The organism is Nonomuraea sp. NPDC050783, from assembly GCF_040802095.1.
Classification (GTDB): Bacteria; Actinomycetota; Actinomycetes; order Streptosporangiales; family Streptosporangiaceae; genus Nonomuraea.
Window position 1 is genome coordinate 1 of record NZ_JBFAHK010000022.1, and the last position, 54,393, is coordinate 54,393.

The 54,393-nt window shown below is 70.2% G+C and carries 57 protein-coding genes, 2 tRNA genes and 1 pseudogene (1 of these 60 only partly in view); 38 read left to right on the forward strand and 22 right to left on the reverse strand.

Features of this window, described 5'->3' with window-relative positions; translation table 11 throughout:
• Positions 1-486 precede the first annotated feature (486 nt).
• Positions 487-915, reverse strand: coding sequence for an ATP-binding protein (locus tag AB0H75_RS39740; RefSeq protein WP_367805154.1), 429 nt, complete (start codon positions 913-915; stop codon positions 487-489).
• A gap of 186 nt (positions 916-1,101) precedes the next feature.
• Here AB0H75_RS39740 and AB0H75_RS39745 point away from each other — a divergent pair, with 186 nt between their 5' ends.
• From AB0H75_RS39745 to xerC, 9 genes are all read left to right on the forward strand, one after another.
• Positions 1,102-1,398: a putative quinol monooxygenase gene (locus AB0H75_RS39745; protein ID WP_367805156.1), complete on the forward strand. Its 297-nt coding sequence runs from the start codon at positions 1,102-1,104 to the stop codon at positions 1,396-1,398.
• A gap of 2 nt (positions 1,399-1,400) precedes the next feature.
• Entirely contained in the window at positions 1,401-2,597 is a 1,197-nt protein-coding gene (locus tag AB0H75_RS39750; protein WP_367805430.1) for a helix-turn-helix domain-containing protein, read from the forward strand.
• 324 nt (positions 2,598-2,921) lie between these two features.
• On the forward strand, positions 2,922-3,251 hold the full coding sequence (locus AB0H75_RS39755) for a hypothetical protein (RefSeq protein WP_367805158.1): 330 nt from the start codon (positions 2,922-2,924) through the stop codon (positions 3,249-3,251).
• On the forward strand, positions 3,244-4,578 hold the full coding sequence (locus AB0H75_RS39760) for an FtsK/SpoIIIE domain-containing protein (RefSeq protein WP_367805160.1): 1,335 nt from the start codon (positions 3,244-3,246) through the stop codon (positions 4,576-4,578). The genes AB0H75_RS39755 and AB0H75_RS39760 overlap by 8 nt, the downstream gene beginning before the upstream one ends.
• Before the next feature lie 23 nt (positions 4,579-4,601).
• A complete protein-coding gene (locus AB0H75_RS39765; RefSeq protein WP_367805162.1) occupies positions 4,602-5,267 on the forward strand; it encodes a DUF2637 domain-containing protein in 666 nt (221 codons plus the stop codon).
• A 10-nt stretch (positions 5,268-5,277) separates the two neighbouring features.
• Positions 5,278-5,607, forward strand: coding sequence for a hypothetical protein (locus AB0H75_RS39770; RefSeq protein ID WP_367805164.1), 330 nt, complete (start codon positions 5,278-5,280; stop codon positions 5,605-5,607).
• Between the two features lie 281 nt (positions 5,608-5,888).
• The gene (locus AB0H75_RS39775; RefSeq protein WP_367805166.1) at positions 5,889-7,223 is read left to right on the forward strand and encodes a replication initiator; all 1,335 of its coding nucleotides are present in this window, start codon (positions 5,889-5,891) and stop codon (positions 7,221-7,223) included.
• Positions 7,213-7,395 (forward strand): helix-turn-helix transcriptional regulator, encoded by a 183-nt coding sequence (locus AB0H75_RS39780; protein ID WP_367805168.1) that lies wholly within the window; start codon positions 7,213-7,215, stop codon positions 7,393-7,395. The genes AB0H75_RS39775 and AB0H75_RS39780 overlap by 11 nt, the downstream gene beginning before the upstream one ends.
• A complete protein-coding gene (gene xerC / locus AB0H75_RS39785; RefSeq protein ID WP_367805170.1) occupies positions 7,395-8,636 on the forward strand; it encodes a tyrosine recombinase XerC in 1,242 nt (413 codons plus the stop codon). The genes AB0H75_RS39780 and xerC overlap by 1 nt, the downstream gene beginning before the upstream one ends.
• An 85-nt stretch (positions 8,637-8,721) precedes the next feature.
• On the opposite strand, the gene AB0H75_RS39790 is transcribed toward xerC, so the two are convergent.
• Positions 8,722-8,794 (reverse strand) — tRNA-Arg (locus AB0H75_RS39790).
• A 218-nt stretch (positions 8,795-9,012) separates the two neighbouring features.
• Between AB0H75_RS39790 and AB0H75_RS39795 the strand changes: the two genes are divergently transcribed.
• From AB0H75_RS39795 to AB0H75_RS39820, 6 genes are all read left to right on the forward strand, one after another.
• The gene (locus AB0H75_RS39795) at positions 9,013-10,461 is read left to right on the forward strand and encodes a sensor histidine kinase (protein WP_367805172.1); all 1,449 of its coding nucleotides are present in this window, start codon (positions 9,013-9,015) and stop codon (positions 10,459-10,461) included.
• Complete coding sequence (locus tag AB0H75_RS39800; RefSeq protein WP_367805174.1) at positions 10,458-11,090, forward strand: response regulator; 633 nt, start codon at positions 10,458-10,460, stop codon at positions 11,088-11,090. The genes AB0H75_RS39795 and AB0H75_RS39800 overlap by 4 nt, the downstream gene beginning before the upstream one ends.
• A 111-nt stretch (positions 11,091-11,201) precedes the next feature.
• Positions 11,202-11,474 carry a hypothetical protein gene (locus AB0H75_RS39805; RefSeq protein ID WP_367805176.1) on the forward strand — a complete coding sequence of 91 codons (273 nt, stop codon included), beginning with the start codon at positions 11,202-11,204 and terminating at the stop codon, positions 11,472-11,474.
• Between the two features lie 19 nt (positions 11,475-11,493).
• Positions 11,494-12,228 (forward strand): prolipoprotein diacylglyceryl transferase, encoded by a 735-nt coding sequence (locus AB0H75_RS39810; protein WP_367805178.1) that lies wholly within the window; start codon positions 11,494-11,496, stop codon positions 12,226-12,228.
• On the forward strand, positions 12,225-13,745 hold the full coding sequence (locus AB0H75_RS39815; RefSeq protein ID WP_367805180.1) for a radical SAM protein: 1,521 nt from the start codon (positions 12,225-12,227) through the stop codon (positions 13,743-13,745). Before AB0H75_RS39810 ends, AB0H75_RS39815 begins: the two co-directional genes overlap by 4 nt.
• Complete coding sequence (locus tag AB0H75_RS39820; protein ID WP_367805182.1) at positions 13,742-14,032, forward strand: hypothetical protein; 291 nt, start codon at positions 13,742-13,744, stop codon at positions 14,030-14,032. The genes AB0H75_RS39815 and AB0H75_RS39820 overlap by 4 nt, the downstream gene beginning before the upstream one ends.
• On the opposite strand, the gene AB0H75_RS39825 is transcribed toward AB0H75_RS39820, so the two are convergent.
• Genes AB0H75_RS39825 through AB0H75_RS39835 form a run of 3 tightly spaced genes read right to left on the reverse strand, consistent with a single transcriptional unit; the run spans position 14,025 to position 16,282 of the window.
• Positions 14,025-15,305, reverse strand: coding sequence for a hypothetical protein (locus AB0H75_RS39825; RefSeq protein ID WP_367805184.1), 1,281 nt, complete (start codon positions 15,303-15,305; stop codon positions 14,025-14,027). The two genes, AB0H75_RS39820 and AB0H75_RS39825, sit on opposite strands and share 8 nt — an antisense overlap.
• A complete protein-coding gene (locus tag AB0H75_RS39830) occupies positions 15,302-15,769 on the reverse strand; it encodes a SigE family RNA polymerase sigma factor (protein ID WP_367805186.1) in 468 nt (155 codons plus the stop codon). Before AB0H75_RS39830 ends, AB0H75_RS39825 begins: the two co-directional genes overlap by 4 nt.
• A 54-nt stretch (positions 15,770-15,823) precedes the next feature.
• Positions 15,824-16,282 (reverse strand): MaoC family dehydratase, encoded by a 459-nt coding sequence (locus AB0H75_RS39835; protein ID WP_367805188.1) that lies wholly within the window; start codon positions 16,280-16,282, stop codon positions 15,824-15,826.
• 332 nt (positions 16,283-16,614) lie between these two features.
• On the opposite strand from AB0H75_RS39835, the gene AB0H75_RS39840 reads away from it, so the two are divergent.
• Positions 16,615-17,796, forward strand: a complete 1,182-nt coding sequence (locus AB0H75_RS39840) for an AAA family ATPase (protein ID WP_367805190.1) — start codon at positions 16,615-16,617, stop codon at positions 17,794-17,796.
• A 142-nt stretch (positions 17,797-17,938) separates the two neighbouring features.
• Here AB0H75_RS39840 and AB0H75_RS39845 read toward each other — a convergent pair whose 3' ends face one another.
• Entirely contained in the window at positions 17,939-18,730 is a 792-nt protein-coding gene (locus AB0H75_RS39845; protein ID WP_367805192.1) for a MauE/DoxX family redox-associated membrane protein, read from the reverse strand.
• Between the two features lie 5 nt (positions 18,731-18,735).
• Complete coding sequence (locus AB0H75_RS39850; protein ID WP_367805194.1) at positions 18,736-19,683, reverse strand: hypothetical protein; 948 nt, start codon at positions 19,681-19,683, stop codon at positions 18,736-18,738.
• Positions 19,684-19,900: 217 nt separating this feature from the next.
• Between AB0H75_RS39850 and AB0H75_RS39855 the strand changes: the two genes are divergently transcribed.
• The gene (locus AB0H75_RS39855; RefSeq protein ID WP_367805196.1) at positions 19,901-20,413 is read left to right on the forward strand and encodes a SigE family RNA polymerase sigma factor; all 513 of its coding nucleotides are present in this window, start codon (positions 19,901-19,903) and stop codon (positions 20,411-20,413) included.
• Between the two features lie 44 nt (positions 20,414-20,457).
• Here AB0H75_RS39855 and AB0H75_RS39860 read toward each other — a convergent pair whose 3' ends face one another.
• A complete protein-coding gene (locus AB0H75_RS39860) occupies positions 20,458-21,066 on the reverse strand; it encodes a MarR family winged helix-turn-helix transcriptional regulator (protein WP_367805432.1) in 609 nt (202 codons plus the stop codon).
• Positions 21,067-21,181: 115 nt separating this feature from the next.
• On the opposite strand from AB0H75_RS39860, the gene AB0H75_RS39865 reads away from it, so the two are divergent.
• Together AB0H75_RS39865 and AB0H75_RS39870 are read left to right on the forward strand one after the other, a co-directional pair.
• Positions 21,182-21,745 (forward strand): YceI family protein, encoded by a 564-nt coding sequence (locus AB0H75_RS39865; RefSeq protein WP_367805198.1) that lies wholly within the window; start codon positions 21,182-21,184, stop codon positions 21,743-21,745.
• Positions 21,746-21,923: 178 nt separating this feature from the next.
• Positions 21,924-22,013, forward strand: a tRNA-Ser gene (locus AB0H75_RS39870).
• Positions 22,014-22,101: 88 nt separating this feature from the next.
• Here AB0H75_RS39870 and AB0H75_RS39875 read toward each other — a convergent pair.
• The 4 genes from AB0H75_RS39875 to AB0H75_RS39890 form a co-directional block, all read right to left on the reverse strand.
• Positions 22,102-23,124, reverse strand: coding sequence for a tyrosine-type recombinase/integrase (locus AB0H75_RS39875; RefSeq protein ID WP_367805200.1), 1,023 nt, complete (start codon positions 23,122-23,124; stop codon positions 22,102-22,104).
• Between the two features lie 326 nt (positions 23,125-23,450).
• Positions 23,451-23,642 (reverse strand): helix-turn-helix domain-containing protein, encoded by a 192-nt coding sequence (locus tag AB0H75_RS39880; protein ID WP_367805202.1) that lies wholly within the window; start codon positions 23,640-23,642, stop codon positions 23,451-23,453.
• Positions 23,642-23,854, reverse strand: coding sequence for a hypothetical protein (locus AB0H75_RS39885; RefSeq protein WP_367805204.1), 213 nt, complete (start codon positions 23,852-23,854; stop codon positions 23,642-23,644). Before AB0H75_RS39885 ends, AB0H75_RS39880 begins: the two co-directional genes overlap by 1 nt.
• A 36-nt stretch (positions 23,855-23,890) precedes the next feature.
• Entirely contained in the window at positions 23,891-25,213 is a 1,323-nt protein-coding gene (locus AB0H75_RS39890) for a replication initiator (RefSeq protein ID WP_367805206.1), read from the reverse strand.
• 192 nt (positions 25,214-25,405) lie between these two features.
• Between AB0H75_RS39890 and AB0H75_RS39895 the strand changes: the two genes are divergently transcribed.
• Entirely contained in the window at positions 25,406-30,286 is a 4,881-nt protein-coding gene (locus AB0H75_RS39895) for a hypothetical protein (protein ID WP_367805208.1), read from the forward strand.
• A gap of 897 nt (positions 30,287-31,183) precedes the next feature.
• On the opposite strand, the gene AB0H75_RS39900 is transcribed toward AB0H75_RS39895, so the two are convergent.
• On the reverse strand, positions 31,184-32,194 hold the full coding sequence (locus AB0H75_RS39900; protein WP_367805210.1) for a helix-turn-helix transcriptional regulator: 1,011 nt from the start codon (positions 32,192-32,194) through the stop codon (positions 31,184-31,186).
• Positions 32,195-32,287: 93 nt separating this feature from the next.
• Between AB0H75_RS39900 and AB0H75_RS39905 the strand changes: the two genes are divergently transcribed.
• A complete protein-coding gene (locus tag AB0H75_RS39905; RefSeq protein WP_367805212.1) occupies positions 32,288-32,689 on the forward strand; it encodes a VOC family protein in 402 nt (133 codons plus the stop codon).
• A 193-nt stretch (positions 32,690-32,882) separates the two neighbouring features.
• Here AB0H75_RS39905 and AB0H75_RS39910 read toward each other — a convergent pair.
• A pseudogene (locus AB0H75_RS39910) lies at positions 32,883-33,188 on the reverse strand (DUF4279 domain-containing protein); the annotation flags it as partial.
• 39 nt (positions 33,189-33,227) lie between these two features.
• Between AB0H75_RS39910 and AB0H75_RS39915 the strand changes: the two are divergent.
• Positions 33,228-33,416: a hypothetical protein gene (locus tag AB0H75_RS39915; protein ID WP_367805214.1), complete on the forward strand. Its 189-nt coding sequence runs from the start codon at positions 33,228-33,230 to the stop codon at positions 33,414-33,416.
• Here the strand turns inward: AB0H75_RS39915 and AB0H75_RS39920 are convergent.
• The 3 genes from AB0H75_RS39920 to AB0H75_RS39930 form a co-directional block, all read right to left on the reverse strand.
• On the reverse strand, positions 33,403-33,669 hold the full coding sequence (locus AB0H75_RS39920) for a hypothetical protein (protein WP_367805216.1): 267 nt from the start codon (positions 33,667-33,669) through the stop codon (positions 33,403-33,405). The genes AB0H75_RS39915 and AB0H75_RS39920 overlap by 14 nt on opposite strands.
• A 161-nt stretch (positions 33,670-33,830) precedes the next feature.
• A complete protein-coding gene (locus AB0H75_RS39925; protein ID WP_367805218.1) occupies positions 33,831-35,012 on the reverse strand; it encodes a sensor histidine kinase in 1,182 nt (393 codons plus the stop codon).
• Positions 35,009-35,665 (reverse strand): response regulator transcription factor, encoded by a 657-nt coding sequence (locus AB0H75_RS39930; protein WP_367805220.1) that lies wholly within the window; start codon positions 35,663-35,665, stop codon positions 35,009-35,011. Before AB0H75_RS39930 ends, AB0H75_RS39925 begins: the two co-directional genes overlap by 4 nt.
• Before the next feature lie 137 nt (positions 35,666-35,802).
• On the opposite strand from AB0H75_RS39930, the gene AB0H75_RS39935 reads away from it, so the two are divergent.
• The 12 genes from AB0H75_RS39935 to AB0H75_RS39990 all read left to right on the forward strand — a co-directional run bounded on the left by AB0H75_RS39935 (position 35,803) and on the right by AB0H75_RS39990 (position 47,431).
• Positions 35,803-36,234, forward strand: coding sequence for a hypothetical protein (locus AB0H75_RS39935; protein WP_367805222.1), 432 nt, complete (start codon positions 35,803-35,805; stop codon positions 36,232-36,234).
• 34 nt (positions 36,235-36,268) lie between these two features.
• Positions 36,269-37,309 carry a peptidoglycan-binding protein gene (locus AB0H75_RS39940; RefSeq protein ID WP_367805224.1) on the forward strand — a complete coding sequence of 347 codons (1,041 nt, stop codon included), beginning with the start codon at positions 36,269-36,271 and terminating at the stop codon, positions 37,307-37,309.
• Entirely contained in the window at positions 37,306-37,968 is a 663-nt protein-coding gene (locus AB0H75_RS39945) for an ABC transporter ATP-binding protein (protein WP_367805226.1), read from the forward strand. The genes AB0H75_RS39940 and AB0H75_RS39945 overlap by 4 nt, the downstream gene beginning before the upstream one ends.
• A complete protein-coding gene (locus AB0H75_RS39950) occupies positions 37,965-39,155 on the forward strand; it encodes an ABC transporter permease (protein WP_367805228.1) in 1,191 nt (396 codons plus the stop codon). Before AB0H75_RS39945 ends, AB0H75_RS39950 begins: the two co-directional genes overlap by 4 nt.
• A 97-nt stretch (positions 39,156-39,252) precedes the next feature.
• Entirely contained in the window at positions 39,253-40,857 is a 1,605-nt protein-coding gene (locus tag AB0H75_RS39955) for a hypothetical protein (protein ID WP_367805230.1), read from the forward strand.
• Complete coding sequence (locus AB0H75_RS39960) at positions 40,854-41,240, forward strand: hypothetical protein (protein WP_367805232.1); 387 nt, start codon at positions 40,854-40,856, stop codon at positions 41,238-41,240. The genes AB0H75_RS39955 and AB0H75_RS39960 overlap by 4 nt, the downstream gene beginning before the upstream one ends.
• A gap of 286 nt (positions 41,241-41,526) precedes the next feature.
• The gene (locus tag AB0H75_RS39965; RefSeq protein WP_367805234.1) at positions 41,527-42,855 is read left to right on the forward strand and encodes a sensor histidine kinase; all 1,329 of its coding nucleotides are present in this window, start codon (positions 41,527-41,529) and stop codon (positions 42,853-42,855) included.
• Positions 42,856-42,880: 25 nt separating this feature from the next.
• Entirely contained in the window at positions 42,881-43,591 is a 711-nt protein-coding gene (locus tag AB0H75_RS39970; protein WP_367805236.1) for a response regulator, read from the forward strand.
• 157 nt (positions 43,592-43,748) lie between these two features.
• Entirely contained in the window at positions 43,749-44,489 is a 741-nt protein-coding gene (locus AB0H75_RS39975; protein ID WP_367805238.1) for an alpha/beta hydrolase, read from the forward strand.
• Positions 44,482-45,726 carry an acyltransferase gene (locus AB0H75_RS39980; protein WP_367805240.1) on the forward strand — a complete coding sequence of 415 codons (1,245 nt, stop codon included), beginning with the start codon at positions 44,482-44,484 and terminating at the stop codon, positions 45,724-45,726. Before AB0H75_RS39975 ends, AB0H75_RS39980 begins: the two co-directional genes overlap by 8 nt.
• Positions 45,727-45,752: 26 nt before the next feature.
• Positions 45,753-46,256, forward strand: a complete 504-nt coding sequence (locus tag AB0H75_RS39985; protein WP_367805242.1) for a SigE family RNA polymerase sigma factor — start codon at positions 45,753-45,755, stop codon at positions 46,254-46,256.
• Complete coding sequence (locus AB0H75_RS39990) at positions 46,253-47,431, forward strand: hypothetical protein (protein ID WP_367805244.1); 1,179 nt, start codon at positions 46,253-46,255, stop codon at positions 47,429-47,431. Before AB0H75_RS39985 ends, AB0H75_RS39990 begins: the two co-directional genes overlap by 4 nt.
• A gap of 185 nt (positions 47,432-47,616) precedes the next feature.
• On the opposite strand, the gene AB0H75_RS39995 is transcribed toward AB0H75_RS39990, so the two are convergent.
• From AB0H75_RS39995 to AB0H75_RS40005, 3 genes are all read right to left on the reverse strand, one after another.
• Positions 47,617-49,032, reverse strand: coding sequence for a xylulokinase (locus tag AB0H75_RS39995; protein WP_367805246.1), 1,416 nt, complete (start codon positions 49,030-49,032; stop codon positions 47,617-47,619).
• Between the two features lie 101 nt (positions 49,033-49,133).
• Entirely contained in the window at positions 49,134-49,322 is a 189-nt protein-coding gene (locus tag AB0H75_RS40000) for a hypothetical protein (protein ID WP_367805248.1), read from the reverse strand.
• Between the two features lie 60 nt (positions 49,323-49,382).
• On the reverse strand, positions 49,383-49,847 hold the full coding sequence (locus AB0H75_RS40005) for a MarR family winged helix-turn-helix transcriptional regulator (protein WP_367805250.1): 465 nt from the start codon (positions 49,845-49,847) through the stop codon (positions 49,383-49,385).
• A gap of 61 nt (positions 49,848-49,908) precedes the next feature.
• Here AB0H75_RS40005 and AB0H75_RS40010 point away from each other — a divergent pair, with 61 nt between their 5' ends.
• Together AB0H75_RS40010 and AB0H75_RS40015 are read left to right on the forward strand one after the other, a co-directional pair.
• Positions 49,909-50,418 (forward strand): VOC family protein, encoded by a 510-nt coding sequence (locus AB0H75_RS40010; protein ID WP_367805252.1) that lies wholly within the window; start codon positions 49,909-49,911, stop codon positions 50,416-50,418.
• A 64-nt stretch (positions 50,419-50,482) separates the two neighbouring features.
• Entirely contained in the window at positions 50,483-50,734 is a 252-nt protein-coding gene (locus AB0H75_RS40015; RefSeq protein WP_367805254.1) for a hypothetical protein, read from the forward strand.
• A 65-nt stretch (positions 50,735-50,799) separates the two neighbouring features.
• Here the strand turns inward: AB0H75_RS40015 and AB0H75_RS40020 are convergent, their stop codons facing one another.
• Positions 50,800-52,077 carry a TIGR04013 family B12-binding domain/radical SAM domain-containing protein gene (locus AB0H75_RS40020; RefSeq protein WP_367805256.1) on the reverse strand — a complete coding sequence of 426 codons (1,278 nt, stop codon included), beginning with the start codon at positions 52,075-52,077 and terminating at the stop codon, positions 50,800-50,802.
• A 150-nt stretch (positions 52,078-52,227) separates the two neighbouring features.
• Between AB0H75_RS40020 and AB0H75_RS40025 the strand changes: the two genes are divergently transcribed.
• Entirely contained in the window at positions 52,228-53,367 is a 1,140-nt protein-coding gene (locus AB0H75_RS40025; RefSeq protein WP_367805258.1) for an MFS transporter, read from the forward strand.
• A gap of 19 nt (positions 53,368-53,386) precedes the next feature.
• Here AB0H75_RS40025 and AB0H75_RS40030 read toward each other — a convergent pair whose 3' ends face one another.
• Positions 53,387-53,854: a hypothetical protein gene (locus tag AB0H75_RS40030; protein ID WP_367805260.1), complete on the reverse strand. Its 468-nt coding sequence runs from the start codon at positions 53,852-53,854 to the stop codon at positions 53,387-53,389.
• 205 nt (positions 53,855-54,059) lie between these two features.
• Between AB0H75_RS40030 and AB0H75_RS40035 the strand changes: the two genes are divergently transcribed.
• Positions 54,060-54,393: the beginning of a S1 family peptidase gene (locus AB0H75_RS40035; protein WP_367805262.1), read on the forward strand. The gene runs 800 nt beyond the window's last position; only the first 334 of its 1,134 coding nucleotides appear in the window; the start codon lies at positions 54,060-54,062; its stop codon lies off the right edge, out of view.

A 54,393-nucleotide genomic window follows, 5' to 3' on the forward strand; every position in this document is an offset into this window, starting at 1 on the left:
CGCCCTTGTAGGTGATGCGGTCGTTCACCGTTGCTGCCCTCTGCCTGTTTGCGGCGGGGTGGCCGGGCGGGACCGGCCCGGAGAGGCCGCACGCCCGCCCGGACCGCCCAGCCGCCCGCCGCCCAACGGGCGGCGGCTTGAAGACGTAGAGAAAGTTCTCATCCACAACAAGCGTCAGCTGAATGATCTTGAGCGGATGCCGGGTACCGAAGTTGCTTCGCCTCTACCGGGCGTGACCTTTGAGCAGCGCCTGCCAGGTGGCATGTCCCTCTCGGGTGTTCATGCGGCGGGTCTCGGACGTCGTCCCGGTGGTTTGATGAGTGCGGCGGAGGAAGGTTTGGCCGCCTGCGGCGCAGAGCTCATAGACGACGTCGGCGCAGTCGCAGGTCCAGGCGAGGGTCCTGTGTCGATCGTCGCGGGCTGGCAGCCAGTCCAGGCGGGTGCAGTTCGGCCTGGGCTTGGGGACGTGGGGCGATAGGCAGTTCTTCATGTGCCTGGTCCGGTGGGAGTCAGGGGGATGAGTGCCCAGACGGTGCGGCCGGCTTGGTCGCCGTGAATGCCCCAGCGTGTGGTCAGCGTGTCGATGAGGTGGAGGCCGCGGCCGTTCTGGTCCTCGTCTTGGGCCTGACGTAGGTGTGGGGCGGTGGGGCCGCCTTCGTCGAGGACGGCGAGGATCAGCAGGCTGCTGCCGGCGAGGGCGGTGACGCCGAATCGGCCGCCTGGCAGGCCGCTTCGGGTGTGGCGGATGGCGTTGGTGGCGAGTTCGGAGATCACCAGGCGGGCGGTGTCGGTTTCGGGGCGCTCTCCGAGGTAGTCGGCGACGAAGTGGCGGGCGGCCCGGATCTGGTCAAGGGTGCCGGGGAAGTTGCGACACCACTGGTGGATCTCGGCGGGGCTGTTCAGCGCTGAAGACATCGCCGTTTCCTTGCGTTCGTGCAGGTCGAAGCACTGGCAATCGCTATCAATACTTAAAGTACTAGTGCTATACTTCAAGTACAAGCGACTTGATGTACTTGCGCCGCACAATAAGTACTGGTCGAGTAGAGAAACCGAGATCCCAGTCCGTGACGGCGAGCCAGGAGGGCGTACATGTTCGGACTTATGGTGCGATTCACCTGCAAGGACGAGGAGAGCGCAGCGGCGTTCGACACCCTCGTCGGTGAGACAATCGAGGCGATCCGCAAGCACGAGCCCGGCACGATCGTGTACGCCTCGCACCGGGTGGACGGCCAGCCGCTGCAGCGGATCTTCTACGAGCTGTACCGGGACCGCGACGCCTTCGACGCACACGAGCAGACCGAGCACACCAGGCGCTTCCTGGCGGCTCGGGAGGAGTTGCTGGCCTCGATCGAGGTCGACTGGCTGGATCTGCTGAGCGGGAAGGGCACGACGTCGTGAGCATGGAGTACCAGCGGGCGCTCGGACGGCGCATCGCCCAGGAGCGCAAGCGGCGTGGCCTGTCGCAGGCCGAGCTGGCCCGGCTGGTGGATCGCTCGGTGGCGTGGATCTCGCAGGTGGAGCGGGGCGTGCGCAAGGTCGATCGCATGTCCGTGCTGGAGAAGGTCGCCGAGACGCTGGACGTGCCCCTCTCCGAGCTGGCCGCAGAGGCGCCCGTGGTCGCCGCCACGACCGAGGAGATGCCGGGGACGGCCGGGCTGCGGCTGGTGCTGTCCGGGGCGCACTCGTTGCAGGCCATGTTGCACGCCACGCCGGTCCCGCCGACCGACCAGCTCAAGCCGCGCGTCGATCACGCCTGGGAGCTGACGCACGAAAGCCGCTACGTCGAGCTGACGGAGCTGCTGCGCGGACTCGTCCCGACGCTGGAGAACGCGGTGAGGTCCGCGCCTGTCGAGCGGCAGGCCGAGTTGTTCGAGCTGCTGGCGGTGACCTACCAGGCGTGTTCGGCGTCGCTGGCGAAGCTGGGCGAGCCGGAGGCGGCGTGGATCGCGGCGGACCGGGCCATCAGCGCGGCCGAGCGCGCCGGCAACCCGTTGATGATGGCGGCCGGGGCGTTCCGGCTGGGGTTTGTCTTCTTGGGCGCGCGGCACTTCGATCAGGTGGAGGAGACGGCGCGTACCGCTGCTGAAGCGCTGTGGTTCCTCACCGATCAGGGCAATGTGGCGGCGATGTCATTGTGGGGCGGGCTGACCTTGCAGCGGGCGGTGACGGCCGCGCGGCTCAATCAGGCCGATGTGGCCTACGAGCACCTGTCGCGGGCGCGTGAGATGGCGGCGCGGGTAGGCGAGGGACGCAACGACTACAACACCGAGTTCGGGCCGGCCAACGTGGCGCTGCACGAGGTGGCCGTGGCGGTGGAGGTGGGTGACGCCGGGCACGCGCTGCGGGTCGGGGCCGCAGTGGACACCTCGACATTGTCGGCGGAGCGGCGGGCGCGGCTGGCGGTGGATCTCGCGCGGGCTCATGCGCAGCGTCGGCAGGTGGACGAGGCGGTGGCCCGGTTGCTGGAGGCGGAGGCCGTCGCGCCGGAGCAGATCCGTAATCACCGGGTGGTCCGGCAGCTCGTCTCTGATCTGGCCTCGATGCAGGACCCGGTCTCGTCCGAGCTGCGGGAGCTGGCTGACCGAGTGGGCGCGTAGAAAAAGTACGTGGACAAGTACTCTAAGTACTAGCAGTTACTCTCGGTATCGGGTAGCGTTCGTGTTGTAGCTGGAACTCTCCGTAGTCGGAGGGCGGCAGCCCAGCACGAACGCTCTTCGCGTTTCAGGGGTGGATCAAGGAGGTCCGCTCACGAAAGGCGGAGAGAGGGCCACGACATGAAAGTGGCCTGAGCGGGAGACCCGCCCAGGCCGGATGCGTTAGCACCCTAGTTGGCGCTTCGATGCTATCGCCTCCGAGCTGACGGCACGGCCTCCCTCGTCCTGAAACGCCTGATCAACAGGCCGGCGAGAGGTCAAACAGCCATGCGTACCGTCCCCATCCCCGTGGACGTCAGCAAGCTCACCATCACCTGCGTGAAGGCCCCGCGCCCGCGCGTGCTCAACAAGGACACCGGCGAGATCAAGACCGACAAGAACGGCAACACCGTCTACGAGGTCACCGTGTCGGTGGAGGACGAGTTCGGCCGGATCGAACTCGTGAAGATCGGCATCACCGGCGAACCGCCCATCAAGGCCGGCGACGCCGTCAACGCGGTCGGACTGCTCGGCTACGTCTGGGAGATCGCCGGACGCTGGGGCATCTCCTACCGCGCGACCGCCCTGCTCCCGAAGCAGGAGGCCGCCAGTGTCTGACCAGTTCTACGCGGCGCTCGGGGTCCTGGCCGCCGTCGCGGCCGGCCTCTGGGCCTGGCGGCACTGGCACTACCGTTCGTTCTGGCTCGTCATCGGCTTTCCGATCACGGCCATCACCATTCGGGCGACCTGGCGCAAGGTCGCCCTCGGCTGCAACCTCACCAAGAAGCGGCAGCGCTTCTGGTTCACCACTGTTCCCGGTCTGGTCGCCTCGACCGGCGTCGTCCGGGTCAGGCGCAAGTGGCAGCGCATCGCCGTGGACACCAAACCGTTCATGTGGCTGCCCCTGCCCACCCGGCACGGTTGGCGGGTCACCCTGCACACCCTGGAAGGACAGATCCCGGCCGACTACGCCGACGCAGCCGAACGGCTGGCGCACTCCTGGGGCGTGCACGCCGTACGCGTCTCCTCCCACAAGCCCGGACGGGTACGGCTCGCCGTCACCCTGCGCGATCCGCTGGTCAAGGTCGATGAGCTGCCACCCTCCACCGAACTGCTCAAGGTCACCGTGGGACGGCTGGAAACCGGCAAGCCCTGGGTCATCGACTTCCGCACCGTCCCGCACTGGATCAACGCGGGAGCCACCCAGTCCGGCAAGTCCAACCTGGCCAACGCGCTCATCGTCGGCCTCGCGCCGCAGCCGGTCGCCCTGGTCGGCTTCGACCTCAAGGGCGGGGTCGAATTCACCCCGTACGCGAAACGGCTGTCCGCGCTGGCCACCACGCGCGCCGAGTGCGGCGGGCTGCTGGACGACCTGGTGGCGCTAATGACCGACCGGATGGGCGTGTGCCGCATGACCTCGGCCCGCAACATCTGGCAGCTCCCGCCTCACCTGCGGCCCGCCCCGGTCGTGGTCTTGGTGGACGAGCTGGCCGAGCTGTACCTGATGGCCGACAAGTCGGAGAAGGACGAGATCGCCAAGACCTCGACCGCGCTGCTTCGAGTGGCGCAGCTCGGCAGGGCGTTCGGCATCTACCTGTTCTGCTGCGGCCAGCGCATCGGCTCCGACCTCGGGCCAGGTGTGACAGCGCTCCGCGCGCAGTGCTCAGGCCGGATCTGCCATCGGGTCAACGACCCCGAGACCGCCACTATGACCCTCGGCGACCTCGACCCGGCCGCGCTCGTATCCGCTCGCGCCATCGCCGCCGAGACACCGGGCGTCGCGATCGTCGCCTCGCAAGACGGCCAGTGGTATCGCGCCCGATCTTTCCACGTCAGCGAGCAGGTGGCCGAACACGCCGCCCGCACCTATGCCGGCCAAGCACCCACCTGGGCGGACGTCATGACCGCCCAACCCATGGAGACGCCCGACCAGCAGACGGCCTGAACCGACACCGGAAGGGGGTCGAGATGCGTCACCTCGCCGCCTGGCTGCTCAACACCGGTCCCGTCCTCGTCCTGGCCCTCATCGCAGGGGCAGGCTCGTTCACCCACATCCGCGACACCGCCAGCCAGCACGGACAGACCGGCTGGATGTCCTGGGCCATCGCCATCTGCATCGACCTCACCTGCGTCATGGCAGCCCGCGAACGCCAACGGGACAAGAAGACCGGCCGCACCCGGCGCGGGCTGGCCTCCTGGCCCGTCCTGGTCCTGACCGGCGGGATCATCCTGTCCCTGGCCGCCAACCTCGCCCAAGCCACACCGACCGTCTGGGGCTGGATCACCGCCGCCACTCCGGCCGGCGCCTTCCTCGTCGCGGTCTCCATGCTCGAACGCCGCGCCACCGGCCCAGCGCAGGACGGCCCGCAGACGTCCTCACCGACCACAGAGACGTCCCAAGTCGTCACCGACGTCCCGAACCGTCCGGCCCTGACCCGCGAACCCGACCGCCAGCCCGACACTCCAGCACTCGATCCGGCCCTGGTCGAGTACGCCCGCCGCGTGGCCGACGAACATCTCGCCAGGCGCGGCGGCCCGGTCACCGCTGACCTCATCCGCGCCCACCTGGGCGTATCAGACCAGCTCGCCGCCGACCTGCTCCGCACCCTGCACTCCACTCCAGACGCCCGCTGAAGGGACTGCCATGAACGACCGTCGCGCCGCTCTCATCAACGGCCTGCTCGACCTGGCCGCCTTCCTCGAAGCCCACCCCGACGTACCCGTCTCGCCCAGCGTCACCGTCCACCACTTTCCCGACAACGACAGCGACGCCGACATGTGCGCAGAGATCGACCGGATCGCCGGTCTCGCCGGTTCCCGAATCGACCACGAGGACTCGCCGTACGGCCACTACGCCACCTCGGTCCTTTTCGGGCCGGTGGAGTACCGCGCCGTAGCCGTCCTGGCCGCCGCTCGCGCCCGCCACGACGCCGAACGCAGCTACTACGGCTGCATCAAGCCCGATCCCGCCTGAAGCAACGACGCACATCCGGCTCGTGAAAGGGCCACCGCCATGAACGAGATCACGAACCACTACCGCTGCTGCACCTGCAACGGCACCGGCCTCATCGACGACCAGACCTGCGCCGACTGCCACGGCAGCGGCATCGACAACCACGGCGCATAGCCGTAGCGCCCCCCGCCTGGCCACACATCCGCCAAGATCCGCGCCAGGCCGGGGGCCATCCACACCAGCATCTGGATAGGACGGAACCCATCTTGCCCCACCTTGCCCGCAGCCACGCCGTGGCTGGAATGATCCACCGGCTCCACCAACCCGACTACGACCGCTGGGCTCACCAGATCAAGCGCGCCGGCGGCTGCCGACAGCCCATCCACCTGCGCGGCAAGGTCGAACACTACGACCAGGCCACCGGCCAACTGCTCCACCGCTACACCACCAACCGCGAACCGGACGGCGTCCTGCGCGTCCCGTGCAAGACCCGCCGCGCCACCCGTTGCCCGGCCTGCGCCGAGGTCTACCGCGCCGACACCTACCAGCTCGTTCGCGCCGGCCTCATCGGTGGCAAGGGCGTGCCCGAGACCGTCAGCAGCCACCCGTGTCTGTTCGTCACCCTCACCGCACCGTCCTTCGGGGCCGTCCACGTGCCACGCGAGAAGAACGGCAAGGTCCTGCCCTGCCACGCCCGCCGCAACGCCCAGACCTGCCCGCACGGCCGCGTCATGTCCTGCAACGAACGGCACAGCCCCGACGACCCAAGGCTCGGCGAGCCGCTGTGCCCGGACTGCTACGACTACGAGGGCTCGGTCCTGTTCAACGCCGTCAGCCCAGAGTTGTGGCGCCGCTTCACCCTGGCTCTCCGCCGCCGCTTCGCCAGGCTGAACGGCCTGACCGTCAAGGCCCTGGGCGAACACGTCAGCATCGCCTTCGCCAAGGTCGCCGAGTACCAGCGGCGCGGTGTCGTCCACTTCCACGCCGTCATCCGCCTCGATGGGCCAGACGGCCCCAACTCGCCACCGCCGGCCTGGGCCGCCGCCGACGTCCTGGCCGAAGCGGTCCAGCACGCGGCTGCCGTCGTGACCGCCGAGGTCAAGCCACTGAGCAGAACCTTCCGATGGGGCACACAGCTCGACATCCGCCCCATCTCTATGACCGGCGACCTCACCGAGCAAGCCGTCGCCGCCTACATCGCCAAGTACGCCACCAAGGCCGCCGAATGCGTCGGCACCCTGGACCGCCGCATCCAACCGCTCGACAACCTCGACGCCCTGCCCATCCGCGACCACGCCCGCCGCCTCATCGACGCCTGCATGCGCCTCGGCAGCCAACCCCGCCTCACCGACCTGAGACTCACCCACTGGGCACACATGCTCGGCTTCCGCGGCCACTTCTCCACCAAGAGCCGCCGCTACTCCACCACCCTCGGTGCCCTGCGTGCCGCCCGCGAAGAACACATGCGCACCGAGGAGATCACCAACGGACGGCTCCCGCTGTTCGAGGAGGACACCGTCCTGGTCATTGCCCACTGGCAGTACGCCGGACAGGGCCTTTCCGCTGGAGAACAGCTTCTCGCCGCCGCCATCACTGGCCGGCAGGCACCACATCCCGGGGGACCGCATGACCGCTGAACTGCTCACCGTCCCGGAAGCGATGGCCGTCTTGAAGGTCAGCCGGTGGACGCTCTACAACCTCATCCGCTCAGGCGAACTCACGTCCATCCGAGTCGGCGCCCGCTGCCGCCGCATCCCGTCATCCGCGCTGGACGCCTACATCGCTCGTCTATGTGAGGAGGCCGCCTGATGGGCAAGCGATCGAACGGGGAAGGCTCGATCTTCCCCTATAAGGACGGCTGGGCGGGCTACGTCTGGGTCACCACGCCAGAGGGCAAGCGCACTCGCAAATGGGCGTACGGCAAGACTCGCGAGGAGACTCACGAGAAGTGGCTCAAGCTTCACGAGCAGGCCCGGAAGGGACCGGTGGCCACCAAGCACGAGACGGTGGCCGCCTTCCTCACGCGCTGGCTCGCCGAGGTCATCGAGCCCAACCGTGAGCCTACGACCTACGTGGCGTACGAACCGCTCGTTCGGCTGTACATCGTCCCCGGCCTGGGCAAGAAGCGCCTCGACAAGCTCACCGTCCGCGACGTGCAAGGCTGGCTCAACACCCTGCCCACGCTCTGCACCTGCTGCGCCCAGCGAAAGGATCACAAGCGGCCCGAAGGTAAGCGGCGGTGCTGCTCTATGGGCAAGTGCTGCAAGGGCTACCTGTCGCGCAACAGCATCGCTGGCATCCGGAGGGTCCTGCGGTCAGCGCTCGGCCACGCCCTGCGGGAAGAACTGGTCACGAAGAACGTCGCCTCGCTGACCACGCTTCCGAGCGCCGGCAAGACCAAGAAGAAGCGCCAGAACACGGTCTGGACAGTGGATGAGGCCCGGAGGTTCCTCGAACACCTGCGGGAGACCAAAGACCCCCTCTATGCGGCGTACGTGCTCATCCTCGTCCTGGGCCTCCGTCGAGGAGAGGTCCTTGGTCTCACGTGGGACAGCGTGGATCTCGTCGGCGAACAGCTCTGGATCTCCCGCCAGCTCACCCGGGTCGGTGGCCGGCTCCTTCACCGGAACACCACCAAGACAGAGGACTCGACCGCTTCGCTGCCACTCTTCGGCCTGTGCGTCTCGGCCCTCAAGCACCGCCGGCGCGTCCAGGAGGAGGCACGCAAGACGGCTGGGGACGAGTGGAAGAGCTCGGACCTGACGTTCACGACACGCACCGGCACGCCGATCGAGCCGCGCAACTTCAACCGGGCCTTCGAGAGTCACTGCCGACGAGCAGGCGTCCCGCGCATCCGGGTGCACGACACCTGGCACACCTGCGCCTCGCTCCTGGCTGCTCTCGACGTCCATCCGCGTGTGGCGATGCGCATCCTGCGCCACTCGCAGATCTCGATGACCATGGATGTGTACACCCAGGTGCCAAGCCCCGAGACCCGCAAGGCGCTCGACCGGCTGAACGAGCGTCTGACCGCCGAATCAGACGGTTAAGCTTCGGCGGCGTTGCTGTACAACGCTGCTGTATGGGCACGAAAAAGGCCCTCCGGGATGATCCCGGAGGGCCTTTGACCTGGAGCGCGGCCGAGAGGACTCGAACCCCTAACCTTCTGATCCGTAGTCAGATGCTCTATCCATTGAGCTACGGCCGCTCGCTGCGTAAGCAAGCATAGCGGGTTTTGAGGAGTGCCTCGAACCATAAAGCGTGATCTCGCGCTCGTCGGCCGTGTCGGCCCAGGTCAGGAGGCGGGTTGCGGGTTTGATCTCGGGTGGGAGGGATGGCTGGGGGGCGTGGTACGTCGAAGGGTGTAGGGGGAGACCGCTCTTGTGCAGGAGGGCAGCGCGGGGGCGGGGGTGGTGGGATGGGGGGATGAGGCGGGTTGCGTGGGGGGCCGGGCTGGCGTTCGTGATGGGAGTGCTGCTCATCGCGGGCGGGGCGCGGGTCGAGCGGGGGGTGCCTGAGTGGGTGCTGGTCGGGCCGCTGGCCGTCACCTGCGCGGGGGTGCTGGTGCGGCGGCGGGCGCCGGTCGCCTCGCTGGGGCTCGGGGTGGTGGCGGTCGTGCTGGACGGGTTCGTGGGGCCGTCTCTCGGGACCGTGCTGGTGTTCACCGACAATCTGTACGCGGCCGCGCTCTACGGGCCGGCTCGGCTGGCGCGCGGGTTGCTGGCGGTCACCGCGGTCATGGCCGTCGCGGGTGGGGCCGTGGCGTGGTTCCTCATGGCGGACTGGCGGGCGCTGGCGGTCATAGGGGTGCAGGCGGGACTGGTGCTCGTGACGCCGGTCATGACCGCGCTGGTGGTGCGGGAGCAGCGGGATCGGGCGGCGGCGGAGCGGGTGCGGGCCGAGCAGGTGGCGCGGCTGGCGGAGCTCGACCGGCGGGCGGCCGTCGTGGCCGAGCGGACGCGGATGGCCCGGGAGCTGCACGACATGATCGCCAACCACTTCAGCGCCATCGCCATCCAGTCCACGGCGGCGTTGTCGCGGAAGGACCTCGATCCGGGGACGGTGCGGAAGGTCATGGAGTCCGTACGGGAGAACAGCGTCAAGGGGATGGCGGAGATGCGGACCATGATCGGGTTGCTGCGGGAGCGGGAGGACGAGGAAGGGGGGTCCGTCGGGAGCGAGGCCGGGAGCGGGGCGGGAAGTGAGGAGCGGGCGGTCGGTGAGGCGATGCGGCCGCGGCTGGTGGACGCGGAGACGCTGGTCGAGCGGGTCTCGGCGGCGGGGATGCGGGTGTCGTTGCGGGTCGAGGGAGCGGTACGGGAGGTGCCGGCGGCCGTCGACCTGGCGGGGTACCGGATCCTGCAGGAGTCGCTGACCAACGCGCTCAAGCACGGGGAGTCGCCGGTCGAGGTCGTGGTCTCGTACGAGGTGGGGCGGGTGGCCGTGCGGGTGTGGAACGCGGTGGGCGGCGGCGCGGGCGCGGAGCGGGAACGGGAACGGGAACGGGAACGGATGCGAGAACGGGAACGGGTGCGGCTGCCCGGGGCAGGGGCGGGGCTGGTGGGGATGCGGGAGCGGGCCTCTCTGGTCGGCGGCACCTTCGAGGCGGGGATCGTGGAAGCGGCGGGGGCCGTGGAAGCGGCGGGGATCCTGGAAGCGGCGGGGACCGTGGAAGCGGTGGGGGGCGTTGAGCCGGGAATGGCGGACGCGGAGACTGCGAGGGCGAGGGCTGCGGGGGCCGCTGGAGCGGGGTGGCGGGTGGTGGCCGTTCTGCCGACCGAGGAAGGCGAGCGGGGCGCGGGGGCGCAGGGTGGCATGGGCGGGTTCTCGTCGCAGGTGGTCGGCTTGATGTTTCCGCGGGAGGCCGGGCAGTGACGGCGGTACGGGTGCTGGTGGCCGATGACCACGCGGCGGTCCGGGCCGGGATCGTGCTGATCCTCGACGGCACCGCGGACATCGAGGTCGTCGGCGAGGCCGGCGACGGGGAGCAGGCCGTGGCCATGGCGCGTGAGCTGCGGCCCGACGTGGTCCTGATGGACGTCAGGATGCCGCGGCTCGACGGCATCTCGGCCACCCGCGAGCTGGCGGGCGTCTGCGACGTGCTGATCCTGACGACGTTCGACCTCGACGAGTACGTCTTCGGCGCGCTGCGGGCGGGCGCGGCCGGGTTCCTGCTGAAGAACACCGACGCCGACTCCCTGGTCGAGGCGGTACGCCTGGTCGCGCGCGGCGACGGCCTCATCTCGCCGTCGGTGACCCGCAAGCTGATCGCCGCCTTCGCGGTGACCGGTCACCAGCGGCCCCGCGACCGCAGGCCGGACGGCCTGACGCCCCGGGAGCGCGAGGTGCTGGCCTGCATCGGGCGGGGCATGTCCAACGCCGAGATCGCCGAGGAGCTGGACATGGCGGAGGCGACGACGAAGACCCACGTCAGCCGGGTGCTCGGCAAGCTGGGGCTGAAGAGCCGCGTCCAGGCGGCCATTTACTACTCAGAGGGGATGTGAGTCCGTAATGTGTGCGAAGTGAGCACGCCACCACCGCCACCACCGCCACCACCCCCGCCGTTCCCTCCGCCTCCGCCTCCGCCCCCGGGACGGGAGCCGCGGAACACGGGCGTGATCGTCGGGCTGGCGTTCGCCGGCCTCTTCGGGTACTTCGTGGTCAACGTGATCGTCGCTCTGGTCGCGCTGAGCGTGTCGCATCCGGCCGCGATCGCGGTGGCGGCCGGGTTCCTGGCGCTGCTGGGGCTCGGGGCGGGGGTGGCGCTCCTGCTGATGCGCAGGTCGTGGTCGATCGGCCTGGGCCTCGGGCTGATGATGGGGTGGGCGCTCGCCTCGATCGTGTCGGCGGGCTACTGCACGGGTCTCAACCCGGGCCTGTACGTCTGACGGGCCGCGTACCGGACCGATGCTCCCCTACCACGAGATCTTCGTCGGCCTCGGCGTGCTCGCCGCCTCCGTCGTCTTCGTCCGCGAGGCCCGCCGCCGCGGCGCGCTCAACGAGCACTCCCTGATCGCCGTCACCGGCGCCCTGGTCGGCGGCGCCATCGGCATGCGGCTCGCGGGCTGGCTGGAGACCCTCAACCTCAAGGACCTCTGGCTGTACGGCTCCCGCAGCGTCCTCGGCGGCCTCACCGGCGCGTACGTGGGCGTCCTGATCGCCAAGCGGATCAGCGGCTACCGCGAGCGCACCGGCGACCTGTTCGCCCCGGCCGTCGCGCTCGGCATGGCGATCGGCCGCGTCGGCTGCCACCTCACCGAGGCGCCGGGCCGTCCCACCGGCCTGCCCTGGGGCGTGCACGCCTCGCCGGCCACCCCCGAGTGCCCGGGATGCCTGACCGGCCAGGCCATGCATCCGTCGTTCCTCTACGAGGTGGTCTTCCAGCTCGCCGCGTTCGCCGCGCTCATGTGGGCGCGCAAGCGGCTCACGCAACCGGGCGAGCTGTTCACCCTCTACCTGGCCGGGTACGCCGCCTTCCGCTTCCTCGTGGAGTTCACCCGGGCGAACGAGACGTTGTGGCTCGGCCTGACCGGGCCCCAGTGGTTCCTGACGGCCGGCCTGCCGCTGCTGGCGATCAGGCTGGCGATCGGCTGGCGGCGCGGCTACTACGATCCCCTCATCGTCCGGAAGGTGATGACATGAACGCAGGGATGGGTTTGCGGGGCGACCGCATCCTCAGGTACGTCAACGCTTTCTGCCCGCACTGCCACGGCCGCGACCTGGACCGGGTCGAGCGGCTGAGCGGCTACCTGGCCGAACGCGACGGCCGGGTGTGGCTGGAGCGCGGCTGCCGCGAGCACGGCCTGGTCCGCACCCTCTACGACGAGGACCCGGAGATCCTCGCCTACCTGGAGGAATGGACCGCTCCCACCAAGCAGCACGTGCCGGACGTACGCGGCAACTTCGCGCCGATCCCGCTCGCCTACCTGGACGGCCTGCCCGAGATGCAGACCCAGCACACCTGCATCCTCCTGGAGGACATCGCCGAGACCTGCAACCTGCGCTGTCCCACCTGCTTCGCCGACAGCTCGCCCGACCTGTCCGGCGTGGTCCCCGTCCCCGACGTCCTCGCCAACGTGGACCAGCGCCTCGAACGCGAGAACGGCAAGCTCGACGTCCTCATGCTGAGCGGCGGCGAGCCCACCCTCCACCCGGAGCTGAAGACCCTCCTGGCCGAGCTGTCCGCCCGCCCGGTCACCCGCATCCTGATCAACACCAACGGCGTCCTCCTCGCCAGGGACGACTCCCTCCTCGACCTGCTCACCGAGCACCGGGAGCGGGTGGAGGTCTACCTCCAGTACGACGGCACCTCGGCCCACGCCTCCCAGCACCACCGCGGCGGCGACCTGCGCCGGTTCAAGGCCGAGGCGCTGGCCCGCCTGTCGGAGCGCGAGATCTTCACCACCCTGGTCATGACGGCCGCCCTCGGCGTCAACGACGGCGAGATCGGCGACGTCGTCCGCCTCGCGCTCGACACCCCGTACGTCGGCGGCGTCTCCCTGCAGCCCCAGTTCGGCTCGGGCCGCTCCGGCGCCATCGACCCGATGGACCGGCTCACCCACACCGGCGTGCTCAAGCGCCTCGGCCCGCAGACCGGCGGCCTGGTGACCTGGCGCGACCTCACCGCCCTGCCCTGCTCCCACCCGCACTGCTGCTCGGTCGGCTACATGCTGCGTGACGACGCCGGGCAGTGGCGCTCGCTCACGGCGCTCATCGGCCACGACCGGCTCAAGGAGAACCTGGGCCTGGTCTCCAACCGCATCGCCGACAGCGAGATCCCGCGCGAGCTGCGCCTGGCCGTCCAGGAGTCGCTGCTCGGCCTGCTGTCGGAGCAGTCGTCGCTGTCGCACCCGCAGATCGGCGACCTGTGGCGCGACATCTGCGAGAACTGCGACCTCGGCATCTCCACACTGCTCACCCTCGCCTCCTCGGCCCTGCCAGGGCGGCGCAGGAAGCTGCGGCGCATGCTGGCCGAGCGGGTGGTGCGGATCACCGTCAAGCCGTTCATGGACGTCTCCACGATGATCGAGGAACGGCTCACGCAGTGCTGCGTGCACGTCGGCACGCGCCGGGACGAGCGTGACCAGTGCGCGCCGTTCTGCGCCGTGCAGGCGTGGCCCCAGCTTTCCCGGCAGCGGCTGTCCGCGGTGGCCCGATGAGTGACCCGATGAGTGGCCCGGCGGGCCGGCAGCCGCAGCCCCCGCCACAGTCCCCGCCGCAGCCGTACGACCCGCTCAAGTTGTGCGTGTACGCGACCGTCGCGCTGCTGGCGTGGCTGCTCGGGCCGTGGACGGTGCTGGCGTTCGCGGCGCTGGGCTTCGCCGGGTACTGGAAGGCGCGCCGGGCCGGGCTGACCCGGAGCAAGTGCCTGCTCCGGGACACCCGGCTCGTGCTCGCCTACCTCGGGCTGCTGGCCGCCGTGGCGATGGTGGCGATCGTCAGGTGAGCGCCAGCAGGTTGAGCACCGTCCACTCCTTCTTGCCCAGGACCATCGTCGGGCACTTGCGGCTGGAGCACTTCTCGGGCGGCTGCGCGTCCTGGTCCCAGTAGAGGACGGACATGGACGGGATGTCCGACAGGAGGGTGCTCGTCAACGGCGTGCCGAGCGTTCCCGGGGTGTGCTCGCCGAGCCCGACCGCCGCACCGGTGTCCAGGTCGTAGAGAAGGGCGAGCGGGTCTCCCGGCTCGGGGTCGGTCCGGTCCGCGGGGCCGGCGAGGCCGGCGAGCACGTACCGGCCGACGTAGGGCTGGCGCACCGAGTAGAGCCGCAGGCCGGACAGCACCCGGCGCCCGGTCCCGTCCACGTGCTGCACCAGCAGCCGGCCGTTCAGGTCGCCGGCGCACCAGCGCGGCCCGCAGCGCAGGTACTGCGTCCCCTCGGGCACCTGGACGTCGTACGTCCGGCCGGTCTCCAGGTTGACGACCCGGTCCGTGTTGGCGAACGCGGCCCGGCCCACGTGCTCCGCCCAGGGCCAGGAGGTCAGCCTGAACCCGGCGCTGCCGGGCAGCGGCTCCGGAGTCCCGCCGGAGAGCGGAACCCGGTGGACGCCCTTGTCGGACGACCACACGAGGGAGTCGCCCGCGAGGTCGAAGTCCGTGACCCTGCCGGAGAACTCGGCCACCCGGGTGGCGCTTCCGCCGGTGCGCGGCGCGACCCAGAACGTCGTGGACTGGTCCGTCCCGCCGTGCCAGGCGACGTGCCGCGGGCCCACCGCTATGCCGGCCGGTCCGTCCGCCCCCTTGATGGGCGGTATGTGGGCGAGCGCGCCCTTTGTCGCCCGGCGGGTCAGGTCGTAGACGTCCAGCCGGGACTCCTTCCCCTTGGCCGGCGCGGGCACGAACAGCAGCACCTCGGTCGGGCTCAACGCGGCCACCGGCACGATCCGCACCCCCGCGGCGGTCCGGGCCGGCACCTTGGCGATCGCCCGCGGCCACACCTCGTCCACCGGGCGCGGGCGGGACGGCGAAGGGCCGGAGGGGCCGGAGGGGCCGGAGGGGCTGACGGTCGCGGCGGGCTCGGCGCGCCGCGCCTCGCCGGTCAGGGCCGCCGTGGTGCCGCCGGCCACCGCCACCACCGCGGCCGCCGCGAGCGTCATCCGTACGCGCTGCCTGACGCGCCGGGAGCGCCGCCGCGCCGCCACGCCCCGCGCGAGGTCCACCGGCTCCACCTGGCCGGCGGCGGTCCGCAGGGTCCGGATCAGGTCCTGTTCGCCTCTCATCGTGCCTCCTGCAGCACTCGCTTGATCCGGAGCTTGTCCAGGGCCCGGGCGGCCTGGCTGCGTACGGTGCCGCGGGAGACGCCCAGGATGTCGGCGATCTCCTGGTCCGGCAGGTCCTCGTAGTAACGCAGCACGAGCACGGCCCGCTGCCTGCGGGGCAGCCGCTGGAGCTCGGCCCACAGGTCGGCGTCGCCGTAACGGTCGTCCGCGCCGCGGTCGGGCACATCGGCGACCAGGCTCTCGCGGCGCCGCCGGCGCCAGGACCTGATGTGGAGCCGGACCATGGTCGTGCGCACGTACCCCTCGGGGTCGTCCTTGTTGCGCACGCGGGTCCAGGCGTCGCCGAGGCGGGCCAGGGCCTCCTGTACGAGGTCGGCCGCGTCCTCGGAATCGCCGGACAGCACGTAGCCGTACCGGAGGAGGGCGTCGCCCCGGGCCCGGACGAACTCGTCGAAATCTTCCACGAACCCAGGGAGCGATGAAGGGGCTTTACTGTTGCACGTGAAACGTCACTCGCGTCACTGGGCGGGGACGTACAGGGAAAGGGTCTCGGCGATGCAGGCGGGGCGCTTCTCGCCCTCGATCTCGATCGTCATCTTCAGGTTGGACAGGTAGCCGGCCGGCGTGCCCTTGACGTCGGTCAGCTCGCCGACCGCCCTGATGCGCGCGCCCACCGGCACCGGCCTCGGGAAGCGGACCTTGTTGAGGCCGTAGTTGACGCCCATCGCGATGCCCTCGACCTTGACGAGCGAGAACATGAACGACGGCAGCAGCGACAGGGTCAGGTAGCCGTGCGCGATCGTGCCGCCGAACGGCCCTTCCTTGGCCCTCTCCACGTCCACGTGGATCCACTGGTGGTCGTCGGTGGCATCGGCGAAGGTGTTGACCTGCTCCTGGGTGACGGTGCGCCACTCGGTGGGGCCGAACGTCTCGCCGACGGCCGCCTTGAGCTCCTGAACGTTCGCGAAGGTCCGCATGACGCAAAACGCTATTGCCCGGCCACCGCGGCTGCCAAGTTGAGCACCGCCCCGGCTAAGTCGAGCACCGCCGGCCAAGTCGAGCACCGCCGGCCCGTGGCCCGCCGAACGGAAAGGTGGCCACTGCCGCGAAGATCTTTTACTTGAAACCATCGCATAGGTGTTCGAGTCCGCGCTACAGTCGGGGGGACGGCAATCGAACAAGGGTTCGGCCTGGTGAGAGGGGGTGTGTCCTGATGACGGTGCTCGCGTCCGCGCCCGCCCGGACACGCCGTAGCACCTTCTTCCCCAATCTAAGACGGCCGCTATATCCGGCAATAAAGTCCGAGAGCGTGGACCCTGTGCGAAACCCCTACGCTCCCGGCGCCGGACAGCGTCCCCCGGAGCTCGCCGGCCGTGACCGAGAGCTGCGGCAGTTCGAGGTCGTGCTCGAACGCGTCGCCCGCGGCCGGCCCGAGCGCAGCATGGTCATCACCGGCCTGCGGGGCGTCGGCAAGACCGTCCTGCTCAACACGTTCAAGTCCATGGCCATGCAGCGGCTGTGGGGCACGGGCAAGATCGAGGCCCGGCCCGAGCAGTCGATCCGCCGTCCCGTGGCGGCCGCGCTGCACATGGCCATCCGCGAGCTGGCGCCGCGCCACCGCGCGCCCGAGCGCATCGAGGAGTTCCTCGGGGTGCTCAAGGCGTTCGCGATGCGCGACCCGTCCGCGGCCAAGGGCACGTCCCACTGGTCGCCCGGCATCGAGGTGCCCGCCAGCCGCGGGCGCGCCGACTCGGGCGACCTGGAGATCGACCTCACCGAGCTGTTCGTGGACGCCGCGGGCGTGGCGACCGACCTGTCCGTCGGCATCGCGCTGTTCATCGACGAGATGCAGGACGTCCCGGCCGCCGACGTCTCCGCCCTCTGTGCCGCCTGCCACGAGCTGTCGCAGTCGGGCGGCCCGCTCATCGTCGTGGGCGCGGGGCTGCCGCACCTGCCGAGCGTGCTGTCGGCCAGCAAGAGCTATTCCGAACGGCTCTTCCGCTACGCGCGCATCGACAAGCTCGACCGGGACGCGGCCGACCTGGCACTGATCCTGCCCGCCCGCGAGGAGGAGGTGGAGTTCACCCAGGAGGCGCTCGACGCCCTCTACGAGGCCGCCGACGGTTACCCCTACTTCGTGCAGGCGTACGGCAAGGTCGCCTGGGACCTCGCGCCGCGCAGCCCGATCACCCTCCAGGACGTCAAGGTCTCGGCGCCCGAGGCCGAGGAGGAGCTCGCGGTCGGCTTCTTCGGCAGCCGCTACGAGCGGGCCACCCCCGCCGAGCGCGACTACATGCACGCCATGGCCCGGATCGGCGACGAGCCGGTCGCCACCGCCGAGGTGGCCGAGGCGCTGGGCCGCAAACCGTCGAGCCTGTCGCCCGCCCGCGACAGCCTGATCAAGAAGGGGCTGATCTACAGCGCCGAGCGCGGGTTGATCGCGTTCACGGTGCCGCACTTCGGCAAGTTCCTGCGCGCCCAGCCGGTGTGAGCCGGGCGCGCTCCTAGTCCTCTATTGGGTTGTCTAGAGGGGAAGCTAGATAGCCCAATAGAGTCATATCCGCCTGCCTGTCGCCTGTCGCCTGTCGCCTATCGCCTATCGCCTGTCGAGAGGAATCTAGGGCTCTCTAGCGTCAGGCCGATACAGGCGTATATTCCGGCATGGAGCCGCTGTCCTCGCCGCTGACCACGGCCATCCGCACCGCCGGGCGGCGGCCGCTCAGGTAGACCGCGAACACCACGTCGTCCCGCTGGTGGTTGCGGAAGGCGAAGAAACGCCAGCACAGCTCGCGCCAGCTGTCGTACGGCTCGGGCGAGACCAGCTCGTCCCGGTGGGCGCGCCACGGGCCGCTCGCCCGCAGCCTGGCGAGGGTGGCGGACTCGGCGGGGCCGCGGCGCTGCTCGCAGGGGGCGCGGTAGCGTACGCGGTCGATCAGCTCCTCGATCTCCGGCGACAGCAGGGCCAGCACCGCCACCCCCGCCGCCGTCAGCCACGACGGATGGGTCATGGCCGTCCAGCCCGGCACCGGTGCCCACACCGACACCATCGCCATCCCGGTCAACGCCACCGTCCGGCCGATCGAGCGCAGCCCGACCGGCGTCGAGCTCACCTCGCCGAAGCAGCCGCAGCCCGCGTCGGGCCGCCGCCTGCGCAGCTCCAGCAGCACGTACGTGGACAGCGCGAAGAACGCCACCGTGCCCCACCGGAAGAAGGGATGCGTGCTCAGCAGCAACCCCGTCGCCAGGAACACCTCCCCGGCCGCGCACACCAGCAGCGAGGGCACCTGCAGCCGGCCGGGCATCAGCACGGCCGGGCCGAGCCGGGCCAGCGAGCCGGGCTCGCCGCCGGACCGTACCGTGATCACTTTCGCCATCGTGCCCAGCCCGAGCAGCACGATGAGGATCGGCAGTTGCGATTCCAGCACCCGTGTCACCCCAATCCGATCTGAGCGTTGAAGCAGCCTTTCACCAGATCGCCGCCGAGCTCCACATAGGAGTACGGCGACAGCTCCGCCACCCGCCCGCGCGGCGAGGTGTCGCACTCGACGCACCGGTCGCAGAACCGCCCGGCCAGGCACCCGCACGCCACCACCGGCACGTTGGCCGAGCGGCCCGAGCAGACGTTCCTGACCTGAAGGAGCGAGCCGATCGCCAGGTAGGGCAGGCCCGCGCAGGACAGGCCGGCCTCGGCGCAGCCGGTGTCGGAGCTTTCGAGCATGGGGTAGGCGGCGCCGCGCTCCTCCTCGTCGAAGGCGTCCGACCAGGTGGCGGGGCCGGCGATGCGTTGCTGGACGCCGGCGTAGGCGGGCGGCGGGGGCGGCACGGCACGGGCCGGGTACGGCGGTTGCGAGGTCGCCGGCAGCAGCGCCACCCCCATGCCGTCACGCCGCACGCCGATCGCGTCGAACAGGTAGCCGGGCTCGAACTTGGGATGCCGGACCTGTAACCGCCCGGACGCCCGGTAGGGGATGACGATCGTGCGGTGCCCGCGGTGCGGCCCGCAGTCGAGCTCCACGATGAGGTCCTTGCGCCCGCTGATCGACTGGATCGTTCCGGTGAGGCGCGTGGTGTCGGCCCAGACGCGCTCCACGACGCGGCCCTCGCGCAGGGTGCGCATCACGACCATGGCGCCCACGGGCAGCTCCGCGGGGGCGATGTCGGCGCCGTGCCAGGCCGTCGCCCAGGGCGCGATCACCAGGCGCTCCTCGGTGCCCGCCGGGGTCTCGATGATGACGAGGTGCGGGCTGACGTCGAGGATCTGGCCGGCCACCGCCCGCCACGGCTCGCCGGCGGGCTCGGCCGGGCCCGGCACCCCGGGTTCGCGGCCGAGCGCGGCCGCGGCGAGCACCCTGCGGCGCTCAACGCTCGCATCCCCCATCCGCCCCTCCCTTGCTCTGTTACTAGGGTCACACGACTGGCGAGCGGGTTCCGCCGAGCGGAACATATGAGAGCAAAATACGCATCCCCGGGGAAGTGACCTGACATCCGGCGGTGGAAGAACCGCCACCGACCTGGACGGACCTTTGTGCTCGGCGGGCCGAAACCTGAATTGCAGTTCAGCCCTAAAAGGGCATCCGGCTGCGATTCTGGCCACGATGCAGACCACGAATGGGGAAGAGGAGTTCCGCGAGTACGTCATGACCCGCGGTCCGGCCCTGCTGCGCGCCGCCCACCAGCTCACCGGGCACCCCCTGGACGCCGAGGACCTGCTGCAGAACGCGCTCACCAAGACGTACCAGGCGTGGGAGCGCATCGAGGACCGGGGCGCGCTGGACGGGTACGTGCGGCGGGCGATGGTCAACATCAACATCTCGCAGTGGCGGCGGCGCAGGCTGGAGGAGTACCCGTCCGGGGACGAGCTGCCCGAGGTGGTGGTCCCGTCGGCCGAGCAGACGCCCTGCGAGGAGGTGCACGAGCGGCTGGAGCGGGCTCTGGAGGAGCTGCCCGAGCGGATGCGGGCGGCGATCGTGCTGCGGTACTACGAGGACATGACCGAGCCGGAGATCGCCCGTACGCTGGGCATCAGCGTGGGGACGGTGAAGAGCACGGTGTCCCGGGCGATGGGCAAGCTCCGCGCCGCCCTGGGCCTGTCGGAGGCCGGGACCTAGCTCCGGGAACGTTCTAAGGGGCACTCCGGGGCTTTCCGGGCGTTCTAGGGGCGGTACGTTCCGGCGGCCCGGGCCGCGTCGTCGCGCCTGGCCCCGGCGCCGGCCCCGGCCTCTTCCGGACACCCGGCCGGCTCGGCCGGCTCGGCTGTCTCGGTCGGCTCGGCTGTCTCGGCCGGCTCGGCGGGCTCGCCTGCCTCCGCTCCGGCGGTGGCGCAGGGGCGTACCACGTCCCTGATTTTCCTCAGGCTGCACAGGAAGGCCGCCAGTTCATCGGTCTCCAGCAGCCCGGTGAAGGAGTCCTCGATGTCCTGGACGTGCTGCGGCAGCACCGACTCCAGCCGCTCCCGCCCGGCCTCGGTGAGGACCGCGTAGGAGGCCCGCCGGTCGCTGGCACACGCCTGCCTGGCCACCAGCCCCTCCCGTTCGAGCCGATCGACGACCCGGGTCACGCCACTGGTGGACAGGCCGGTCTGCGCGGCGAGATCGCTCATGCGCAGCCGCTGCTCGGGGGAGCGGGCCAGCCGGATGACGGTCTCGAAGTCGATCTCCGACAACCCCGCGCCGGCCAGCACGGGATGCAGGCGGGCCATGAGGCCGGCGTGCACCTCGGCCAGCAGCCCCAGGGCCGTCAGTCGGGCGTCGTCAAAGTTCATCACGCTCACACCATAACCGACGTTAGTTGACGCGCGGAATATTCCTCGTGTAGACATTTGTTGCCTCAGATATCCGCACAGCAGGCATCACGAGAAGCGCTACGAGGAGACCTTCATGAGCACCCGTACCTGGGAGAGCCTGACCATTCCGGCCGCCGGCACCTACAACCTCGACGCCGCCCACACCCGCATCGGCTTCGTCGTCAAGCACATGATGGTCAGCAAGGTCCGCGGCCACTTCGACTCCTTCAACGGCTCGGTCACGATCGCCGAGAACCCCCTGGAGTCCTCCGCCGAGCTGACGATCAAGACCGAGAGCATCAACACCGGCGCCCCCGACCGTGACGGCCACCTGCGCAGCGACGACTTCCTGTCGGCCGACAAGTACCCGGAGATCACCTTCAGGAGCACCCGCGTGGTCGGCCACTCCGGCGACGAGTTCACCGTCGTCGGCGACCTGACCGTCCGCGACGTCACCAAGGAGGTCGAGCTCAAGGTCGAGTACGGCGGCGCCGGCACCAACCCCTGGGGTGCCGCGGTGTGGGGCTTCTCGATCACCACGGAGTTCGACCGCGAGGACTTCGGCCTGACCTGGAACCAGGCCCTGGAGACCGGCGGCGTCCTGGTCGGCAAGAAGGTCAAGATCGAGATCGAGGGCGAGGCCAACCCGGCCGCTTGATCCCGTACCCCCGCAGTAGGGTTATCCACAGCTTCGAAGCCCGCCCACGTCCAGGGCGGGCTTCATCCACAGCCGGTTACCCACAGGCTGTGGATGACTTTGGCGAAGGCGAACGGCGCAATCACTTTGCCGCCTCGCCAGAAGGCCGGTACGCTGTGCTGAGCCGCACTGGCTACCAGGAGGATTCGCCTAGTCAGGTCTATGGCGCCGCACTGCTAATGCGGTTTGGGTTTACCGCCCATCCGGGGTTCAAATCCCCGATCCTCCGCACGTGAAAGGCCCTCTTCCCAAGTACGGGGAGAGGGCCTTCTTGATCTCTGTGGACAGCCGGGTTGCAGTTCGGGTTGCAGTTGCCCTCAGGGCGATCCCCAGAGCGCGGCGCCCATGCGTTCACTGGCGTCCTTCATCTGGAGGGTCGCCACGTGGGTGTAGCGCTCGGTGGTGGTGACCCGAGTGTGGCCGAGGATCTCCTGTACGACGCGGATGTGGACGCCCTGCTCTATCAACAGGGTCGCCGCGGTGTGCCTGGCGTCATGCACTCTGGCGTCCCGGACGCCGGCCTGCTTGAGGATGGCCTTCCACTGCTTCCAGTCCTCCGTACGCTCGATCGGGCCGCCGAGCTTCGTCGTGAAGACCAGATCATGATCGGTCCACCTGTCCCCAGCCTTCAGCCGTTCCGCGGCCTGGAGCTTCTTGTGCGCCCGTAGGAGGGACAGAAGGGCCGGAGGGCACTGGAGCGTGAGCCTGCTCTTGCCCTTGCGTTGCCGAAAGATGAGGCCGCCGCCGGTGCGCTGCGGGCACTTGTCGGCGTGGCTCGTGCAGTCCTTCGGGCACGGGCGCTTGCAGCAGCGGTGAGCGCGCTTCTTGCAGGTTGGCCGGCAGTCGCTCCCGTGCCGGTGTTCCTTGCAGTTCTTCCTGCACGCCTTGCGATGCCACTTCTCTCCGCAGGCGTGCGGATTGCCGCAGCCGTGCTGCCATTCTGACCGCTGAATCTGGAACCACGCCCGCACCTCTCCGGTCTCCAGATTGACGTACGACCAGCGGAGCCCGAGGGCCTCACCCTGACGAATGCCGAGAGCGAGGGCGACGGACCACCGCGCGCCGTTCCTCTTGGTCTTGGCGACGTCGAGGATGCGTCGAGCCTCTTCCCCGGTCAGCGGTTCGATCTCCGTCGTGATGGCGGACGGCGCGTCGACCAGCGTGGCCACGTTGCGGGCGATGCGGCCCCGCCGAACGGCGATCGTGAGAGCACGGGACAAGATCCGGTGAACCTTGAGCACGCTGCTGGAGGAGAGGCCCTCTTCCAACATCGTCGTGTACGCGGCATCGAGGTGCTCGGGCGTGAGCCGGTCCAGCCGGTGCTTCCCGAGGAGCGGCACGATCCAATTCCTTGCCTTGGATGGTAGTCCGTCAGCGTGCGAGGCGCCATCTTGTCCGAGAGGACCAGGCGCTCACAGATCACATCGAGGAACTCCGCCATCCACTCGGCGACAGTAGGAGCACGGCCCGCCTTGCTCACTCGGCCCGACTCTCGCTGGTTCTCCAGTTCACGAACCTTGCGCGTCACCTCCGCCTCAGTCTTGCCCTTGCGGTGGCGGCGATCAGGCGACCCATCCGGCTTGATGCCGACCGTCACCCAGCCGTGCCACAGACCGTCCTTGCCAAGGAAGATGGACGAGCGGCCGTTCGGCTTCCTCCCAGTCACTTACGCCACCTCCCTGGACGCCTGAGCCTCAAGGGCGCGGGCGTAGTCCACGAGAGCAGCGGCAGGGATCAGCCGATAGCCGTTGTGCTTGATCGATCGGAGTTCACCCGACTTGATCAACCGGAAGACAGCCGTCCGGCTCATGCCGAGGACGGTCGCCGCATCCTTGGGGCGGTAGAACAAGGGATCCATCAGGCTGCCTCCTCCCGAATCGCCGAAAGATCTTGACCGGCTGCTCTGGCCTCCAGCTCTCTGAGGTGGGCTCGCCAGCGCTGCCGTTCGGCGACAGTGCGTAGCAGGCGTACGGCGAGGGGAGGGACGTTGGCGTCTCCGGCCGGGACCGGTCGCCAGATGTAGCGGTGCGGGTCGGTGGGCTGGTCGGCCTGGCCGAGGGCTTCCAGCATCCAGGTGCGGCGATCCTGCTTGTGTTCGGCGAGTGCCTAGTTGGACCACTTGCGGGAGACCAGGACGCGGCGCCCGGCGTAGCCGAGGTGTTCGGGCTTGTGCGCCTTGGACCGGCATCGGCCCGGAGCCATCCCAGCCTTGGCGTTCTTGGGCTGGACGCCGTAGCGCAGCCAGTTCGGGCAGGTGGGCGAGCAGGGTTCGTAGCGGAGGGCGTTGACCATGCGGGCGGCGTGCTCGCGCTGGGCCTGGTCGCCGTCGAGAGCGTCACCCAGAGACTTGGTCAGGTACTTGGACAGGTAGCGGATGCACTGGTCGGCGTCCGGCGTACCGGCGAGAACGCCTTGCACGTCCACCTGATCGCCGAAGCGCAGCACGTGGAGGGGTTCGGCGTCCTCGTCCAGGGCGTCGAGAGCCTCGTCCCAGGTGGGCAGAACCTCGCCGGTGGCCGGGTCGAGGTAGCCGGCCTGCTCGTCCCAGACGGGCAGATGGTCACCGTCGAAACGCACTTCGTCAGCCTGCGGCCACCAGACCTGATGGTAGGTGGCGGCGGCTATCTGCTTGATCTCCGCACGCGGGAGGGTGCCCCGGATGGCCATGTGCAGGTGCGGCGCCAGCCGCTTCTGAGGCTCCACCGAAACGAAGTACTGCACGTCATAGCCCGCAACGCGGCGCAGGTTCTGCACGAACCGGTCCACCAGCTTGGAGAAGTGCAGCGCGTCCCGAGCAGCCCGCCGGTAGTCGTAGGCGTCCGGGTCGAGCGGGACACCATTACGGACCTTGCCGTAGCTGGGCAGGGTAAGCGTGACGAACAGGGACGGCCGGTAGACCTTGCCATCGGACGCGTGGAAGGTGCGTCCCAGAGTGGTGCCCGTCATCTTGCGCTTGGGCAGATCGGGAGCGTCCTGACGCCGCCGGGTCGATCGGGAGTGCTTGGGCACCGCGGATCCGGTGACGCTGCCTCGCATTCCGGCGGCGTTGATCTCCTCGTCCAGGCCCGCGAGGACGGCGTCCAGGTCGGTGGTGTCGTCGCCGGCTTGTGCGGCGGCGTCGCGCTTGGCCTGCATGTCGGCGCGGAACTCGACCAGCCAGCGCTGTTCCTCGTTCGGCTCGTTCGGGGTGATGGCAGGTTCGGTGTCGAGGTGCCAGCCCTCGCGGCATTGGGCCATGCGGAGCTGCCGGTTGCGCTTGGCACACGGCGGGCACTTGCTGTCCAGGGTGGAGCCGCACGGCACGTCGATGATCTCGGCCTTGCCGGTGACGATGTCGAACCGTCGCAGCGCGAGGGGCCTGATGGACGAGTTGCCGGTTGAAGTCGGAGCGGCGAGGGCGCCAAAGCGGGTAGTTAGGAGCGGTTTCAAGAGGCAGCCCAGCCGAGGCGGCTGCGGCCACAGCCCGTGGCCAATCTTCGGTCCTACTACACGCGTCTCGCCTCCGTCGCCTGACTGATTCCGCAAAGATGGGGCGGAGGAAGCGGGAGGAATGAAGCAGTGACACGGTCATCGACGGGCGGGGCCGGAACCTCGGGGGGTGTCGGACATGAGGATCGCTGCTTGGCCTGGTTCGCAGCGCACCTACTGACTGAGGGCCGACTGCCTGGCTGGGCCTCCGGCCACCGCATAGTCGGTGTTGGCAGCCAGACCGCGCGGCCCGTCGACGACGTCGGCGCCGTCACAGATGCGGGCGGTTGGCTGATGGTCCAGGCAAAGAAGAGACTTCAGCTCACCAGAGCTGAAGACGGCGCGCTGGCTGAGGCACTTCGGCAACTCGTGGACGCCGTAATCGACGAGGTTCCTAGCTCACCGCCGAACCAACACATGCTGCGGTCCCTTGACCGGAATCTCGACCTAGTGCTGTTGCTTAGTGATGAACACACGCCAGCTACCGTCAGGGATCACCTGGCTAGAGTGACGGATCGCCTGCGCACCAATCCTGAGGTGGTTCCCCTAGAGGAAACTGCTACCAATCAACCTGAGCGTGAGGCTCTCAGCGTGCTTCTCGCCCATCTTCGGCGGCTATGGGAGGAATGCAAAGGCGGGCCAGCCGATGAGGCCACCCTGCGGCGGCTCCTCCGCCCCCTCGTCGTCCGAGCCCTGAACCTGCGCGACGATGGGCTCGAATACCAAACGGTTCAGGTGATGCTCAGCGACATGCTGGTCGACCAGGACCAAGCGCGCGACCTCTGGGAGGCGCTGGTCTCCATCGGCCACGAACTCGGGGAGAGCCAAAGATGGATTGACCGCGACGCACTAGTAGCCAAACTCGAAGAACGACGCTTCCGCCTCAGGCCAGTAACTCGGTTGCGAAGAGACATTGCTCACCTACGGCAGGTGACCAGAAACAACATTGCGGTGCTCGGTAGTGCCCTCACCCTCACGACTCCCGAAGGAGGCCTGACGCTTGAGCGAGAAGTGGGGCCGACCCTGCACGCTGCGGAGGGCAGCTTCGCGCTGACCGGTGAGCCTGGTACAGGCAAGACGGCACTGCTCTGCCAGTTGGCTACCGATCTGGTCAATCAGGGAAACGACGTCGTCCTTCTGAGCGCTGAGCAGCTGAGAGCGTCCGCTGGCCAGACCCGCATGGAGCTGAACCTCGAGCACGACCTCAAGGACATCTTGCTGGGCTGGTCAGGGACTCATCCCGGCAGGCTACTGCTGGATGGCCTGGACCAGACCCGTGGGGAGAATCCCTCGCAGTGGCTGCCAATGCTGGCCAAGCAGCTTGGAGGCAGCCGCTGGGAGATCGTTGCCACTGTCCGGCGCTTCGACCTGCGCAACGGCCACAAATGGCGTGCGATGTTCCGCGGCGCGCCCGTCGACCCTGCTCATTATGATTCCTCGCTTCAGAGCGTCCGCCACCTTCTGGTCGAGGACCTGCCACCAAGGGAGCTGGAGAGCCTTCTGCAAGAAAGTCCCGCGCTTGCCGACCTCCTCCGAGCCGCCGGAAGCAGGATGCAGCAGCTCTTGAGTAACCCGTTCAACTTGGACATCGCCTCGCAGTTGCTTGCTGACGGCGTCCTCCTCGAGCCCAGCAGCATTCGCAACCGGCTTGACTTGCTCGACCGCTACTGGCGGGTGCGGATAGTCGAAGGTGGCAGGAATCCGTGGGAGCGAGCTTCAACACTCGCACAGGTCGTTGCGCAGATGATCGCTGATCGCCGACAGCAGGTCACTCCCCTGCCTCAGGCCGATGCCGCTGCTTTGCAGGGCTTGGTAAGCGACGGCGTGCTCCGTGACTTGCCGCAGGCGATTGGCCAGCCACAGCCGCCGATCGCATTCAGCCATCCAGTGCTTTTCGACTTTGCGGCCGGCATTTTGGCGCTCGGCGACACCTCCCGCGCAGAGAGCCTTGCAGATCAGTTGGACACTGAGCCCAACTTGGCACTGCTCCTGCGGCCCAGCTTGGACTACCGGCTGGCCGTCGCCTGGCGAAATGACCCGACAAGGCAAGAGTTCTGGCGGCTCGCCCTCAGGCTCAACGCCGAGACATCAGGGCATCACCTAGCCGCCGCTGCAGCGGCCGCCGCATGTAGCCGCGAACTTCGTTCACCCGATGACTTGGCTCGCCTTGCGGAAGCATGCTTGTGCGGCACTCCCGCTTCGGGAGCCCGTGAGAACCCGGAGTCTAACGCTCGCCGCATGGCATTCTTGATCGCTGCCGCGATAGCCAACTCGGATTTGCAGCCCAGCCTTTTCAGGGCATTCTCGCCATTTGTTGGAGACCTTGCCCGTGCGGCTCGCGCCACCGATGACGTCTCCCTTGCGCTGGACGCCGCCCAGCTGCTCAGACGGGCGGCTGGCTCTGAAATATCCCGGCCCGACACAGAAGCGACAGATCCTTGGGTGCAGGTCGTCGGTGACTGCATGACTGTGGCCTTGGATGACATCAACGATCCTGCCCGAGCGCGAATTGGGAAGATGCTTGCATGGCCTCTCGCTCGCGCAGTTTCCCTCGACGGAACTGGTTGCGAGCAGATCGTGCGTACCGCAATTTCACATGAAGTGCTGCGAGCATGGGGTTTCGAGATAGCCAGAGTGCTCATTGAGTGTCTGCCGGATATCGCTAAGAGAAATGCAGAACTTGCTGTTGAAATCGCGGCAGCGCCCTGGGAGTACGAGGAAGACCGGCAGCAGGTTACCAGAATTTCAGATAGTCAGATTCTTGGACTCACTAGCAATCTTCAGCAAGATCTGAATCACCTCCGCTGGAGCGTTTGCAAGAACCTTCCCGAGGTTGCATCCGCCAATCTTGAGACTGCCGTTCGGATGCTCATAAGGATTGTAGAAGTACCACGGATGTTCCAGTACGACCGCAGCACTGATACTGGCCGAAGGCCACGCATTCGCTACGGCGATACTCTGCGGTACGCGGGAGGACACTCCGAGCTGGACACAGCTGTCGACGCCGTCATCGTTGAGCTGCAGGCGAGCACTGAGCGCGCGAGCTCAGGGCTGACGAACGCTGAAAGAAACGGCAGCGTCGACCAGCAGGAGCTTCGCCGGGTTGTCCAGCTCATGATCTCCGCCTTGTCGCATGGCGAGGTCTGGCAGCGTCTCCTGATGCAGGCGGCCAACGCCGAATCGCCAGCTCTCGCGCATCTGCTTGTTCCGGCGCTGGAAACTGGCATCTTCGAGCGAGACCAGACGCGGGGCGCAGCGGGGCTCGTAGCCGCTCGCCTATCGCCAGAACTTGACATTGCGATTCACCGTCGGATCGAGGCAGCGATCCTCAGCGCTACGAGCCTAGAGGCCGACGAGGTTGACGATCCCCGCAGGCAGGATTGGCAGCGCGGCCAACGCGATGCGCTTCTAGGCGCACTCGATCTTAGGAAGGTCAGCGAACCTGAAGCGCTCCGGCACCTAGAGGAGCTAGCCAGTAGCGGCCGAGATGCCCGGCGGCTCTCTCGTGATCACGCAGACAGTGACCTTATAGACGACTCACTGCCTTGGTTGGCAGGGGAACCACGGGATGACAACGCTTGCGACGGTGGCGCAGGTGAGAGCCCTTCTGCCGATGTTGCTGAGGCGCTCCAAAGAACGAGCGACCATGACCCGGCTATCCGTGGGATGGGATATGAGAAGCTTGCCGAAAGTTGGCCGGCCCTGCGACAACAGCTCCTGACTCACGCATCTGAGACAATCGCAGAAGAAGATCATTTTCTGCTGGTCCGAGGAGCGCAGCAACTTGCGCATAGTGCACTCGCTTGGCCTGGGCAGCCTTTGGGGCGCGACGTCCTGGCTGTTCTCCAGGCAGCGCTGCCATCAGCAACGAACCCTCCGCAGCATGACAAGGTCGAATCTGGGTGGCGCGTACGGGGTGTCACGATCACCTCGGAGGCCGTGGCGGGCGTCACTACTCTCGCGAGGAGGCACGAATGGCTAGCTGAGCTTCGCGACGAACTATCGGCAGCCGTCATCCCCTTCCTTGACTCTCCAAATGCGCTCTACCGAATGCTGAGCGCGGAAGCAATTCCATTCCTTTTTGCAGAAGAGGCGGCCCTTGAGGATCTCGAGGTGCGGCTATGCTCTGAAATGGACTCGCAGGTGCAGGCGATGCTGGTGTCGCTGCTCAGCGGGTATCGCGACGCCTACCCCCTCGAAGTCGATGAGATTCTCCGGCGCATCGCCACCAAGCCTCAATGGGCAATCCTCGCGGGAGGCCCGATTGGTGACACAAAACTCAGCGACGAAGATCGCGCTGAGGTGATCGTAAAACTGCTCGCCATTATGGCCGCTGAATATGGAACCCCCTACGCCCACAGCACTCTGCAGTCTTGGCTATCCTGCCCGTTGGAGAATCCTCGTCGAGCGGAGTGGATTCCGGCTTGGCTGCGGCGCTTCCTGAATCCAGGGGATGCGAACTCCTCAGTTTCACAACAGCGGGCTTTTGCTTTGCTCAAGCTCCCCCTCGCCGCAGTTGGGGAGGCATGGACTGAGGAGAATGTGGCAGCCGCCCCGGATGCAGAACGAGTGACCAATGCAGTGAAGGTCGCCAATAGCGTCGTTAAGAACATCTATTACGCGAGTGGTGCGGCCAATAGTGACGAGTCCCAGGAAGAACGGGCCACCCTAATAATACAGAAAGCGTTCGCCGAACAAGCTCTCCTGCTGCTGGAGGGCTATAGTATGGTGCATCACCCCAGCGTTACTCATCATATTATCCAAACACTAGATCACATCAGCATTCATGCACCCGAGCGGGCGCTCCTCGTGGCCGTCCGAGCGGCTGGCGGTGACGTCCAGTATGCGCGAGAGCCATTGGCCCTTAGCGCAGTGCTTCAGCTTATACGACGCTACCTCGCTGATCACCGCGAGTTGATCGTCAGCAATCCAAAGTGTATAACCGCAGTGAGGACGCTGCTTGAAACGTTCGTCCGCCAGGGTTGGGATGAGGCTATCCAGTTCGCCGAACGCCTAGAGGACATGTTTCGCTGAAGCGGTAACCGTCCCGGCATGCATCTCGCTTACTTCGGCATGCCGACGGCTATCAGAATGGTTGTCGCCGTCGACCTGAAAGGGTCTGATTAGTGACCCGCGCAACTCGTCCGTCATGAGATCAGCTGGCTGCAGGCCTCGGTCACGTCGCCACCATGCACGGTGAAACCGCTATGCCTCCGGCGGGGGCGCTAGGCTCCGAGATGATCGTCAACATGCGACCAGAGGGCCGTATTTGGCTGATACGGGCCTGATCGCCCCGTCTGCCGCGACCCAGGCAAGCCCAGCAGGCCAACTCCTCCGGCTCAAGCCCGTCTGTGACCGTTGGCATCCCATGACCGAGGAACGGCGATCGGCGAACGGGCACACGAAGACGGGCGTGCCCCTCCGTCGCCGGCCCGCTGCCGCTTCACGGTGGGTCGAGGCAGACGGGAAGATCAGGCAGGCTGAGGTCTGTGCGTTCGCACGAGGCATGACTGATCGTGAGTACGGCACACATCATCGAGACCCTGTCGCACCTAGCGACGGATTTCTAGTTGCAGTTCTAGTTGCAATCCAACCCTGTTCAACCTCGTTCCGGAGGAACCTGCCACGCCTGTTGGTCCAGGTGGAACTGCTCTGAACGGTCAAGATCAGAGTTGCTGATGCAGTTTGGGTTTACCGCCCATCCGGGGTTCAAATCCCCGATCCTCCGCACGTGAAAGGCCCTCTTCCCAAGTACGGGGAGAGGGCCTTTTTGATCTCTGTGGAGAGCGGGGTCGGGGTTCGGGTTGCCACGTGGGTGTGGCCGAGGGTCTCGTGTACGGCGTGGATGGGGATCCTGCTCGTGCCGGCTGATGTCGCCGTTGTGCTGGCCTCGTGTCGAAGCCGAGGGATGGGATCTCTGGCTGTGCCGTCTCATGACGTTGGGTCCTCGTCGTCAGGCCGGCGGGCGTAGGACGTGAGGCGGTCGGCGAGAGCGATGACGAGGTCGCGTAGTTCGTCGGGGCGCTCGATGACGAACGGACGGTCGAGTGAGGCGAGGACCGGAGGCAACCAGTCGAGCCGCTCCACCCGCAATTCGACGCGCAGCCAGCGCTCGGTCGCCCGGTCCTCGCCTGCCGCGGGCGCGTCCTCCTCCAGGATCGCGACGCTGGCGGGAAGGCGGGCGCGGATCTGCTCGACCGTCCCGTTGATCCGCAGGGTCACCTCATGCCGGTACTCGGCCGTGGCGAATGCGGACAACACGCGCTGCGCCGGACCGGGACCCGCGGGTGCTTCGAATGAGCCGGGCAGGATCCTGGCGTCCGCGATGCGGTCGAGCCGGAAGGTGCGGTCCTCGTCGATCTGGGCGTCCTTGCCCGTGACGTACCATCGGCCGGAATGGGCGACGATCCCGTACGCGTGCAGCGTGCGTTCGCTGCGCCGTCCGTCGCGGTCGGTGTAGCGGATCGAGACCGGCCGGCGGTGGCGCACCGCGTCGGCGACGGTGAGCAGGACCTCGGCGTCCGGAGTGTCGGGCTCGCCGGGCTGATCCGTGAAGGCGAGGGCTTCCAGGAGCGTGTCGAGCCGACGGGCGACGTGCTTGGGCAGCACCCGCCGGATCTTCGCCGATGCCGTCTCGCTCGCCGCGTGCTCCGTCGTCGCCAACCCTGCTCGGCGGCCGGCGACCAGGCCGAGCAGCACGGCCAGCGCCTCGTCGTCGCTCAGCATGAGCGGAGGCAGGCGGTACCCGCCGGCGAGCCGGTACCCGCCGTAGCGGCCGCGTACCGATTCCACGGGCACGTCCATGTCGATCAGCTGGTCGACGTACCGCCGCACGGTGCGTCCTTCGACGCCGAGCCGGTCGGCGAGTTCGGCCACCGTCCGGGTGCCGCCCGACTGCAGCAGCTCCAGAAGTGTCAGCAGGCGGGCGGCCGGTCGAGGCATGTTCGCAGCTTAACTCGAATACAGGACCGGTTATGTCCCCTATTTCTCCTAGTCTGCGACGTGCACGCCTTCAGCACAGCCAAGGAGATTTCCATGGACTTCGTCTCGATCCGCATCATCACCGGCGACGTGGCGCGCCTGGTCGAGTTCTACGAGCGAGCCACGGGGGCGCGGGCGACGTGGGCCACCGAGGACTTCGCCGAACTCAGGACCGCGGGCGGCGCCACTCTCGCGATCGCCGGCACTCGCACCGTCTCCCTGTTCGCCCCGGGCTCCGCCCGCCCGGCCGACAACCACAGCGTGATCACCGAGTTCCTCGTCGACGACGTGGACCGCATTCACCAGAACCTGACCGGCCTCGTCACCGACTTCGTCACCGAGCCCACCACGATGCCCTGGGGTAACCGGTCGCTGTTGTTCCGCGATCCCGACGGCAACCTCGTCAACTTCTTCACCCCCGTCACCCCGGCAGCCATCGAGAAGTTCGCCCGTTGACGCCGCGCGAGGGCGCGGCCGGCCGCGTTGTACACGCCAGGGGATCGAAGGCTCAGGGCTTCGTTCCTCGGTCCCGGCCCGGCGGGCAACGCGACTGATCACCGTGTACACGGTGGACGGCGATGAGCTCAGTGCTCGGTTCGTGCATTCTGCGGGCTCGCCCGGTGCCGTGCGAGCGTCCCCATCGCCGGCCCTACGACAAGTCGTACTCGTCGATCCATAGATCGGCTCCAGCCCTGTGAAGAAGACCGATGGCTTCTCTGCCAAGAAAGAGCCCTTGCGGGCTGGAGTGCTCTCCCGGCTCGAACGATCGCAGCATGACCAACGTGGCCGCCGCGCCGCCGGCGGTCAGCTCTCCGATTCGATCCCAGGCGCCGGACAACTGGTTCAGCACGGCTTCCGCCTGCTCACTGAGTGAGGCGGTCTCCGCGAGGCCGGAGTCGAGCATCCACTCGTGTCGTGGCGGTAACAGGCGGCCGCTTTTTCTGCCGCGTCGTGATTCCTTCGCCTCGGACCTGGCCGGCTAGACGCCCACATATTGGCTGATCTGCTCGGGATCCAGTTCATCGGACTGGATCATGAAGTAGACCTGCTGCTCGACGATCACGTGGTCACGGTAACGGTTGATTACGGTGACCCGCCTGATTACCCCTCGGTGAGCGATTTGCAAACAGGCGGCTCACCGACGAAGGCTGATCAGCAGCCAATCTGCCTCAGATCGACCTGACCCAGGAGCGGGCCACGTTCACTGGCATGCCGAGTTCGGCTTGAGCAAGCTGGATTGCTTGTTCCTCATACCCGCGGACCTTGAGCCGGCGGACGCGTCCGGTGAGCTCCTCGGCTCTGAACCGGTCCGTGTACCGGAGTGCGCGGCGCTGCCTGAGGATTCGGATCAGGCCCGCCGTCCACCAGGCGAGGCCGCAGATGAGCATTCCTGGGACAACGAAGCCGATGATTTCCAGGAGCGAGAGATCGGGCACGGCCGTCCGGGCCCTGTCGGTTCCCGGGCAGCAGGTGGGGCGCACTCGTCGAGCGATGGGGGCGGATCGAGGAGTTCACCCACGTGCCACCGGCCGATGGACACCTTCTGGGGATCCATCGCTGGGTCTGTGTCCAGAGCCGGTCGGTGAGCCCGCGGCGCTCAGGTGGGGAGAAGTTGCGAGGTCGAGAGGGGCAGGCGGACGGTCACCGTCAATCCGCCTTCCTCGCGGGCTTCGGCCGTCACCGTGCCCTTGTGGGCCTTGGCCGTGGCGCGCACGATGGACAGGCCCAGGCCGGTGCCGCGGTCGGAGCGTACGCGGTCGGCGCGTAGCCGGCGGAACGGCTCGAAGATCGCGTCCAGGTCGTAGGCGGGCACGACCGGGCCGGTGTTGGCCACGGACAGCTCCGCTTCGCCGTCGCTGAGCCTGGTGGTGACCCAGACCTCGCCGCCCTGGACGTTGTGCCTCATGGCGTTCTCCACGAGGTTCTGCACCAGCCGTTCGAGCAGGATGGGGTCCCCCTCGGCCGGCGCGGGTGCCAGTGCCTGGTGCAGGACGACGGCCTTGGCGTCGGCCTCCTCGCCAGCGTGGTCGGCGACGTGGGAGGCGATCTCGGCCAGGTCCACGGACTGGTGGCGTTCGAGCACGGGTCGCTCGCTCTCGGCCAGCGCGAGCAGGCCGTCGATGAGGCGCTCGTGCCGGGTGTTGACGGCCAGGAGGGATTCGCCGAGCCGCTGGGCGTCGGGGGAGGCGTCCGGCCTGCGCAGCGCCACGTCCACCAGCGTACGGTTGATCGTCAGCGGCGTGCGCAGCTCGTGGGAGGCGTTGGCGACGAACCGTTTCTGCACGTCGAAGGCATGGGCCAGGCGGGCGAGCATCAGGTCGAAGGTGTCGGCCAGGTCCTTCACGTCGTGGTGGGAACCGGTGTAGGCGATGCGCTCGTTGAGGTTGTGGCCCTTGGCCACCCGCCGGGCGGTCTCGGTGACCTGGTAGAGAGGCTTGAGCACGCGCCCGCTCAGCACCCAGCCCGCGATCGTGGCGAGCACGCCCAGCAGGACGACGACGAGCCCGGCCTGGATGAGGAAGCGGGACATCGTCGCCTGCTCGTAGTCCTGCTGGGCGTTGAGCATGTCCCGCCTGGAGACGTTGACCAGCACCAGCCTCCCGCTCGGCTCCAGGATGGCGTGGTTGGGCACGAACTCGGGGGCGGCCTGCAACCTGAGGCGGGTGTCGTCCAGGATGCCGCGGACGATCATGTAACTGAGGCCCAGCAGCAGCAGGCCGACGACGAAGAAGATCCCGCTGTAGAGCAGCGTGAGCCGCAGGCGGACGGAGAACTTCATGGGATCCGGTACCCCGCCCCCTGGACGGTCTCGATGACCTGCGGCTCGCCCAGTTTGCGGCGCAGCCGCATCATGGTGACCCGCACGGTGTTGGTGAAGGGGTCGGCGTTCTCGTCCCACGCCTTCTCCAGCAGCTCCTCGGCGGAGACGACGGCGCCGTCGGCCTTCAGCAGCTCGGCGAGCAGGGCGAACTCCCTGCGGGCCAGCGCCACGTAGCGCCCGTCACGGTAGACCTCGCGGCGGGCCTGGTCCAGCCGGATGCCGGAGCGTTCCAGTTGCGGAGGCGCGGCGCGGTGCGCGCGCCGGCCCAGCGCGTGCACGCGGGCCAGCAACTCCTCGAAGGCGAACGGCTTGCCGAGGTAGTCGTCGGCGCCCAGCGACAGCCCCGAGACCCTGGACGACACGTCCGAGGCGGCGGTGAGCATGAGCACCCGTACGGTGAGCTCCGATCCGACCACGGTCCTGGCCACGTCGTCACCGTGCACGCCGGGCAGGTCGCGGTCCAGGACGAGCACGTCGTAGTCGTTGACGCCGAGTTGTTCGAGCGCGGTCTCCCCGTCGTAGGCGACGTCCACGGCGAGCGCCTCGGCACGCAGCCCTTCGGCGATCGAGTCCGCGAGCATCTGCTCGTCCTCGACGATCAGTACGCGCAAGGGAGACCTCCTTCATCCGAGCGCCAAACCTTCCAAATACGGCATAACAGTGCCATAACATGATCGTGTAACCGCCCTGTTAGGACGGTCCGGGTCTACTCGGTTCGCCATCACCGCTGACCGAACCCAGGAGACCCGTGAAGAAGCTCACCGCCCTGCTGCTGCTCGCCCTGGCCACCGCGTGCTCCGCCCAGCAGGCCGCGCCCCCGGGCGAGCAGCCCGTCCCCGCCGCCGACGCCGCGGTGAAGTTCGCCGAGTGCATGCGTGACCACGGCATCAGCGACTACCCGGACACCGTCGGCAACGAGGGCTACTCCGTCAAGGACCCCGCCGCCTTCGACCGCGCACAGCTGGCCTGCGCCACGTGGGAGAACGGAGGAACGCCCAAGAAGGTGGACGCGGCCTATGTCGACGCCGTGACCAGGTTCGCCAAGTGCATGCGCGAGCGCGGCATGAAGGTCCAGGACCCCGACCCCAAGACCGGCCAGTACCGCGTCTCCGTCGCCAACGCGGAACGCAGGGCCTTCGAGAAGGCGCAGAACGAGTGCGTCCACCTGCTGCCCCGGTGAGCCCCGAACCGGCCGCCCCGATGGAAGGAGAACGATGAAGCGGGTGCTCGTCGGCCTGGTCGCGGTGGCCGCCGCGACGGCGGGGGCTGTCGCGGCCCTGCCCGTGGCCCTGTCCATGAGCGGCCCGGGCGAGCGGGACGCCGCCCCCTCCCCGCCGCCGCGGGCCACGGCGGAGATCGTGCGCGGCGACCTGACCGACGCGGTCTCGCTCCCCGGCAGGATCGTCTTCGCGGGGGAGCGGGTCGTGCGCGGCGGCACGAGCGGGACCGTCACGGCGCTCGCCCGCCCCGGCCGGGTCCTGCGCCAGGGCCAGGCGCTCTACCGCGTGGACCGCGAGCCCGTCGTGCTGATGTACGGCAGGCTGCCGCTCTACCGGCCGCTCCGCCAGGGGGTCAAGGACGGCCCCGACGTCCGCCAGCTGGAGACGGCGCTGAGGGCGCTCGGCCACGGCGAGGGCGTCACCGTGGACGACCGGTTCTCGTGGGCCACCGCCCGTGCCGTACGGGCCTGGCAGAAACGGGCCGGCCTCCCGGTGACCGGAGTCGTCGACGCCGGGCAGGTCGTGTTCCTGCCGTCGAAGGTCAGGGTCGCCAAGGCGGACGTGGCCGTCGGCGACACCGTCTCGCCCGGCCGCCGGATGCTGACCGTGACAGGCACCGACCGCCTCGTCCAGCTCTACCTGAACGTCGCCGACCGGGCGGCGGCCAGGAAGGGGGCCAGGGTCGAGGTGGAGCTGCCCGACGGTGGCACGGTGGCGGGGAAGGTGGTCATGGTCGGCGACGTGGCCGAGCCGCGCGAGGGCGTCGCCAGCGTCGAGGTCGGCGTCCGGATCGGCAGGGTGCGGAGCGGCATCGCCGACCGGACGCCTGTCACCGTACTGCTGGAGAGCGTCAGCAGGCGCGACGTCCTTAGCGTTCCCGTCGAGGCGCTGCTGGCCACCGCCGGAGGCGGCTACGGCCTGGAGATCGGCGGGCGCGTCGTGCCCGTCAGGACGGGTGTGTACGGCGGAGGCCGCGTCGAGATCTCCGGCCCCGGCCTGGAGGCGGGCACGAAGGTCGGGGTGCCCGCGGAATGATCGTCGAGATGGAGAACGTCGGCAAACGCCACAACGACACGGTCGAAGCGCTGCGCGGCGTGAACCTGAAGGTCGCCGAGGGCGAGCTGCTGGCCGTCATCGGCCCGTCAGGATCGGGCAAGTCGACGCTGCTCAACCTCCTCGGCACCCTGGACCGCCCCACGTCCGGCACCGTCCGCGTCGCCGGGCACGACGTCGGCAGGCTGACCGACCGCGAGCTGTCCGCCCTGCGCGCGCTCCACCTGGGCTTCGTCTTCCAGCAGTTCCACCTGGACGCCGGAGCCCCGATCGTCGACAACGTGGCCGACGGCCTCCTCTACGCGGGACGCCCGCCGGCCGAGCGCCGCGAGCGCGCCCGGGCCGCGCTGGAACGCGTCGGTCTCGGCCACCGGCTGGGCCATCGCCCGCACCAGTTGTCCGGCGGCGAGCAGCAGCGCGTGGCCATCGCCCGAGCCGTCGTCGGCGACCCGCCGCTGCTGCTGGCCGACGAGCCCACCGGCAACCTCGACTCCGCCTCGGGCCGGCAGGTGCTCGGCATCCTGCGCGAGCTCCACAGCGCGGGCACCACCATCGTCATGATCACCCACGACATGGACATCGCCCGGTGGTGCCCGAGACGGATCCACATCCACGACGGCACCATCAGGGAGGAGCCGTGAACGCGCTCGTACCCGCCCGCCTGCGGCCGGGCGACGTCGTCAGGGTCGGCGTCGCGGGACTGCGGGCCAGGACCTCGCGCGTGGTGATGTCCGCGCTCGGCATCGCCATCGGCATCGCGACCATGATCTCGGTGATCGGCATCTCGGCCTCCGGCCAGGAACAGCTGCTGCGCCGGCTCGACCGGCTCGGCACCAACCTGCTGCGGGTGGAGCCCGGCCAGTCGTTCTCGGGCGACCCGGTCAAGCTGCACCCGGACGCCGCGCTCATGGTCCGCAGGATCCCCGGCGTGACCGACGCCGGCGCCACCGGCGTCGTTCCCGGGACCGTCCGCAGGAGCGACCGCATCCCCAAGGAGGACACGGGCGGGCTGACCGTCCAGGCCACGTCCCTGGACCTGCTGGACACACTCGACGGGCGCATACGCGTCGGACGCTGGCTGGACGAGGCGATCGCCCGCCAGCCCGCGGTCGTCCTCGGCGCGGTCGCCGCCCAGCGGCTCGGCGTCAGCCGTACCGGGGCGCGGGTGTGGGCGGGCGAGCGGTGGTTCACCGTCACCGGGATCCTCGCCCCGCTGCCGCTCGCGCCGGAGATCGACCGGGCCGCGCTGATCGGGTTCCCGGCGGCGCGGGAGCGGCTCGGTTTCGACGGCCATCCCACCACTGTCTACGAGCGGTCGAGCGAGGAGACGGTGGAGCAGGTCAGGGGCATGCTCGCCCGGACGGTCAGCCCCGAGCGGCCGCACGAGATCGCGGTCTCCCGCCCGTCGGACGCGCTGGCCGCCCGCGCCGCCGCCGCGGGCACCTTCACCAACCTGCTGCTCGGACTCGGCGCGGTCGCGCTGCTGGTCGGCGGCGTGGGCGTGGCCAACACGATGGTGATCTCGGTGCTGGAGCGCCGCAAGGAGATCGGGTTGCGCCGGGCGCTCGGCGCCACCCGGGGACAGATCAGGATCCAGTTCCTGGCGGAGTCGCTGCTGCTGTCGGCGCTCGGCGGGGTGGCGGGGCTCGCGCTCGGCGCCCTGGTGACCACCGGGTACGCGCTGTCGCAGGGCTGGCCGCCCACGGTGCCCGCCTGGGTGTTGTCCGGCGCCTTCGCCGCCACGCTGGCCGTCGGCGCGGTCGCCGGGATCTACCCGGCGATCAGGGCCTCCCGCCTGGCGCCCACGGTGGCCCTGGCGGCGAGCTGACACGGTGGCCCGGGGGTGCATGGCCTTTCCGCTGGTGGCCGGTTACAGTCGGGCGGAGAACCTCGGGGGCAAAGACGTCGACTCTGGGGGCGGAGCCATGAACTGCGTTCGCTGCGGTCGGCCCGATCCGTCTCATTCCTCCTCGTGCCCGCACAACGGTCAGGACTCGCAGGACGGCCAGGCGAGCACGCCGGAGACGGTCCCGCTCACCGCCTCCGGGGGCGGGGCGGCGGCGTTGCCGGTGACCCGCTACCTGTGCGTGGCGGCGCAACTGGACGACAGGGTGAGCGATCCGGTGATCCGCGAGATCCTCGACGACCGGTTCCGGGCCGTCGCGCAGTCCCCTGGCGTCGATCTGGCCACCGTGCTGAAGTACGCGCTGACCGGACGCCAGCGGCGGCGCGTGCGGGACGCCGTGCTCGCCTGGCTGGAGCTGGGCCTGCTGGCCATCCTGCTGCTGGTCTGGACGCTGGACCCGGGATCGGCGGCCGGGGCGATCGTCCTGGTGGTCCCGCTGATGGTGCTCCTCGCGTGGCTGGTCGTCTTCATGGAGCTGCAGAGCACGTACGAGACGATCATCTTCCCGTACCTGACCCGCGAGTCCTTCGACCCCGCCGACGCCCCGCTGCCCCGCTCCCCCGAGCTGCGCGAGCGGCTGGCGGAGATCGGCGCCCGCGCCGCGGGGAACGTCACGGTGTTCGCCCGCTACTCCCCGTTCGCCGGGTACGGCGCCGTCATCAACACCTGGTCGTTCTGCCTGAACGTGAGCCGCCCGGAGGAGGGCGAGGAGGTCGTGCCGTTCGCCGTCGGCGAGCTGTACGACCGGATCGCCGAGGAGGTGGCACGGCTGGGCCTGCCCGGCGTGACGGTCGAGGACCGGCTCTTCGTCAACGGGCTCGACCTGCAGCACGACGCGGAGCCGCGGCTGCGGCAGGCCCTGCTGCCCGACCCCATGGCCGCGCCGGTCCCGGCGGTGAGCGAGGATCTCATCCGCGACCTGCGCGCCGATCCGCGCTCCCGCGCCCGGCCCTACCTGGTGGTGAGCGTGACGGGCTGGGAGGGCGAGGTGGTCGTCTCGATCTTCCTCAGGCTCGTGCTGCTGCCGTCCGAGGGGCTGCTGTTCGCCGAGGCCAGCTCCTCGTTGCTGCCGCCGCTGCGGGCGGAGTACCGCGAGGTGGACGAGCTGGTCCACTGCTCGACGTCGCGGTGGCTGGCGAGGCTGGCCCGGCGCGCCGGCTCGCGGACGTACCCGGCTCTCCTCCGCGCGCTGCCCAACACGGTACGGGAGCTGCGCGCCCCGCAGCGGCGCAGGCGGCTGCACCGGGAGGCCGTCAAGGCCGTCCAGGGCCACGCGTTCAACTACGGCGCGGCCTGGAACCCGCGCGAGCTGGCCACCGACCACCTCTTCTACCGCTACTTCCAGCAGCTCGACAAGGAGATGTACGTCAAGTCCGCCGAGCAGCGGATCATGGACGCGCTCACCGACTTCCTGGCCGAGCACCACGTGGACGTGAGCGACCTGCGGCAGCGGCAGCTGAGCATCCTCAACCACGGCATCTTCGTCACCGGGCAGGCGCAGGTCACCAGCCAGAGCATGGCGGCGGGGGCCGGCGCCGTCGCCCGGACGGGGGAGCCCGCCAAACAGGGGTTCGGCGGCCTCGGCGGCCTCGGCGGCCGAACGGGGCAGAAAGGCACGGGATGAACGAGCACGGGACGAACGAGCACAGGACGAACGAGAACAGCGGCATCTTCATCACGGGCAACGCCCGCGTCCAGGCGGACGCGATGGCCGCGGGCACCCGGGCCCAGGCGCACTCCCGCAAGATCGACAACCGGCGGTACGGCGAGGTCCGCGCCCGCCTCGACGCCCTCCTGGAGGAGATGCGGGCGGACGAGGCCGGCCATCCCGAGCTGCGGGAGGCGATCGAGACCGGAGAGGCGATCGCCGGGGAGCTGGCGGCGGACGAGCCCGAGCCCCGCAGGCTCGTGCGGCTGCTGAGGTCCCTCGGCACGGGGGTGGAGAAGTTCTCGACCTTCGCGGCGGCGGTCGCCTCCATCGAGGAGAGTGTCCGCGCCCTGCTCTGAGGTCCCATGCCACCGCGGCTTCGGTGCCCCACACATCACAGCAAAGCGCACACGAAACACCACAGTCCGTCCATCACAGAAGCCGGTAGCGGCGAGCATGGGAATTCCTCGGCCGGTGCCGACCACGATGAGCCATCGGTGCCGACAAGCTCGGTCCGGGGAACCCTGCCCGCGAGGCCGCAACGCTCCGCCGGTCACGACCGGCGTGATTCGGCTCACCGGGGTGAGGCCGGAGATCCCTCCACGGTGTGATCCGGATGATCGGCGGTCTCCCTAGACTGGCCGGATGGCTTCTCCCCTCGCCTGGCGGGCGCGGCTGCGGCCCGTCGTCCGGCTGGGCCGCGCGCTCACCGCGGCCGTGTGGACCGGCAGGGCCGGTCCGCCGCACCCCCGACCCCGGCGGCTGGCCCCCCGCGTGCCGGGGGTTCTGAGTCTGCTGCCGTTCCGCACGTTCGACCTGGTCCTCGTCGCCGATCTCGTGCTGGCCTTCGTCCTGTTCAGCGCCGTGCAGGGGCTCATGAGGAGCGAGTCGCTGCATATGGCGACGCCTCTGGACGAGGGAGAGATCGCGTTCATCGCCGTGACCTCCTCGCTGCCGCTGGCGCTGCGCGACCGCTGGCCGCTGACGGCCTGGCGGCTCGCGGTGGTGCTGATTCCCTGGGGGATCGCCACCCGCGGCCAGGACCTGGAGGCGGCCTTCTCCGTCGACGTCGTGATCATGTATCTGCTGGTGGTCTACGCGGTCGCGGTCCGCTGCGAGCGGCACGTCATCATCGGCGTGTGGATGATCTCGGCCGCCGCCCTGTGGATCCTCGGCATCCAATCCGGCCCCGGCCTGCCCGGCGTGACGTTGATCGGCATCGCCATGGTGTCCGTCACCGTCCTGTTCGGCTACAACGTCCAGGCCAGGAGGACGGCCGCCGGGCGGCTGGCCGAGGAGAAACGGCGCAGCGAGCAGGCGCTGGCCGGGCAGGCCGTGCTGGAGGAGCGGGCCAGGATCGCCCGGGAGCTGCACGACGTGGTGGCGCACCACATGTCGGTGATCGCCATCCAGGCGGAGGCCGTACCGCTGAAGGCTCGGGGGGACGCGCGGCTGCTGGAAAAGGAACTCGGCCAGATCCGCGCGCTCTCGCTGGCCGCCGTGACCGAGATGCGCCACGTGCTGGGCGTGCTGCGCGACGGGGACGGGCGTACGGACACCGCGCCGCAGCCGAGCCTGGGCCGCCTGGACGAACTCGCCGCCACCGCGCGCTCCGCCGGGCTCGCCGTGGAGCTCACGCTGGACGGCGACCTGCTCGAACTGCCCACCGCGGTGAGTCTGTCCGCCTACCGGATCGTGCAGGAGTCGCTCAGCAACGCCATGCGGCACGCGCCCGGCTCGGCCGTCACGGTGAAGATCTCCCGATCCGGCGACGAGCTGAACATCCACGTGGCGGACGACGGCGGGGACCGCGCCGCCGCGGAGGCGGCGAAGGCGGGGCGCGAGAAGCACACGGGACACGGCCTGATCGGGATGCGGGAACGGGCCGCCATGCTCGGCGGGAGCGTGTGGGCGGGGCCGGCGGGAAAGGGTTTCGCGGTCACCGCGATACTTCCGATCGCTGAGGAAGCATGACGATCCAGGTGATCACGGAGGACGCATGACGATCAGGGTGCTCATCGCCGACGACCAGGGCATGGTCAGAACCGGCTTCACCGTGTTCCTGGACGCCCAGCCCGACATCGAGGTCGTGGGCGAGGCGGTGAACGGGCGGGAGGCGATCGAGCGCGTCGCCGAGCTGCGGCCGGACGTGGTCCTGATGGACGTGCGCATGCCGGTCATGGACGGGCTGGCCGCGACCCGGGAGATCCTCTCCCCCGGCCCGCGCGGGGAGCCAGGGGAGCGCGGGGAGCGGACCGGCTCCGGCGAGGACGACGGGCGCCCGCCGAAGATCCTGATCCTGACCACGTTCGATCTCGACGACTACGTCTACGAGGCGCTGCGGGCCGGGGCCAGCGGGTTCCTGCTCAAGGACGCCTCCGCGCAGCAGCTGGCCGAAGCCGTACGGGTGGTCGCCGCCGGAGAGGCGCTGCTGGCGCCCTCGGTGACCAGGCGGCTCATCGTGGAGTTCGCCCGCGTCGGGCCGCAGCGCCCGCGCGTCCGCCTGGACGGCATCACCGAACGCGAGACCGAGGTGCTCGCCCTCATCGCCAAGGGCCGCTCCAACCAGGAGATCGCCGAGGAACTCGTACTCTCGGAGCAGACGGTCAAGACCCACGTCGGCCGGATCCTGGCCAAGCTGAACCTGCGCGACCGGGCCCAGGCGATCGTGTACGCCTACGAGTCCGGGCTGGTCCGCCCCGGCGAGTGAGGTCTTCAAGGGACCGTCCCACGCCCGCTCCCCGGGACGGCGCCGCCTCCCTCCCTCCGGGGGGTGACGTGAAGGTGAGCACCGCGGTGTGACGCGAGTTACCGATCTTGATTCGTAGCGTCCTGTCTCGTTCCCCCGAACCGGACAGGAGGCCCCCGTGCTCCGCTCCACGCTCGCCGTCGCCATCGCCGCGGCGCTCACCTACCTGGTCGCCCCCTCGCCGCAGGGTGACCGGATCATCCGGGTCTACGGCGATCTCAGTACGGCGGAGCACGTGGCCGTCATTGTCCCCGGCGCCGACACCACGTCCGCCACCTTCGACGGCGGACGGGCCAAGCCGTACAGCACCCCCGGAGGCGGGGCGCGGGTGGTGCTCGCCCAGGCGCGGGAACTGGATCCGGCGGCCCGGCTGGCCGTGGTCGCCTGGCTCGGGTACGACAGCCCGGCGACCGTCGGCCTGGGGTCCGCCACCGGCTGGGCCGCGGAGAAGGGCGCCCCGGCGCTGCGGCGCTACGTGAACGAGACGCTCCGCGGTAAGCGGGTCAGCCTGCTGTGCCACAGCTACGGGTCGGTGGTGTGCGCCAAGGCCGCGCCGGGGATCCGGGCGGACAACCTGGCCGTGTTCGGCAGCCCCGGGCTCGGCGTCTCCTCGGCGGCCGAGCTGGGCGGGGTCCCGCTCTGGGCGGGCAGCGGCACGGAGGACTGGGCGCGCGGCATCCCCAAGATCAAGATCGGCCCGCTGGGCTTCGGCCGCGATCCCGCCGAGCCCGGCTACGGTTCCCGGGTGTTCGCGGCCGGCGCCGCCGGGCACAGCGACTACCTCGCCCCCGGCAGCGAGTCCCTGCGCAACCTCACCCTGATCGCCCTCGGGCGGACGGCCGAGGTGTCCCATGCGTGACCCGGCCGGGGGCCGTACGGCGGCGCGGATCGAGGCGATGACGCCGCCGGGGCGGGACCGGGGGGTGGACGCGCTGCGGGCGCTGGCGATCGCCGGGGTGGTGCTGGGGCACTGGCTCGTCACGGCGTGGGTGCCCGGGCCCCGGGGGACGGTCGCCGTCTCCAGCCCGCTCGCGTTCATGCCGGAGCTCGCGCCGCTGTCGTGGGTGCTGCAGACGCTGGCGGTGTTCTTCTTCGTGGGCGGGTACGCCGCGGCACGGAGCCTGCGGACCGCGGGTGATCGGGCGCGAGCGGAGACGGCGGGGCCGGCGCGGGCGAGAACGGACGGTCCGGCGCGGGCGGCGGCGGGTCCGGCGTGGGTGCGGGCCCGGATGGGGCGGCTGTTGCGGCCGGTGGGCCCTCTCCTGCTGGTCTGGGCGGGGATCGCGGCGGGGCTGGCGCTGCACGGCGCGCCGTACGCGACGGTCAGGGCACTGGCGCTCCCGGCGCTCGGGCCGATCTGGTTCCTGGCGGTCTTCGCGGCGTTCACCGCCGCCACTCCCCTGCTGCTGAAACTGCGGCCGGGCGTCACCGCCGCCTCGGCGGCCGCGGTGGTGCTCGCGGTGGACGCGGTCAGGTTCGGCCTGGACGGGCCTGCCTGGCTGGGGTGGGTGAACCTCGCGGCCGGGTGGCTGGTGCCGTACGTGCTGGGGGTGGGCTGGGCGGGCGGCGGGCTCGCCTCCCGGCGGACGGCGGTGGCGCTGCTGGCTGGAGGGGCGGCCGGGGCGGCGGTCCTGGTGGCCGGGTTCGGCTATCCCGCGAGCATGGTGGGCGTGCCGGGGGCGGGGGTCTCGAACCTCAGCCCGCCCACGCTCGCCGCCGTCGCCTTCGGGCTCGCCCAGGTGGGGCTGGCGCTGCTGGCGCACGGGCCGCTGGGGCGGCTGATGCGCCGGCCTCGGCTCTGGGCCGCGGTGGCGCTGCTCAACCTGTCCGCTCTCACGATCCTCCTCTGGCACCTGACAGTGGTTGCCGTGACCGCCCTGGCCGCACTCCGCTTCGGCGCCGTCCCGGGGCTGCTCACCCCGCCCGCCCACCTCTCCTGGCTGCCGGAGCGTCTGGGCTGGCTGCCGGTGTTCGGAGGGCTGCTCGCCCTGGCGGGGGCAGCGGCGAAGCAGTGGGGGCGTCGACTCGCGAATCGCCCATCGAGAGGCCGTCCGGCCGATGGTTCAACAGTTCGGGGGTCCCGTCCGGTCTTGTAGATGACGGACGAGGAAAGGGTTGGACTTTGGAGGACGACTCCAGGTTCGAGAGTTTCGTGGCGGACCGGGCCGACGCCCTGCTGCGCTACGGGTACGTGCTCAGCGGCAACGCCCACGACGCGGCCGATCTGATGCAGGAGGCGCTGATCCGGCTGCACCGGGCCTGGCCCCGCGTACGGCGTAAGCAGGACCCCGAGGCGTACACCCGCACCATCATGGCCAGGCTGCACATCAGCGTCTGGCGGCGGCGCGGCCGCGAGCACCTGACCGGGGACCTGCCGGACGAGGCCGACCGCCGCCGGCTGCTGCCGTCCGACGTGGAGCAGGGCCTGTGGGAGGCGCTCAAGGGGCTGCCACGCAAGCAGCGGGCCGTGCTCGTCCTGCGTTACTACGAGGACCTCGCGGACGAGGACATCGCCCGGGTGCTCGGCATCTCGCGCGGGACCGTACGCAGCCACGCCTCCCTGGGCCTGGGCAAGCTGCGTTCCGCCCTGGCCCCGTCCACCACGGCACAGAAGGGCGTCTCATGACCGAGGATCTGGAGAACCGGCTGCGGGACACGCTGGGGCACGCCTCCGAACGCGCCCCGCAGGCGCCCCCCGGGCTGCCGGGGCGGATCGTGGCCCGCGCCGGGCGGCGGCGGGCGCGGCGGCACGGCACGCTGGCCGGCCTGGCGGCGGGCCTGGTGGCGGGACTGGTGGCGGCGGCGATCGCCGTGCCGATGACCGTGACCGGCGACGGGCCGGGGAAGGGTGGCGTGACCACGAGCGTGATCGAGTCCGAGCCGACACCGCCCGCCGACGCCGCGTGGAGCCGCCCGCCGCTGGGCGAGGCCCTGGTCCTGCGCAACCCCTCCGAGGACCGGGACATGAGCCTGTGGTTCGCCCGGCGGAAGGAGGACGGCGGGGCGGTCCTGTGCTGGACGTACCTGTCGAGGACGGGCGGGTCCACGAGCTCCTGCAACCAGGAGCCGGTCGGCGGGACCGCCTCCCTGGAGGGCTCCACCCAGTCCTGGCCGCCCCCGGAGCGGGTGCTGTACTTCGGGGCCGCCGGTGACGCGGTCGCCGGGGTGGCGGCGGTGTCGGACGGGGGCGACCGGGTCCGCGGCTCGATCCACCACCCGCGGGGCGCGCCCCGGGCCGTCTGGACGGTGACCGTGCCCGCGGGGACGCGGGTGGGCTCGTTCGAGTTCACCGGCGCCGGGGGCGACGTGCTGGCCCGGGTGGACAACACGCCCATGATCGTGCCGGAGGCGACGGCGGAGCCGGCCGGCGAGGTGCTGAAGCTGGACGGCGGGCTCAGCGCGAACGTGTACGACGTCCCGGACCGGACGCTGATCTGGCGGCTGGCCGGCCGGCCGGTCGCCTCGGACCTGGTCAGGGCGAAGGACCTGATGAAGGACCTGGGCGGCGACACCATGCCGGTGCTGCTGCACGAGCGCGACCACCGGTGGTTCGGCCTGGCGAGCGACGTCAGGACGGCCGAGGTGGAGCTGGTCCTCGCCGACGGGCGGAAGGCGCGGACGAGGGCCAGGAAGGACCCGTGGGGGATCGGCGTCCGGGTGTTCGCCGGCTCGCACGAGCGGGAGGGCGACATCTACCGCGAGGGGTTCCAGATCGTCGGGTACGACGCCGCCGGGCGGGAGATCTGGCGCGAGCCGCACCCGGCCCAGCCCGCGGACGGCGAGGTGTTCCGGCCGCGGTGAGCGTGACGGCGGCGGCTCCTGGCCCTGTCCGGCCGACCACGAGGTCACGCTCCGCCTGCCCCGGCACCCGGTCCACCGGCCCGCCACGCTGCCGGCCGGGGTCCGCCCGCCGATCGTGGCCGGCCCGCCCGCCCGCACGCGCCCAACGGCGGGGAGTGCGGGCGGGCCGGCGCGGCCGGTGGCGCTCAGTCGAGGATGTGCCGGGTGGCGCGGGCGTAGCGGGCGCGGATCTCCGGGACGGCCTCCCCCTCGTACGTCACCGTCTCCTCCGAGCGCCACTCCGGCGTCGTCAGCAGGGTCGCCGCCTGGTACGCGGCCCCGTCGGCGACGTACTCGGCCGGCGGCGGGACGGTGATCGGGACGCCGAAGATCGTCGGCGCGATGCGGCGGACGGCCTCCGAGCGGGCGGCGCCGCCGATCAGGAGCACCCGCTCCGGCCGCACGTCGAGCGCGTCCAGGGCGTCGGCCAGGCCGCACAACATGCCCTCGATGGCGGCGCGGGCCAGGTGGGCGGGGGTGGCGGTGGCCAGGGTCAGGCCGTGGACGGAGCCGGTGGCAGTGGGCCGGTTGGGGGTGCGCTCGCCCTCCAGGTAGGGCACCAGCGTCAGGCCGCCGGCGCCGGCGGGGGCCCGCAGCGCGAGGTCGCTCAGCTCGTCGAGGCCGGCCCCGGTGATGCGGGCGGCGGCGTCCATGACGCGGGCGGCGTTGAGCGTGCACACCAGCGGCAGGAAGCGCCCCGTCGCGTCGGCGAACCCGGCCACCGCCCCCGTCGGGTCGGCGCTCGGCTGCTCGGCGACCGCGAAGACGGTGCCGGAGGTGCCGAGGGAGACCACGACGTCGCCGGAGCGGGCGCCCACGCCGAGCGCGGCGGCCATGTTGTCGCCGGTGCCGGGGGCGAGCAGGACCGGGCCGTCGTAGGCCCGCTCGGCGGGGCCCAGCACGCGGGGCAGCAGCGGCGTCGCGCCGAAGGCGGCCTTGAGCAGGTCGGTGCGGTAGGAGCCGGTGAACGGCGACCAGTAGCCGGTGCCCGAGGCGTCGCCGCGGTCGGTGGTGAGCGCGTCGAGGGGCGCGAGCGGCGCGTCCCGCCACGCCTCCCGCGAGAACGGGACGCCGGAGGCGAGCGCGCCGGCCAGCCGCCAGGTGAGCCAGTCGTGGGGCAGGCACACGGCGGCGGTGCGGCGGGCGTTGTCGGGCTCGTGCCGGGCCAGCCACCGCAGCTTGGTGACCGTGAACGACGCCACCGGCACCGAGCCCACCGCGTCGGCCCACGCCTGCGCGCCGCCCAGCTCGGCGGTCAGGTCGGCGGCGGCCTGGGCGGAGCGGGTGTCGTTCCAGAGCAGGGCGTCTCGTACGACATTTCCGGACTCGTCCAGGCAGACCATGCCGTGCTGCTGCCCCCCGACGCTGACGGCCGCCACGCCGTCGAGCCCGCCGGCGTTCTCCAGGGCCTCCAGCAGCGCCGCCCACCAGTGGGACGGGTGCACCTCCGTGCCCTCCGGATGCCGGGCGCGGCCCTCACGGACCAGCGCGCCGGTCTCCGCGTCACGAATGACGACCTTGCAACTCTGCGTCGACGAATCGACCCCAGCGACCAGCGTCACTCACGAACTCCTCACACGCGTTCCAGCGCAAGCTGGTTCAGATGGGAGAAATGGTATCCGCGTCGTGCCGATTCGTCCCGGGTCGAGGGGTCACGCCCGGCTCACAGGCCCGACGGGTCGCGCCCGACGCTGATCTCCTCGGCGATCCTGCGCAGCTCCGCCACCTCGAGGCCGGGGGCCTTGGGCAGGTCGCGCACCAGCGCCTTCATGATCACGGGCACGGGGCTGCCGGCGAGCCGCCCCGCGATGCCGTGGACCGCCCGGAACAGCGCCTCTTCGGTGTCGTGCATCGGCATCTCCTCGCTCGGGTACCCGCAGCACGCTACGGCCTCCGCCCGGCACTTTTCTCGCTACCCCCGCAGCGTGTCCCCGGCGGAGCCGGCCAGGATGGCCGCGCAGATCTCGTCCAGCGCCTCCACCTGGTCGGGCTTGAGCACGTCGAACAGCGCCCGGCGCACCTGCGCCACGTGGCCGGGCGCGGCGGCGGCCAGGGCGGCGTGGCCCTCGCCGGTCAGCACGGCGAGGTTGCCCCGGCCGTCGGCGAGGCAGCGCTCGCGGCGCACCCAGCCGCGCTCCTCCAGCCGCGCCACGGCGTGCGACAGGCGGCTCTGCGAGATGTGGGCCTGGGCGGCCAGCTCGCTCATCCGCAACCTCCGCCCGGGGGTCTCCGACAGGCGCAGCAGGATCTCGTAGTAGGTGTGCGGCATGCCCGCCTCGCGCTGGAGCTGCCGGTCGAGCACCTCCTGGACGAGCCGGGTGGCCGCCAGGAAGGCGCGCCAGGTCCGCTGTTCGTCCTCATCCAGCCATTCCGTCACCCTCTCAATTTAGTTGAACTCTCATATACTCCGGAGGGGACTCACTCGAAAGGGGATCACCATGCCGGTCCAGCGGCTCAACCACGCGGTCCTGTACGTCCGGGACGTGGAGCGCAGCGTCGCCTTCTACCGCGAGGCCCTCGGCTTCGAGGTGGTGATGGGCATGCGCGGCGCCGCCTTCCTCCAGGCCCCCGGGTCGACCAACGACCACGACCTGGGCCTGTTCCAGATCGGCGCGGACGCCGCCCCCTCCGGCGCGGGCCACACCTCCGTGGGCCTCTACCACCTGGCCTGGGAGGTGGACACGCTCGACGAGCTGGAGCGCGTCGCGGGCAAGCTGGCCGAGCTGGGCGCGCTGGTCGGCTCCTCCGACCACGGCACCACCAAGGCCCTTTACGCCAAGGACCCCGACGGGCTGGAGTTCGAGGTGTCGTGGCTGGTGCCGGCCTCGTTGCTGACCGAGGAGGTGCTCGCCGCGCGCAAGAGCATCCGTCCGCTGGACCTCGGCGCGGACAAGGAGCGCTACGGCGCCAGGACGCGCGGCGGCGTGGGGGTCTCCATCCCCGCCTGAGCGGCGTGCCGGTGCCACCTGGGTTACCGTGGTAGGGAATCCCTTCTCGCCGCGGGGAGCGGTCATGCCAAGCGACCCTGATCACGTGCTCGACGCCATCGACGGCGTCGTCGAGGAGTGGGAGACGCTGAGCGCCGACGCCATGCGCTGGGCGCCTCCCGAGAACAAGAGCCCCGACCTCATGGCCGAGGTGAGCGAGATCTTCGGCCCGCTCGTCAACGCGGTCACCCACGCGCTGCGGCCGGTCAGCGACGCCTTCGAGCGGGTGCTGCACGCCGCCTTCGACGACGATGACGACGAGCAGAGGTTGGCGTAGGGGCTCGGCTCAGGCGGTACAGGCGGGCCCAGGCGATCCAGGCGGGCTCAGCGATCCAGGCGGGCTCAGGCGCGCCGTCGCCGGGCCCGCCGCGGGTAGGCCCTGGCCGTCTCGGCCAGCCGGGCGGAGTGCTCGGCCTGCTTGCGCCAGTGCCCGTAGGCGTCGCCGCGCTGCGCCAGCCGGTCGAGCTCGCGCATCGTCGTCAGCGGGATGAAGGCCGGCTCGGCGTCGCGCCAGGGCGTGCCGGGCAGCGGCATGAACGTGTGCGTGTGGATGCGCGCACCCAGCTCGGCCAGGTCGGCGGCGAGCCGGAGCGAGGCGGCCTGGTCGGTCTCGTCCTCGCCCGGCATGCCGAAGATGAAGTCGACGTTGGGCCTGAAGCCGTGCTCGACCGCGATGCGCACCGCGTCGCGGACCGGCGAGGTGTCGTGGCCGCGCCCGGAGGCGGCCAGCACCCGGTCGGAGCCCGACTGGGCGCCGATGATCAGGTTGTCGTTGGCGACGTACCGCTTGAGCAGGCGCATCGCCTCCGGCGTGACGTGCTCGGGCCGCACCTCGGAGGGGAAGCTGCCGAAGAAGACCCGGCCGTGCGGCGGCAGCTCCTCCTTGACCCCGGCCAGCAGCTCCTCCACGGCGCCCAGGTCGGGATCGGGGCCGGGCGAGCCGTACGACAGCGACGTCGGGGTGATGAAGCGGATGTCCTTCAGCCCGCGCTCCACCATGCCGCGCACGTGCTCGCGCACGCTGCCCACCGAGCGGTGCCGGAACTGGCCGCCGAACATGAACGGCGTCTGGCAGAAACGGCAGGTGTAACGGCAGCCGCGGGTGATCTCGATGGGGCCGTTCCTGCCGACGAAGGACGGGAAGGCGTCCAGCGGGAGCTGCGGCGCGGGCCGGGTGCGCAGCGCGACGCCGTCGGCGTCCCTGATCGCCAGGCCGGGCACCGTGGTGAGCGGCGCGTCCTCGCGCAGCGCCCGCACCAGCGCGATGATCGTGGACTCGCCCTCGCCGATGCCCGCGAGGTCCCAGCCCGCGTCGATGACCTGCTGCGGCTCGGCGGTGGCGTGCACGCCGCCCGCGATGTGCAGGCCGCGTCCGCCGCTCAGCTCCTTGACCGCGGCCAGCTCGGCGGCCATCGCCCCGGCGTCGGGCGAGTAGAACGACCACAGCGTGAGCACCTGGTCGGCCCGGCTGTCGCGGATGTGCCCGGCGGTCTCCTCGGGGGTGGTGCCGAGCCGCAGCTCGTGCTCGACCCTCGCGGTCTCCAGGGCGGCGAGCAGCGCGTGCACGCCGTACGTCACCGCCTTGCGGTAGCGGACCACCACACTCACAGCCAGGGCCACGCCCGGCAGCGTAACAGGCGGCTAGACTGGCGGGCATGATCCGACGACATTGATGACCGACGGCCACAGGCCCGCGCGGGGCGCGCGGACCTCCGGGGTGACGAGCTCCCGGAGTCCCCGATCGTCCTGCTGGAAGGCCACACGCTCGTCATGCTCGTCGCGAAACTTTACGCCTACGCGTTCCTGGGCGAATTCATCCTGCTCTACCCGGTCTACACGCTGCTGTTCGCCGATGCCGGGTTGTCCGTCGCCGAGACCTCTTCCCTGTTCGTCATCTGGTCGGTGACGGGCATGGTGCTGGAGGTCCCGTCCGGGGCCTGGGCCGACGCCGTGTCCAGGCGCCTGCTGCTGTTCCTCGGCCCGCTCCTGGCCGGCGCCGGTTACGCCCTGTGGGTGCTGGTGCCGTCCTACTGGGCCTTCGCCGCCGGGTTCGTGTTGTGGGGGGCGCAGGGCGCCCTCGTGTCCGGCGCGTACGAGGCCCTCGCGTACGAGGAGCTGGAGCGGCGGGGCCAGGAGGGCCGCTACGCCGCCGTCATGGGCCGGGCGGAGGCCGCGGGGCTGGTCGCCAACGCGCTGGCCATCGGGCTCGCCGTGCCGGTGTTCGCGGCCGGCGGGTACGCCGTCGTGGGCGCGGCCAGTGTGCTGGCCTGCGTCCTCGGCGCGGCCACGGCCCTGACGCTGCCCGAGCGCCGGGCCCCGCGCGCCGCGGGGGAGGACGGCTACCTGGCGGTCCTGCGCTCCGGGGTCGCCGCGGCCCGCACCGATCCCGGCGTGCTGAGGGCGCTGCTGCTGGTCTCGTTCGTGACCGCGGTCTGGGGCGCGCTGGAGGAGTACGTGCCGTTCCTGGGCGTCGAGACCGGCGTGGCCGAGGCGGCCGTGCCCCTGCTGGTGCTCGTCGTCTGGATCGGGGCCACGGCCGGCGGGCTGCTGGCCGGGGTCGCGCACGGCATGCCCGCCCGGGCCTACGCCCTGACCCTCGCGGGGGCGGCCGTCGCCCTGGCGGCCGGGGCGCTGAGCGGGCACCCGGCCGGGTTCGCGCTGGTCGCCGTGGCGTTCGGCGGGTTCCAGCTCGCCGGGGTGGTGGCCGACGCCCGGTTGCAGGAGCGGATCGGCGCGGCGGCCCGGGCCACGGTGACGTCGGTCGCCGGGCTGGGCGCCAACGTGGTCACGCTGGCCGTCTACGCCGGTTACGGCGCGGCCTCGGGCGCCCTGTCGAACGGGAGCGCGTTCGCGCTGTTCGCGGCGGCGTACCTGGTGATCGCCGTCCTGGTGGCCCGCCCGTCCCGGTAGCGGGGCCCGGTAGCGGGGCTCAGTAGCGGGACGGGATCCGCTTCGGCAACGGCGGCGGCGCGGGAGCCTGCTCCTCCGGCTGCGGGGGAGCGGGCTCCGCCGCGACGGGCGCCGCCCGCGGTCCGCCCCGCCACCGGGACGGGAAGGCGGAGGCGGCCAGCAGCACGCATCCGGCGACCGGCGCCCACAGGGTCACCAGGGTCCGGTAGTCGTCCAGGTAGGCGGCGGGCACGCGGGTGTAGCCGACGTCCAGGCGGGCCAGCGCCGCCGTGGCGAGGGCCAGCAGGGCCAGGCCCGGCAGGAGCGAGGCGAGCGGGGACAGCCGCGATCCGGCCAGGACGCCGACGAGGATCGCGGCGCCCGCCAGCGCGGCGACGGGCGGCCAGTCGGGCGGCCAGTCGGGCGCGGTGCGGAGCTGGGTGTCACCGAACATGAAACCGGCTGCGACGAGCGGCGTGGCCAGCAGTCCCGCGCCGGCGCCGAGCACATGACGAACACCTTGACGCACAGAGAACACCTCCAGCACCGGGACCTTACCGACCTACCTCGGCGTTCGCCTTTAAGGCGGGAAATGTCCGGTTCGGGACCCAGGCCAAAACCCCCTCCATAACACCGAAATAGGGGTCCATTGGTATCTGAACGCCGGTCTCACCAGCCGTTAACTTGACACCACCCCCACCCGAGGAGTGCACATGTCGAGTAAACGATGTGCGCTAGTAGGCGGCATCATCCTCGCCGTCAGCCTGGCCACGCCCCTCAGCCCCGCGGCGGCGGCCGAACCCGCACCGCAAGCAGCCCCTCCCGGCGTCCCCCCGGCCGTGATCGACGCCATGGAGCGTGACCTCGGCCTGTCCGAGGCGCAGGTCGTCGCGCGCCTGGCCAACGAGGAGCGCGCCGCGGCCACGGAGTCGGCGCTGACCGCCCAGCTCGGCACCTCGTTCGGCGGCGCCTGGCTCAACGCCGACGCCTCCAAGCTCAACGTCGCCACCACCGACGCCGCCGCCGCTCCCGCCATCGAGGCGCGCG

What these genes read in the sequence shown, in the direction of transcription:
- AB0H75_RS39740 (WP_367805154.1), bottom strand. Translation starts at nt 915, where the DNA reads ATGTCTTCAGCGCTGAACAGCCCCGCCGAGATCCACCAGTGGTGTCGC.
- AB0H75_RS39745 (WP_367805156.1), top strand. Translation starts at nt 1,102, where the DNA reads ATGGTGCGATTCACCTGCAAGGACGAGGAGAGCGCAGCGGCGTTCGAC.
- AB0H75_RS39750 (WP_367805430.1), top strand. Translation starts at nt 1,401, where the DNA reads ATGGAGTACCAGCGGGCGCTCGGACGGCGCATCGCCCAGGAGCGCAAG.
- AB0H75_RS39755 (WP_367805158.1), top strand. Translation starts at nt 2,922, where the DNA reads ATGCGTACCGTCCCCATCCCCGTGGACGTCAGCAAGCTCACCATCACC.
- AB0H75_RS39765 (WP_367805162.1), top strand. Translation starts at nt 4,602, where the DNA reads ATGCGTCACCTCGCCGCCTGGCTGCTCAACACCGGTCCCGTCCTCGTC.
- AB0H75_RS39770 (WP_367805164.1), top strand. Translation starts at nt 5,278, where the DNA reads ATGAACGACCGTCGCGCCGCTCTCATCAACGGCCTGCTCGACCTGGCC.
- AB0H75_RS39775 (WP_367805166.1), top strand. Translation starts at nt 5,889, where the DNA reads ATGATCCACCGGCTCCACCAACCCGACTACGACCGCTGGGCTCACCAG.
- AB0H75_RS39780 (WP_367805168.1), top strand. Translation starts at nt 7,213, where the DNA reads ATGACCGCTGAACTGCTCACCGTCCCGGAAGCGATGGCCGTCTTGAAG.
- xerC (WP_367805170.1), top strand. Translation starts at nt 7,395, where the DNA reads ATGGGCAAGCGATCGAACGGGGAAGGCTCGATCTTCCCCTATAAGGAC.
- AB0H75_RS39795 (WP_367805172.1), top strand. Translation starts at nt 9,013, where the DNA reads ATGAGGCGGGTTGCGTGGGGGGCCGGGCTGGCGTTCGTGATGGGAGTG.
- AB0H75_RS39810 (WP_367805178.1), top strand. Translation starts at nt 11,494, where the DNA reads ATGCTCCCCTACCACGAGATCTTCGTCGGCCTCGGCGTGCTCGCCGCC.
- AB0H75_RS39815 (WP_367805180.1), top strand. Translation starts at nt 12,225, where the DNA reads ATGAACGCAGGGATGGGTTTGCGGGGCGACCGCATCCTCAGGTACGTC.
- AB0H75_RS39820 (WP_367805182.1), top strand. Translation starts at nt 13,742, where the DNA reads ATGAGTGACCCGATGAGTGGCCCGGCGGGCCGGCAGCCGCAGCCCCCG.
- AB0H75_RS39825 (WP_367805184.1), bottom strand. Translation starts at nt 15,305, where the DNA reads ATGAGAGGCGAACAGGACCTGATCCGGACCCTGCGGACCGCCGCCGGC.
- AB0H75_RS39835 (WP_367805188.1), bottom strand. Translation starts at nt 16,282, where the DNA reads ATGCGGACCTTCGCGAACGTTCAGGAGCTCAAGGCGGCCGTCGGCGAG.
- AB0H75_RS39850 (WP_367805194.1), bottom strand. Translation starts at nt 19,683, where the DNA reads ATGGGGGATGCGAGCGTTGAGCGCCGCAGGGTGCTCGCCGCGGCCGCG.
- AB0H75_RS39855 (WP_367805196.1), top strand. Translation starts at nt 19,901, where the DNA reads ATGCAGACCACGAATGGGGAAGAGGAGTTCCGCGAGTACGTCATGACC.
- AB0H75_RS39860 (WP_367805432.1), bottom strand. Translation starts at nt 21,066, where the DNA reads ATGAACTTTGACGACGCCCGACTGACGGCCCTGGGGCTGCTGGCCGAG.
- AB0H75_RS39865 (WP_367805198.1), top strand. Translation starts at nt 21,182, where the DNA reads ATGAGCACCCGTACCTGGGAGAGCCTGACCATTCCGGCCGCCGGCACC.
- AB0H75_RS39880 (WP_367805202.1), bottom strand. Translation starts at nt 23,642, where the DNA reads ATGGATCCCTTGTTCTACCGCCCCAAGGATGCGGCGACCGTCCTCGGC.
- AB0H75_RS39885 (WP_367805204.1), bottom strand. Translation starts at nt 23,854, where the DNA reads ATGCTGGAAGCCCTCGGCCAGGCCGACCAGCCCACCGACCCGCACCGC.
- AB0H75_RS39900 (WP_367805210.1), bottom strand. Translation starts at nt 32,194, where the DNA reads ATGCCTCGACCGGCCGCCCGCCTGCTGACACTTCTGGAGCTGCTGCAG.
- AB0H75_RS39905 (WP_367805212.1), top strand. Translation starts at nt 32,288, where the DNA reads ATGGACTTCGTCTCGATCCGCATCATCACCGGCGACGTGGCGCGCCTG.
- AB0H75_RS39925 (WP_367805218.1), bottom strand. Translation starts at nt 35,012, where the DNA reads ATGAAGTTCTCCGTCCGCCTGCGGCTCACGCTGCTCTACAGCGGGATC.
- AB0H75_RS39940 (WP_367805224.1), top strand. Translation starts at nt 36,269, where the DNA reads ATGAAGCGGGTGCTCGTCGGCCTGGTCGCGGTGGCCGCCGCGACGGCG.
- AB0H75_RS39945 (WP_367805226.1), top strand. Translation starts at nt 37,306, where the DNA reads ATGATCGTCGAGATGGAGAACGTCGGCAAACGCCACAACGACACGGTC.
- AB0H75_RS39955 (WP_367805230.1), top strand. Translation starts at nt 39,253, where the DNA reads ATGAACTGCGTTCGCTGCGGTCGGCCCGATCCGTCTCATTCCTCCTCG.
- AB0H75_RS39960 (WP_367805232.1), top strand. Translation starts at nt 40,854, where the DNA reads ATGAACGAGCACGGGACGAACGAGCACAGGACGAACGAGAACAGCGGC.
- AB0H75_RS39965 (WP_367805234.1), top strand. Translation starts at nt 41,527, where the DNA reads ATGGCTTCTCCCCTCGCCTGGCGGGCGCGGCTGCGGCCCGTCGTCCGG.
- AB0H75_RS39970 (WP_367805236.1), top strand. Translation starts at nt 42,881, where the DNA reads ATGACGATCAGGGTGCTCATCGCCGACGACCAGGGCATGGTCAGAACC.
- AB0H75_RS39980 (WP_367805240.1), top strand. Translation starts at nt 44,482, where the DNA reads ATGCGTGACCCGGCCGGGGGCCGTACGGCGGCGCGGATCGAGGCGATG.
- AB0H75_RS39990 (WP_367805244.1), top strand. Translation starts at nt 46,253, where the DNA reads ATGACCGAGGATCTGGAGAACCGGCTGCGGGACACGCTGGGGCACGCC.
- AB0H75_RS40000 (WP_367805248.1), bottom strand. Translation starts at nt 49,322, where the DNA reads ATGCACGACACCGAAGAGGCGCTGTTCCGGGCGGTCCACGGCATCGCG.
- AB0H75_RS40010 (WP_367805252.1), top strand. Translation starts at nt 49,909, where the DNA reads ATGCCGGTCCAGCGGCTCAACCACGCGGTCCTGTACGTCCGGGACGTG.
- AB0H75_RS40015 (WP_367805254.1), top strand. Translation starts at nt 50,483, where the DNA reads ATGCCAAGCGACCCTGATCACGTGCTCGACGCCATCGACGGCGTCGTC.
- AB0H75_RS40025 (WP_367805258.1), top strand. Translation starts at nt 52,228, where the DNA reads ATGCTCGTCGCGAAACTTTACGCCTACGCGTTCCTGGGCGAATTCATC.